General features: G+C 43.7%; 43 protein-coding genes and 1 pseudogene. 23 read left to right on the plus strand and 21 right to left on the minus strand.

The annotated features are described in order from the left end of the window. Together PI95_RS19390 and rsmG are read left to right on the plus strand one after the other, a co-directional pair. The coding region (locus tag PI95_RS19390) for a photosynthetic reaction center family protein (protein WP_507236763.1) at nt 1–547 on the plus strand (547 nt) is incomplete at its 5' end. 145 nt (nt 548–692) lie between these two features. Then, entirely contained in the window at nt 693–1451 is a 759-nt protein-coding gene (gene rsmG / locus PI95_RS19395) for a 16S rRNA (guanine(527)-N(7))-methyltransferase RsmG (protein ID WP_039743499.1), read from the plus strand. A 121-nt stretch (nt 1452–1572) separates the two neighbouring features. On the opposite strand, the gene PI95_RS19400 is transcribed toward rsmG, so the two are convergent. Then, a complete protein-coding gene (locus PI95_RS19400; protein WP_039743502.1) occupies nt 1573–2298 on the minus strand; it encodes a superoxide dismutase in 726 nt (241 codons plus the stop codon). A 174-nt stretch (nt 2299–2472) separates the two neighbouring features. After that, nucleotides 2473–3057: a TetR/AcrR family transcriptional regulator gene (locus PI95_RS19405; RefSeq protein ID WP_039743505.1), complete on the minus strand. Its 585-nt coding sequence runs from the start codon at nt 3055–3057 to the stop codon at nt 2473–2475. A 174-nt stretch (nt 3058–3231) separates the two neighbouring features. On the opposite strand from PI95_RS19405, the gene PI95_RS19410 reads away from it, so the two are divergent. Then, on the plus strand, nt 3232–3702 hold the full coding sequence (locus PI95_RS19410; protein WP_039744122.1) for a GNAT family N-acetyltransferase: 471 nt from the start codon (nt 3232–3234) through the stop codon (nt 3700–3702). Nucleotides 3703–3852: 150 nt separating this feature from the next. Here PI95_RS19410 and mfd read toward each other — a convergent pair whose 3' ends face one another. Beyond that, the gene (gene mfd, locus PI95_RS19415; RefSeq protein WP_039743508.1) at nt 3853–7596 is read right to left on the minus strand and encodes a transcription-repair coupling factor; all 3744 of its coding nucleotides are present in this window, start codon (nt 7594–7596) and stop codon (nt 3853–3855) included. A gap of 281 nt (nt 7597–7877) precedes the next feature. Between mfd and PI95_RS19420 the strand changes: the two genes are divergently transcribed. Together PI95_RS19420 and PI95_RS36890 are read left to right on the plus strand one after the other, a co-directional pair. Beyond that, nucleotides 7878–9203, plus strand: a complete 1326-nt coding sequence (locus PI95_RS19420; protein ID WP_039743510.1) for a hemolysin family protein — start codon at nt 7878–7880, stop codon at nt 9201–9203. A gap of 24 nt (nt 9204–9227) precedes the next feature. After that, a complete protein-coding gene (locus PI95_RS36890) occupies nt 9228–9356 on the plus strand; it encodes a hypothetical protein (protein ID WP_268896796.1) in 129 nt (42 codons plus the stop codon). On the opposite strand, the gene PI95_RS19425 is transcribed toward PI95_RS36890, so the two are convergent. Then, nucleotides 9347–10528: an aldo/keto reductase gene (locus PI95_RS19425; protein ID WP_039743512.1), complete on the minus strand. Its 1182-nt coding sequence runs from the start codon at nt 10526–10528 to the stop codon at nt 9347–9349. The two genes, PI95_RS36890 and PI95_RS19425, sit on opposite strands and share 10 nt — an antisense overlap. 575 nt (nt 10529–11103) lie before the next feature. Here PI95_RS19425 and PI95_RS19430 point away from each other — a divergent pair. Then, complete coding sequence (locus PI95_RS19430) at nt 11104–11331, plus strand: hypothetical protein (RefSeq protein ID WP_039743515.1); 228 nt, start codon at nt 11104–11106, stop codon at nt 11329–11331. A gap of 214 nt (nt 11332–11545) precedes the next feature. On the opposite strand, the gene rpiA is transcribed toward PI95_RS19430, so the two are convergent. Further along, nucleotides 11546–12256, minus strand: a complete 711-nt coding sequence (gene rpiA, locus PI95_RS19435; RefSeq protein WP_039744124.1) for a ribose-5-phosphate isomerase RpiA — start codon at nt 12254–12256, stop codon at nt 11546–11548. Nucleotides 12257–12457: 201 nt separating this feature from the next. Here rpiA and PI95_RS19440 point away from each other — a divergent pair, with 201 nt between their 5' ends. From PI95_RS19440 to PI95_RS19455, 4 genes are all read left to right on the plus strand, one after another. Further along, nucleotides 12458–13261 carry an MOSC N-terminal beta barrel domain-containing protein gene (locus PI95_RS19440; protein WP_039743517.1) on the plus strand — a complete coding sequence of 268 codons (804 nt, stop codon included), beginning with the start codon at nt 12458–12460 and terminating at the stop codon, nt 13259–13261. A 607-nt stretch (nt 13262–13868) separates the two neighbouring features. Then, nucleotides 13869–15029 (plus strand): KamA family radical SAM protein, encoded by a 1161-nt coding sequence (locus tag PI95_RS19445; RefSeq protein WP_039743520.1) that lies wholly within the window; start codon nt 13869–13871, stop codon nt 15027–15029. A 294-nt stretch (nt 15030–15323) separates the two neighbouring features. Continuing rightward, nucleotides 15324–16898, plus strand: a complete 1575-nt coding sequence (locus tag PI95_RS19450; protein ID WP_039744126.1) for a CPBP family intramembrane glutamic endopeptidase — start codon at nt 15324–15326, stop codon at nt 16896–16898. A gap of 1206 nt (nt 16899–18104) precedes the next feature. After that, nucleotides 18105–18380, plus strand: coding sequence for a TM2 domain-containing protein (locus PI95_RS19455; RefSeq protein WP_039743522.1), 276 nt, complete (start codon nt 18105–18107; stop codon nt 18378–18380). Nucleotides 18381–18646: 266 nt separating this feature from the next. Here the strand turns inward: PI95_RS19455 and PI95_RS19460 are convergent, their stop codons facing one another. Beyond that, nucleotides 18647–19054 (minus strand): hypothetical protein, encoded by a 408-nt coding sequence (locus PI95_RS19460; RefSeq protein ID WP_163519009.1) that lies wholly within the window; start codon nt 19052–19054, stop codon nt 18647–18649. Between PI95_RS19460 and PI95_RS19465 the strand changes: the two genes are divergently transcribed. Together PI95_RS19465 and PI95_RS19470 are read left to right on the plus strand one after the other, a co-directional pair. After that, the gene (locus tag PI95_RS19465) at nt 19039–21675 is read left to right on the plus strand and encodes a heavy metal translocating P-type ATPase (protein WP_163519010.1); all 2637 of its coding nucleotides are present in this window, start codon (nt 19039–19041) and stop codon (nt 21673–21675) included. The genes PI95_RS19460 and PI95_RS19465 overlap by 16 nt on opposite strands. A gap of 228 nt (nt 21676–21903) precedes the next feature. Continuing rightward, nucleotides 21904–22428: an FHA domain-containing protein gene (locus PI95_RS19470; protein ID WP_039743536.1), complete on the plus strand. Its 525-nt coding sequence runs from the start codon at nt 21904–21906 to the stop codon at nt 22426–22428. Between the two features lie 128 nt (nt 22429–22556). Here PI95_RS19470 and PI95_RS19475 read toward each other — a convergent pair whose 3' ends face one another. Beyond that, entirely contained in the window at nt 22557–22904 is a 348-nt protein-coding gene (locus PI95_RS19475; protein ID WP_039744127.1) for a hypothetical protein, read from the minus strand. A gap of 147 nt (nt 22905–23051) precedes the next feature. Between PI95_RS19475 and thyD the strand changes: the two genes are divergently transcribed. After that, nucleotides 23052–23969, plus strand: a complete 918-nt coding sequence (thyD, locus tag PI95_RS19480; RefSeq protein WP_039743538.1) for a thylakoid membrane protein ThyD — start codon at nt 23052–23054, stop codon at nt 23967–23969. Nucleotides 23970–24070: 101 nt separating this feature from the next. After that, nucleotides 24071–24406 (plus strand): element excision factor XisI family protein, encoded by a 336-nt coding sequence (locus PI95_RS19485; protein ID WP_039743541.1) that lies wholly within the window; start codon nt 24071–24073, stop codon nt 24404–24406. A gap of 12 nt (nt 24407–24418) precedes the next feature. On the opposite strand, the gene PI95_RS19490 is transcribed toward PI95_RS19485, so the two are convergent. The 3 genes from PI95_RS19490 to PI95_RS19500 all read right to left on the minus strand — a co-directional run bounded on the left by PI95_RS19490 (nt 24419) and on the right by PI95_RS19500 (nt 25995). Beyond that, nucleotides 24419–24664, minus strand: coding sequence for a DUF8620 family protein (locus PI95_RS19490; protein ID WP_039744130.1), 246 nt, complete (start codon nt 24662–24664; stop codon nt 24419–24421). 227 nt (nt 24665–24891) lie between these two features. After that, the gene (locus PI95_RS19495) at nt 24892–25314 is read right to left on the minus strand and encodes a tetratricopeptide repeat protein (protein WP_039743543.1); all 423 of its coding nucleotides are present in this window, start codon (nt 25312–25314) and stop codon (nt 24892–24894) included. Nucleotides 25315–25641: 327 nt separating this feature from the next. Beyond that, the gene (locus PI95_RS19500) at nt 25642–25995 is read right to left on the minus strand and encodes a HesB/IscA family protein (RefSeq protein WP_039743545.1); all 354 of its coding nucleotides are present in this window, start codon (nt 25993–25995) and stop codon (nt 25642–25644) included. 359 nt (nt 25996–26354) lie between these two features. On the opposite strand from PI95_RS19500, the gene PI95_RS19505 reads away from it, so the two are divergent. Then, nucleotides 26355–27986, plus strand: coding sequence for a DUF6930 domain-containing protein (locus PI95_RS19505; protein WP_039743548.1), 1632 nt, complete (start codon nt 26355–26357; stop codon nt 27984–27986). Nucleotides 27987–28097: 111 nt separating this feature from the next. Here PI95_RS19505 and PI95_RS19510 read toward each other — a convergent pair whose 3' ends face one another. From PI95_RS19510 to PI95_RS19520, 3 genes are all read right to left on the minus strand, one after another. Next, nucleotides 28098–31418 carry an efflux RND transporter permease subunit gene (locus PI95_RS19510; protein ID WP_039743551.1) on the minus strand — a complete coding sequence of 1107 codons (3321 nt, stop codon included), beginning with the start codon at nt 31416–31418 and terminating at the stop codon, nt 28098–28100. Between the two features lie 157 nt (nt 31419–31575). Next, the gene (locus PI95_RS19515) at nt 31576–33147 is read right to left on the minus strand and encodes an efflux RND transporter periplasmic adaptor subunit (RefSeq protein WP_039743554.1); all 1572 of its coding nucleotides are present in this window, start codon (nt 33145–33147) and stop codon (nt 31576–31578) included. A 160-nt stretch (nt 33148–33307) separates the two neighbouring features. After that, complete coding sequence (locus PI95_RS19520; RefSeq protein ID WP_039743556.1) at nt 33308–33943, minus strand: TetR family transcriptional regulator; 636 nt, start codon at nt 33941–33943, stop codon at nt 33308–33310. A 206-nt stretch (nt 33944–34149) separates the two neighbouring features. Between PI95_RS19520 and PI95_RS19525 the strand changes: the two genes are divergently transcribed. The 3 genes from PI95_RS19525 to PI95_RS19535 all read left to right on the plus strand — a co-directional run bounded on the left by PI95_RS19525 (nt 34150) and on the right by PI95_RS19535 (nt 36606). Continuing rightward, nucleotides 34150–35169, plus strand: coding sequence for a daunorubicin resistance protein DrrA family ABC transporter ATP-binding protein (locus PI95_RS19525; protein WP_039743559.1), 1020 nt, complete (start codon nt 34150–34152; stop codon nt 35167–35169). A gap of 103 nt (nt 35170–35272) precedes the next feature. Beyond that, nucleotides 35273–36160, plus strand: a complete 888-nt coding sequence (locus PI95_RS19530) for an ABC transporter permease (protein WP_039744132.1) — start codon at nt 35273–35275, stop codon at nt 36158–36160. A gap of 50 nt (nt 36161–36210) precedes the next feature. Beyond that, a complete protein-coding gene (locus tag PI95_RS19535; protein ID WP_039743561.1) occupies nt 36211–36606 on the plus strand; it encodes a hypothetical protein in 396 nt (131 codons plus the stop codon). A gap of 150 nt (nt 36607–36756) precedes the next feature. On the opposite strand, the gene PI95_RS19540 is transcribed toward PI95_RS19535, so the two are convergent. Next, nucleotides 36757–37194, minus strand: a complete 438-nt coding sequence (locus tag PI95_RS19540; RefSeq protein WP_039743563.1) for a peroxiredoxin — start codon at nt 37192–37194, stop codon at nt 36757–36759. Between the two features lie 138 nt (nt 37195–37332). Between PI95_RS19540 and PI95_RS19545 the strand changes: the two genes are divergently transcribed. From PI95_RS19545 to PI95_RS19560, 4 genes and pseudogenes are all read left to right on the plus strand, one after another. Beyond that, nucleotides 37333–37737, plus strand: a complete 405-nt coding sequence (locus PI95_RS19545; protein ID WP_039744134.1) for an Npun_F0494 family protein — start codon at nt 37333–37335, stop codon at nt 37735–37737. Between the two features lie 295 nt (nt 37738–38032). Further along, a complete protein-coding gene (cobQ, locus tag PI95_RS19550) occupies nt 38033–39514 on the plus strand; it encodes a cobyric acid synthase CobQ (RefSeq protein ID WP_039743568.1) in 1482 nt (493 codons plus the stop codon). 12 nt (nt 39515–39526) lie between these two features. Continuing rightward, a complete protein-coding gene (locus tag PI95_RS19555) occupies nt 39527–39766 on the plus strand; it encodes a 2Fe-2S iron-sulfur cluster-binding protein (RefSeq protein WP_039743571.1) in 240 nt (79 codons plus the stop codon). A gap of 42 nt (nt 39767–39808) precedes the next feature. Continuing rightward, nucleotides 39809–40023: pseudogene (locus tag PI95_RS19560) on the plus strand (cation:proton antiporter domain-containing protein); the annotation flags it as partial. A 24-nt stretch (nt 40024–40047) separates the two neighbouring features. Here the strand turns inward: PI95_RS19560 and PI95_RS19565 are convergent. Beyond that, nucleotides 40048–41247, minus strand: coding sequence for an acetyltransferase domain-containing protein (locus PI95_RS19565; protein WP_039743574.1), 1200 nt, complete (start codon nt 41245–41247; stop codon nt 40048–40050). A 220-nt stretch (nt 41248–41467) separates the two neighbouring features. Here PI95_RS19565 and PI95_RS19570 point away from each other — a divergent pair, with 220 nt between their 5' ends. Beyond that, on the plus strand, nt 41468–43021 hold the full coding sequence (locus PI95_RS19570; protein ID WP_039743576.1) for a cation:proton antiporter domain-containing protein: 1554 nt from the start codon (nt 41468–41470) through the stop codon (nt 43019–43021). A gap of 7 nt (nt 43022–43028) precedes the next feature. On the opposite strand, the gene PI95_RS19575 is transcribed toward PI95_RS19570, so the two are convergent. The 6 genes from PI95_RS19575 to PI95_RS19600 form a co-directional block, all read right to left on the minus strand. Next, complete coding sequence (locus PI95_RS19575; protein WP_039743577.1) at nt 43029–43601, minus strand: DUF3124 domain-containing protein; 573 nt, start codon at nt 43599–43601, stop codon at nt 43029–43031. 5 nt (nt 43602–43606) lie between these two features. Then, nucleotides 43607–44284: a potassium channel family protein gene (locus PI95_RS19580; RefSeq protein ID WP_039743580.1), complete on the minus strand. Its 678-nt coding sequence runs from the start codon at nt 44282–44284 to the stop codon at nt 43607–43609. Nucleotides 44285–44404: 120 nt separating this feature from the next. Beyond that, nucleotides 44405–44848 carry an SRPBCC family protein gene (locus tag PI95_RS19585; RefSeq protein ID WP_039743583.1) on the minus strand — a complete coding sequence of 148 codons (444 nt, stop codon included), beginning with the start codon at nt 44846–44848 and terminating at the stop codon, nt 44405–44407. A gap of 46 nt (nt 44849–44894) precedes the next feature. Next, nucleotides 44895–46331 carry a 9,9'-di-cis-zeta-carotene desaturase gene (gene zds / locus PI95_RS19590; protein ID WP_039743588.1) on the minus strand — a complete coding sequence of 479 codons (1437 nt, stop codon included), beginning with the start codon at nt 46329–46331 and terminating at the stop codon, nt 44895–44897. Nucleotides 46332–46510: 179 nt separating this feature from the next. Beyond that, nucleotides 46511–46687, minus strand: a complete 177-nt coding sequence (locus PI95_RS19595) for a ribbon-helix-helix domain-containing protein (protein WP_201280519.1) — start codon at nt 46685–46687, stop codon at nt 46511–46513. 424 nt (nt 46688–47111) lie between these two features. After that, entirely contained in the window at nt 47112–47867 is a 756-nt protein-coding gene (locus PI95_RS19600; RefSeq protein WP_052324891.1) for a hypothetical protein, read from the minus strand. Between the last annotated feature and the right edge of the window lie 373 nt (nt 47868–48240).

The following is a 48240-nucleotide window of genomic DNA, read 5'->3' on the forward strand; positions in this document are numbered from 1 at the left end:
CTTCAACTTCATGATTGTGTTCCAAGCAGAACACAACATCTTGATGCACCCCTTCCACCAATTAGGTGTAGCTGGTGTATTCGGCGGAAGCTTGTTCAGTGCAATGCACGGTTCACTCGTAACTTCTTCTTTGGTTCGTGAAACCACCGAAACCGAATCACAAAACTACGGTTACAAGTTCGGTCAAGAAGAAGAAACCTACAACATTGTTGCAGCACACGGTTACTTCGGTCGCTTGATTTTCCAATACGCTTCATTCAACAACAGCCGCTCTTTGCACTTCTTCTTAGCAGCATGGCCTGTAGTTGGCATCTGGTTCACCTCTTTGGGTGTAAGCACGATGGCGTTCAACCTGAACGGTTTCAACTTCAACCAATCAGTAATTGATTCTAGCGGTCGCGTTATCAACACATGGGCTGACGTAATCAACCGCGCTAACCTAGGTATGGAAGTAATGCACGAGCGCAACGCTCACAACTTCCCTCTAGACTTGGCTGCTGCTGACTTCGCTCCTGTTGCTCTAACAGCACCTGCTATCAACGGTTAATCTTCAATGTACAGACGCGATAAATCGCGTCTGTACAAATTAAAAAGCGCCTTCCGGATTCCGGGGGGCGCTTTTTAGTATGATTTCGTAGTCAGCGCTTTAGCGCTGAAATAAGCTTGTGGTAGTTAATGCGTTATTAATAACAATGACTAACTTCACAACTCCCTTACTGCCATCTATGGCTGACATTTGGCAGCAAACTCTAAATTGGCAACCTACTACCCAACAGCAAAAGCAATTCCAGCAGCTTTATGAATTAATTCTAGAAGGCAACCGCCAGTTAAATTTAACTCGCATCATCGACCCCGAAGAGTTTTGGGAAAAACATCTTTGGGATTCCTTACGGGGAATTGCCCCACTGTTATCAGGTGAAATAGACTTTCCTGTGTCCTCTGCTTCTCCCGCTTTTATTGATATTGGTACAGGTGCGGGTTTTCCGGGTATTCCTGTCGGATGTGCGATCGCTAATTGTAAAATTACCCTTTTAGATTCAACTCGAAAAAAAATTACTTTTATTGAACAAATATTAAGCGAACTTGCTTTAAGCAACGTTAAAACTCTTGTTGGCAGAGCTGAAGAAATAGGTCAGCAACCCCAGCATCGAGAACGTTACGATCTAGCCTTAATCCGCGCTGTAGGCACAGGATCTGCTTGTGCGGAATATACTTTACCATTGTTGAAAAAGAAAGGTTTAGCGGTAATTTACCGGGGTAATTGGACACAAGACGAAACAACAGCTTTGGAGAATGCTGTTGAGCAGCTAGGTGGGGTAGTTGAATTAATTGAAAAATTTACAACTCCCTTAAGTAATAGCATTCGTCACTGCTTGTACTTGCGGAAGGTGAGTAATACGCCAGCTAAATTTCCCCGCGCTGTTGGTGTACCGACTCAAAAGCCGCTTTAGAGGGAGGGGGAGGGGGATAAGGGGGATAAGGGGGATAAGGGGACAAGGAGACAAGGAGACAAGGGGACAATTCTTTCTCCCCCTCTCCTTGTCTCCCCCTCTCCCCATCCCCCCCTCTCCCCTATGCTGCGGCAAAGCGTTTATTAATCTCGTCCCAATTTAAGACGTTCCACCAAGCATCTAAGTAGTCGGCGCGGCGGTTTTGGTACTTAAGGTAATATGCGTGTTCCCAGACATCATTACCCATAATTGGATATTTGCCTTCACTGAGAGGACTGTCTTGGTTAGCTGTAGTGGTTATTTCTAGCTTGCCATTGTTGCGGACAAGCCAAACCCAACCGCTACCAAAACGACTAGCACCAGCTTCGTTAAATTGCTTTTTGAAAGCAGCGAAACTACCGAAGCTTTGATTGATAGCAGAGGCGATCGCTCCTGTTGCTTCTCCCCCACCAAGAGGTTTCATAATTTGCCAAAACATTGAATGGTTCACATGTCCACCACCATTGTTGCGTACCATTTTGCGAATATCTGCCGGCACGCTGTTGAGGTTGCGTAACATTTCTTCAACAGTTTTGCTTTTGAGTTCTGGGTGTTTATCTAACGCTGCATTTAGATTTTTCACATAAGCTGCGTGGTGTTTATCGTGGTGAAACTGCATTGTTGCTTGATCGATGTGTGGTTCAAGCGCATCGTAAGCATAGGGTAACGGAGGAACCGAGTATACAGTATTGCCGGTTGGAGTTGCTTGGCTAATTGGGGCTTTTTCTGCCGAAGCATGACTATCTAAGGCAAAAGCACCGACACTAGCTGCAAGTAAAAATAAGAAATGGCGACGATCAATAGTCATAACAGTTTACAGAGTGCGTAAATTAAATTTGTTGGTAATTTTTATTGTCTTAGATTTAGGTAACTAAAAAAGGATGAAGGATGAAAAAACCATAAAAAAGTTTCAGCCTAATAATAGTTAGACCGCAAGGTAATTGGTAGTATTGACAGTAGTTTGAAACCTTCTCATCGGTGTTCAAGATGATGCAAGTATTGCATTGATATGTCGCCGGACGAGGTATTGTTGTTGCTCTGCCGAGAACTGCTCAGGGCAGATGACAACGAGCGTGCCAATTCCATCCACTAGGGCGATGAGTGCATTGGCTTCGAGGGTTAAATCAAGATCGGCTCGAATCAGCAAGGCTTTTTGTAAGTCAGCTAACTCTTGACAAATAATCTGCCGTAAGAAGTCATAGCGTTTTCGGTGCTCCTGAACTAGGTGTTCGCGTCCGATCGAATAGCCCAAAAACGCCACCCAAACCTTCCAATCAGCTCTGTCACTGTCCTTTAGAGGTAAAGCCGAAAAAATCATCTGCTCTAGCCTGTCAATTCCTTGCCACCGCTTGGCACAGGCTTTCATGTCCTCTAGGACGTTTTCAAACACTCGTTCCAGGGCAAATAGGGTGAGTTCTTCTTTATCTCGAAAGTAGTGAGTGACAACCCCAGTCGAGGAGCCAAGTTCTTGCGCGATCGCCCTCATGCTGGCGCGATCCAATCCTTCGCGGACAATCACCCGCCATGCCGCTTTACCGACTTCAATACGGCGATCCTCATAACTCATAGCTCTCCTCGGTTTGCAGCAACATGAAATCATTATCTTGACATATTATCATAACAGTTGTTATGTTTTTTGATATACATAACAACTGTTGTGATGTTGCCTCCAGCGGCGCTCCTTGTGTCGTTAGGTAGCCTCATCCCTGCTACTTCATTTTACACGCACACGGAGTTCGCTATGATTCGACCGACTACACCCGATGACACGACCGCGCTAATCGCCATAGCCGACGCGATCGGCTTCGAGCCGAACGAGCTTGAGGAACTGAGCGAAATGCTGTCCGATTACTTCGGTGGCGATAGCGACGGCGATCGTTTCTGGATCACCGACGACGACAATGGTCCGGTTGGGGTCGCCTACTGCGAGCCGGAACGGATGACCGATAGGACGTGGAACCTGCAACTCATCGCCATCCGACCCGACCGCCAGGGACAAGGACGTGGTGCGACACTGCTGCGCTACGTTGAACAAACGTTGACGGCGCGCGGTGGGCGCGTGCTGCTGGTGGAAACGTCAGGGCTGCCGGACTTCGAGCGCACGCGGGCGTTCTACGCGAAGTCCGGCTACGAAAAGGAGGCGCGCATTCGCGACTTCTACGCTCAGGGCGTTGATAAGGTCGTATTCCGCAAAGTCTTGAACGCAGCCTAGACCACAGTCTGGGGCAAAGCATCACCGTCCGCGTTAAACCTAAATTAATACCATCAGCAAGTAAGGCACTTAACAAAACAACTTTGCTCTCCTCCTAGTAAACGAACTATGAGTGCCATTTTTGTCCAGGTGAGCGCCCAAGGGTGGATGTCAAGCTGCTTCGGGAAGCGCACCTTGCATTTTTCCTAAAGCATCGATGAGATTTTGCAATTGTTGATCGGCTTTGAGAACTGCTAAACCGCGCACGGTGACTTTACCGGGTGAGAAAACAAAGCGCGATCGCATTGACTCTGATAAATTTGCTGCTAACAAATTCCAAGCAGGTTCTTCCATCGGTGTTTCTAAAACGATATGCTGTTTAGCTTCGGGTTTGATGCGGCTAAATCCGAGATTCTTTGCCAGCTGTTTCAATTCCATCACTCGCAACAGTTGATTTGCGCTCTTCGGAATTGTGCCAAAGCGATCGCTCCACTCGGCAGCAATCATCGATAATTCTTGTTTACCTTTCGCTGCTGCCACCGCACGATAAGCACTCATCTTTTGATCCAAATCCGGGATATAATCGGCGGGAATAAATGCTGTCAAATTCAGGTCAATTTGAGTATCATCAACTTTGGGAATTTCCTGTCCGCGAATTTCCCGAATTGCCTCTTCGAGCATTTCCATATACAAATCAAAGCCGATCGTTTCCATTTGACCGGATTGTTCTGCACCTAGCAAGTTACCTACACCCCTAATTTCCATATCCCGCATCGCTAATTGATAGCCAGAACCCAACTGCGTGAATTCCTGAATCGCTCGCAAACGCTGGCGGGCAGCATCAGATAATGCTCGTTGCTTCGGGTAAAATAACCAGGCATGAGCTTGTATACCCGCACGTCCTACCCGTCCCCGTAACTGGTATAATTGCGCTAAACCAAAGCGATGAGCATCTTCAATTAAGATGGTGTTGACTCGCGGAATATCCAAACCAGATTCAATAATCGTTGTGCAAAGCAAGATATCAGCTTCGCCATTGCCGAAAGTCAGCATCGTTGATTCTAACTCGCTTTCATCCATTTGACCGTGAGCAATCGCCAATCTTGCCCCTGGTATCATTTCTCGCAACTTCGTCGCTGTTTCTTCAATTCCTTCCACCCGTGGAACTACATAAAATATCTGTCCGCCTCTGTCTAATTCTTGACGTATGGCAGTGCGGACACTTTCTGGATTTAGCGGTGAAAGATGAGTTTGAATCGGGCGTCTTGATGGAGGTGGTGTAGTAATTAAACTCATTTCCCGAATTCCCGACAACGACATATATAAAGTGCGGGGAATCGGAGTAGCAGAAAGAGTCAGCACATCAACCTGAGTTTTGAGACTTTTAATTTTCTCCTTCTGATTCACCCCAAACCGCTGTTCTTCATCCACCACCAAAAGTCCTAAATCTCGGAATGACACACCTTTACCTAAAAGTTGGTGTGTGCCAACAACTACATCTAATTCACCCGTCGCCAATCGCTTTTGAATTTCGCGACGTTCTTCAGCACTGCGAAAACGGTTGAGTAAACCAACATTCACCGGATAGGGAGCAAAGCGTTCCTTCAAAGTGTGGTAGTGTTGCTGAGTCAAAATAGTTGTTGGTGCGAGGAGTGCCACTTGCTTCCCAGCAGTGACAGCTTTAAAAACAGCGCGAATTGCTACTTCAGTTTTACCAAAACCGACATCCCCACAAACCAAGCGATCCATTGGGCGATCGCTTTCCATATCCCGTTTGACATCTTGCACCGCTTTTAGCTGATCCGTCGTCGGTTGGTAAGGAAAAGAATCTTCTAATTCCTCTTGCCAAGGCATATCCGGTGGATAAGTAAAACCATGTTGTTGCGATCGCGCTGCATACAACTTCAGCAAATCCACTGCCAATTTTCTGATGGCTTTGCGGACTTTATTCTTGGTATTTTCCCAAGCTTTCCCAGTCATCTTGTTGAGTTCTGGTACTTTATCCCCACTACTGCGTAACCGAGATAAAGCACCAACTTGATCCGCAGCAACTCTTAACAACCCATCAGCATACTGCACCACCAGATAATCACGAGTTTCGTTATTAATCGTCAAACTTTCCAGCTTGACAAATTTACCCACACCATGATTTCTGTGAACTACATAATCACCAGGACGCAGCTTTTGAGGGTCAACTTGCTTAGAAGCAGCTTTGCGACGCTTGCGGATATAACTGGGAGTAGCTAGCGAGTGCTGCCCAAAAAATTCCCGATCCGTGACAACAACCATCCGGAATGTCGGCAGGATAAAGCCTTCCAACTCTGCCAAACCAGAATATTTTAAAGCGACAGGTGTGTGATTAATTTGTAGCTTGTCGATCGCTTGATAATCGCGGGGATTAGGAATAAATTGTGCCGGACAATCGTGTTCTTGCAAAAGAGACACAGAACGACTTGGTTGAGCGGAAATCAACCAGACAGAGAAATTGCGATCGCGTTCAGTGCGAAGAGTTTCTGCAAGTTTAGCAAATTGATGTGGTGTTACAGGAACAGCTCTACTAGCAAGATTAATACCGCTATTTTCTTCTACCAGTTCCGATAAATATAATATTTTAAATTTTGCCGCATCTGCCAGAGAATCATCAAAAGAACGATGGATCTTAGGTAATTGGTAATTGGGAATTGGTAATTGGTTCGATTCTTCCCCATTCCCCACTCCCAATTCCCCACTCCCTAATTGCTGCCATTGTTCTTCAGCATTTTCTACCCAGCGATCGCTATGAGCATGACACTGTTCTGGCTCATCAATCGCAATCAAAGTATTTTCTGGTAAGTAGTCCAACAAAGACGCCGGTCGATCAAAAGCTAACCCCAAAAAGCGCCGACTACCTTCAATCTGCTCACTTACGTCAAACCGTTCTTTATCTTCAGAGGAAAAATAAGTTTTAACTAGTTCTAGCTTGTCGTTATTTAGCTGCTGAATCACAATTGGAGCAAAGCTAGTAGGAGTAAGAATCAACTGCTCAATTTTGTCAAGGGCAGAACGTTGAGTTGAAGGGTCAAATTCGCGTATTTGCTCGATTTCGTCGCCAAACCATTCCAATCTTACTGGCAATTCCGAAGAAACTGGAAACACATCAACAATATCGCCACGCCGACTCCATTGACCTTCCATTTCTACCATCGGCACTCGCTCGTATCCCAAAGTAGCTAATTTTTCACTAAAGCTACTTGAATCAAATTCCATCCCCCGCTTGAGAGTCAGACAGAAAGGTTTAAAAGCAGCTGGGGGTGGTAAATGGAGTTGCAGCGCTCTTTCTGTGGCTACAATCGCTACTTTTTCTTTGCGATCAACCCTTAACTCTTGAGCATTAAGGCTTGACCCTTGAACATTAAGGCTTAACTCTTGAGCATTAAGGCTTAACTCTTGAGCATTAAGGCTTGACCCTTGAGCATTAAGGCTTGACCCTTGAACATTAAGGCTTGACCCTTGAACATTAAGACTTGACCCTTGACCCTTGACTGTTGACCCTTGACCATTAACCCTTGACTCTTGACCATTAACCCTTGACTCTTGACTCTTAACCAAATCCGCCAAAACCTGCATTTGTCCCCAAGTCATTTCGGTTTCGGGGTCAAAGGGTTCGTAAGGGGACGCTTCAGAGGTAGGGTAAAAATGTACCGTTTGCCATCCCATAGCCTCTAGCTGTGCATAAGCGCGTCCGGCTTCTTCGAGAGTGGCACACACCACTAACAGATTTTGTTTATTAGTTTGGGCTAACGCTGAAGTGATAAAGCCTTTAGGTAAGCGGGAAATGCCACTTAAGCGTAAATTATTTTGTCGATTTAACTTAGAAATCAGTTCAGTGGTGAGAGGCGATCGCCCTAAAGCACGCACAATCGAAGAAAAAGCCATAAGTTCTACTATATATGGAAGTCGTTGCACTTGATGCAGGCGTACAGCACCTGACTCAACTATTTTAAAAGTGTCAAGAGCGATAGTACTCTTGCTAGAGAATCATTAGTCCCTAGTACAATAACCACTAACTAATCGCTAAGATACGAACAGTGTTCTACTTGAATGGCACTAATAACTAGTTTTTCTGCCCGATTGATTCTTTTATTATTGGAACACCTTCGATACTAGATACTAATAAAGTAAGAGCGCAGTTAGCTAATAAATCGGCAATTCAAGGAATGTCTCCAACTATAGAAATTCTAATTATTTTCTTACTAATTTTCGCCAACGGTGTATTTGTCATGTCGGAGTTGGCGGTTGTCTCAGCACGCAAGGTGCGGTTGCAGCAACTTGCGGAACGAGGCGATCTCAAAGCCCGTGCTGCTTTGGAACTAGCATCTTCCCCAAATCAGTTTTTAGCGATCGTCCAAGTGGTGATCACACTTTTGAGTATTTTATCCGGTGCTTACGGTGAAGAGACGATCGCTAAGAGAATAATACCTATCTTAGATTTTATCGCTTTGCCCGAACAGTATAAGGAACACTTGGCGAAAGGCATAGCAATTTTAATTATTACTTATCTGACACTGATTATTGGCGAATTAGTACCTAAGCGCCTAGCATTAAACCACCCAGAACCAATTGCCAGTGTAGTTGCTCTACCCATGCAACTATTAGCTAGAATTGGCTTACCGATTGTTTATTTATTAAGTGCTTCTACGGATACAGTTTTGCGGATATTGGGTGTAAGACCGTCTACAGAACCACAAGTTACAGAAGAAGAAATTAGAGTCTTGATCGAGCAGGGGACGGAAGAAGGAACCTTTGAGGAAGCAGAACAAGATATGGTGGAGCGAGTATTTCGCTTAGGCGATCGCCCCGTCAGTTCTTTTATGACACCTCGTCCGGATATTGTCTGGCTGGACTTAGAAGACTCAGCAGAAGAAAACCGCCAAAAGATTGTAGATAGTGGTTATTCCCGATACCCAGTTTGTCAGGGGGGACTTGACAATGTACTCGGTGTTATTCCCGTCACAGACTTATTGGCTCGAAGTTTCTCCAATCAAGAATTAGATTTAACTGTGGGATTGCGACAGCCCGTATTTGTGCCAGAAAGCACCCGTGGTTTAAAAGTTTTGGAGTTATTCAAAGAAACAATAACTCACATGGCTTTGGTAGTTGATGAATACGGTGTAATTCAGGGATTAGTCACACTCAACGATATTATGAGCGAAATAGTAGGTGATGTTGCTTCTGCTGACGATCAGGAAAATCCCCAAGCGGTACAACGCGAAGATGGTTCCTGGTTATTGGATGGAATGTTGCCTGTAGATGAGTTTTTAGAACTTTTCGAGATGGAAGAGTTAAAATTTGACGAACGCGGTAGCTATCAAACATTAGGTGGTTTTGTGATTACCCATTTAGGACGTATCCCCGCTGCTGCGGATAATTTTCAATGGCAGGGTATGCGTTTTGAGGTGATGGATATGGACGGCAACCGTGTTGATAAAGTTTTAGTAGTGCCAGCAGAAGATAAATTGACTGATTCGACAAACGAAAACTAGGGCATGGGGCATGGGGAATGGGTAATGGGGAATGGGGAATGGGGAATGGGTAATGGGGACAAGGGGGACAAGGGGGACAATTTGTTTGTATTACCAATTCCCGATTACCCATTACCAATTACCAATTACCCATTACCAATTCCCTATTTTTGAGACAAACGCTTAACTGTTTCCCCTCCTAACATTTGATGTGCTTGTGTAAGCAAGTGGGGAATTTTGTCAGCGTGGGGACTGCGGATAAGACATTGCTGCAAGTTGAGTTTGTCTACTTGGTCTGCTTTGTTACCGGGAAACCAGTCACCAGCATTACCAAGCAAGTTGTAGCGCATTTTCGCATATTCCGTCATATCGTAGGCGATCGCTAAATTTCTCAACCACAAAATCACCGGAATATTTACGTTTCCTGGTGTTTCCTCATAGCTGGGCAAATTTACATTCCAGGTTTTCACCCAGTCTTCTCCCAAAGAAGCGATCGCTTCTTCTTCCAAAGAAGCCAAAATCAATGGTAAAATTTCTGATGCATTATCCAGCAATTCTAAAGTCTTCAAGTGTTCATCAAAATCTTGCGGTTTTGACGCTCCCAAACTTAGAGTATGCACCTCTGGATGACTTAGACAAAATAAATCATTAAACACCATCGGACTCAATGGCGCACAAAGATTTACTAATTTTTGTGACGGCTCGTATAACCTTCCGCCTTTATCTGATGGGCTAATAATAAATACCCCCATATCATGGCGAGTTGCCGCTTCAATTGCCGCCCAATTATTTTGATTAATATAGTACCAATGCAAATTAACATAATCAAATTGATTGGTATTAATTGCCTCGATAATTATATCTGTAGATCCATGCGTCGAAAAGCCAATAAATTTAACTTTTCCTTGCGCTTGCAGCTTTCTGGCTACATCCAAACAGCCACCAGGACGAATACACTCATCTAACGTTTCCCGATTATTGATACCGTGTAACCCCAGCAAATCTATATAATCTAGTCGGAGATTTTGCAGTGACTTTTCCAGATTGCGTTCAAATTCTTTTGCATCTGCTTCAGGATTAACTTTAGTTTGAACAATCAACTTGGTGCGGGGAAATTTCGGCAATATTTTTCCCAACTGTACCTCAGAAGTACCATAACCACGAGCAGTTTCAATGTGATTAATGCCAACTTCTAAAGAACGTCGAATAGTAGCTTCGAGATTTTCTTGATTGTTACGTGGAATTTCCGACTGCGGAACATCCTGCCATTTATATTGATATCTCATACCACCGCAGGAAAAAACCGGCATTTCTAATTCTGTGCGTCCAAATCGTCTATATAGCATCTGTGAATTTGGGATTTTGGATGAGTGACTAATAATAGTGGCGAATTTTCGATACTACCTTCATTTTTATTCTGACAAAAATTTGGTTAATAAGTATTTATAACCACAGAACCACGCAGATAATTAATTTTAATTTCAAATTAATTCAACTACATACTTACTACAAAATTTCCCCAAAGCGCACAAATTCGATAATTTTTGTAGTATTGCAAGACAATTTTTGCGAAATATAAAAAATATTATCGAAAATCAGAAACATAAACGGTTAGATGTGAAGTCTTTAAAAGCGACACACTTGATCAACAAGTGCTTGTGCGAATTAACGGCATTTGCCTTATATATCATGTTCAGTCTGTAAAAAAGTGAAATTTTTTCCAATTTCTATCCCAAAAGTGCATAACTTGATTTTTATCACACCAATAAAGATATAGAAATAGAAGGAGAAGCAAAACTATCCAAGATTAACTGACTTTCAGTAAATTAAGTTATGACTTAATTTACACAATAAAACTTATGTCAAGGTGTAAGTCGAAATCTTATTACTAAAACTACAAAATAATTATACGGAGGAACGGATGCAGCAAAATTCAACTACTCAAACAACAAATAACAGCGTTGATTTACGCTCCCATGACGCACAGGCTTCTATTAACAATGTTATGGCAGCTTTGATTATTATGTTTCCCATTATGCTGTTTGTAGCCGTGAAAGCTTATAAAGGATATCGTATTGCTCTTCTACGCAAACAAATAGCAACTTTAGAAAAACTATGGCATTTAGATGTCAAAAATAAGAAGTATTAAATTAGTAGTGTGGTTAGTAGTTAGTGGATAGTGGATAACTGTTGACTGTTAACCGTCAACCAACAACTATCAACCCTTCGGGTTCGTCAGATGCGTGACTGTCGGGAAACCCGACGGCAGATGCTTTAACGGAGGGAACCTCCGCAACGCACTGCCTCCCCAACGCACTGACTCACCAACAACTATCAACTATCAACTAACAACTAACCAATTACTAAATCTGCCTGACTAAGGGCTGACCATCTTTGACTTCGCCAATTAAAACTAAATCTGCACAGTTGACAAAGATGCCATTTTCTAATACGCCAGGAATGTTATTGAGCGTTTTTTCCAGGTTAACCGGATCGTCAATATTGTCAAATCTAACATCAACTACCATATTGCCTTGATCGGTGATTACTGGTCCAGCTTTTTTTACACCCATGCGAAGTTCTGGTTTACCACCGAGTTTTTTAATTGCATTAATAACCGGAGTAATTGCCATCGGTATGACTTCAACAGGCACGGGGAAACTAGAACCCAATCGTTCAACTAACTTACCACTATCGACAACGACGATAAACTGATTTGCTAAGTAGTCTACTACTTTTTCGCGGGTATGTGCCGCACCACCACCTTTAATCAAATTCTTTTGGGGATCGACTTCATCAGCACCGTCAATGGCGATATCGATGTGGTCAATCGCATCTAAAGTGGTGAGAGGGACACCGTATTGCTTTGCCAAGACTTCTGATTGAAACGATGTAGGCACACCAACGATATCAGATAGTTCACCAGACTTGAGGCGATCGCCTAAAAACTGTATTGTATACGCTGTGGTTGACCCTGTACCCAACCCCACAATCGAACCTGATTTTACTAAGTTGGCGGCAGCTTTGCCAACTTCTTGCTTCATCAACTTCACTGGGTCTTCTGCTGCGGTCATAACCAAACTCCTCAAAAACTGGCTATAGTCCATCTTAGTGGTCAGTTGCCACTTGGGGATAGAGGGGAATGGGCAATGGGAATTGGGAATTGGTAATTGGTAATTGGTAATTGGTAATTGCGAATTAGTAATTTCCCCTTTTCCTTGAAGAAAATCCCAGTCCCTAGTCCCCAGTCCCCAGTCCCCAGTCCCCGTAATATCGTGCCAAAATTAGCCAAAATTATCGTCTACCCGATTAAGTCACTCGATGGCGTTGCAGTCAATCAAGCAACAATTCTTCCTGGTGGGGCATTACAGCATGACCGTGAATTAGCGATCGCTGACGAAAAGGGAAAAATTGTCAATGCTAAACGTACTGCGAAAATACATTTAGTGCGATCAAAATTCGACTTGCAAAATAGAACCGTCTCACTGCAAGTTATGGGAACCAAAAAACAACTTTTTCAATTGGACGAGGAACGTAAAGCGATAGAACATTGGTTTAGTGACTTTTTTGGCTTTAAAGTCAAATTGCAAGAAAATTTGTTTACGGGCTTTCCAGATGACTTAGAATCATCAGGACCCACAATAGTCAGTACCGCAACTTTAACAGAAGTCGCTTCCTGGTTTCCCGGTCTCAGTCTAGAGCAAATACGCGATCGCTTCCGCACAAATCTGGAAATTGACGACGCACCGCCATTTTGGGAAGACCAACTATTTGCCGAAAAAGGTGAGATTTTACCCTTTCAGGTTGGAGATGTGCTATTTGAAGGTACTAATCCTTGTCAGCGTTGTCCGGTTCCGACACGAGATGCATTTACTGGGGAAGCTTACCCGAACTTTCAGAAAATTTTTGTCGAAAAACGCAAAGAAACCTTACCTGAGTGGGCGAATTTATCTCAGTTTAATCACTTTTTCCGATTGACTGCGAATACTCGAATCCCTGCATCCGAAGCCGGGAAAATTTTAAAAGTCGGCGACGTAGTTCATCGACCAGGGTGTCAAGCGTGTGGTCGTTTATATTAGTTCACAATACAAGTCTGTTGGTTCACAACACAAGTCTGTTAGTTGACAACACAAGTCTGTTAGTTGACAACACAAGTCTGTTAGTTGACAACACAAGTCTGTTAGTTGACAACACAAGTTCGTTGGTTCACAACACAAGTTCGTTGGTTCACAACACAAGTCTGTTGGTTCACAACACAAGTCTGTTGGTTCACAACACAAGTCTGTTGGTTCACAACACAAGTTCGTTTTCGTTGACCGAAAACAGGGTATGGGGTTGCAGGTTTAGGGTGTAGGGAAAGACAAAAAGCCTCATACCCTACAGCGTCCTTGCCCCTACATTTATGTTACGAGAAATACAGTGTCCTTACTTGAAACCCCGAATTTTAATTATGGGGTTCCCCACACCCTACACCCTACCCCCTACCCCCTTCTTCATGCTGGTTGCGATCGCTTGTTTTTCTCAAAGACAGTAATTGTTGATGTGATTCAAGGTGGGGAATGTAGGTTAATATAAAGTCATGTAACTTTTTTATTACTAATTTGAAGTTTTATTACGGAATAAAGTTAACTTAAAAGTAGCCTAATGCTTGCTTTAATACTATTTAGGTTATAAATCAGTCAGTTGATGATCCAAAACAACGTCGTAGATAAGCCTGTAGTAACTACTACTAGGCGTGAAGAAATTTGTCAAATTTTTGGAGAGACTTACAACCCCGAACTTTGGAATGACTGGCGTTGGCAAATGCGGCATCGATTGACTAAGCTGGAACACTTTCAACAGGTACTGCGGCTCACTCCAGCAGAAGAAAAAGGGCTTGCGATCGCACCAGAGAAGTTTGCCGTAGCCGTAACACCTTACTTTGCATCACTGCTTGACTCGGAAGATCCGCTTTGCCCACTGCGGTTACAAGTGATACCACGGTCAGAAGAACTGCTGGTCGATGCCGCTGACATGGTAGATCCATGCGGTGAAGACCACGACAGTCCGGTGGCTGGATTGGTACACCGTTACCCCGACCGGGTGTTGCTGCTTGCTTTAGATTCTTGCGCTGCCTATTGTCGTTACTGCACGCGATCGCGTTTGGTCAGCCAAGGTGAGATGTATCCAGTAACGCGGCGGTTGGATGCGATCGTCGCTTACCTGGAAGAACATACTGAGGTACGCGATGTGCTTATTTCCGGTGGCGATCCGCTGCTGATGGCTGATGAACCTTTGGACAAATTGCTTGGGCGACTGCGTGCCATTCCCCACATTGAGTTTGTGCGGATTGGCTCCCGCGTACCGAGTTTCTTGCCAACTCGAATTACGCCGGAACTTGTTGCTGTGCTACGCAAGCATCGTGTGTGGCTGTCCTTGCACTTTTGTCATGTACGGGAACTCACGCAGGAGGTGGCGCAAGCTTGTGATTTATTAGCCGACGGTGGCATTCCTCTGGGAAGCCAAACTGTGCTGCTGAAGAATGTGAATGACTCCGAACAAACGCTTAAGCAGCTGTTTCATGGTCTGCTGAAGCTGCGCGTGCGACCTTACTACCTCTACCAGTGCGATCCGGTGGTCGGCACTTCACATCTACGGACGAGCGTGCAAACAGGCATAGATTTAATATCTAAACTGCGCGGTCATACCACTGGTTACGCCGTACCAACCTACGTAATCGATGCCCCAGGCGGTGGTGGTAAAGTGCCAATTCAAGCCGATACTCTGCTGGCTTACTCAAACGGCACAGCCAAATTGCGTAACTGGGAAGGCGAAATGTACACTTATGTAGATCCAGCACTGCAATGAATTGTGTCATATACCTACTGTCATCCTCACCTATTAATGACCAGAAAAGCTTATTCAGCCGCGCTGCCTTTAAGCTAGAACGCACTAAGTACTGCATGAGCATAAATTAGTAGCATTTTTTCAACGCATCAGCAGAGGTAAGCGCAGAGTAACGCAGAGTCTTCGTGAAAATTTTCGGCGTTGCTGAATTAAAATATGAAACTTATCTGGTGAAATCTATCCACAAGAATGCTTGCGAGTGCGATAATTCCCAAGAGGGACGCGCACGGGCAGTGGTTAGTTAAGGGGGGAGAGATGAAAATTAAGCGGTTAATTCTAATTGTGCTGACGCTGGTGGCGATCGCCATAGCTGGTTTCTCTTTATTTAACAGTTGGCAAGAACCTCAGTTTCAAAGTCGTCTGGAACTATACCAAACAAATATTGCCCTGCAAGCTGCTGAATGGGAACCGCCAAAGGATAATAGCGCGAATTTAAAGCCAGCTCGTGAAGCAATACTCGGCGAGAAACCCCTAGAAGCAGCGATAAAGCAGTATCAAGATGTGCGCGAAGCTGCTGAAACTAATTTGGAAAAAACCAAAAACCAATTAGCAAAGCTGCAATCTCAACCGATTACTACTCCTACCACCCCTAAACCTCAACCAGAAATCCCCCCCGCTAGTAATGCTTCTCGCGAAGTACAGCAAAAACAATTGCAGCAGTCGCGAAATCAACTGCAAAAATTGATTGCCGAATTAGACTTGCGACTAGGAATTTTACAAGCACAGCAACAACAGTTACAAACGGCTCAAAAAACTTGGGCACAATTGCCTCAATCAAACATCGATTTGAAATTGAAGGAAACTGCTGCTGTGTTGAGTGGGCTGTGGAGCGATCCTCCGCGTTTGTTGCCAAATGCTCAACAACTCATTCAAGAAAATTTAGAAGGTTGGTTTAGTTCTACAGCTCTAATCCAGCTATATCAACTTCAGCAACGTCAAGAAGCACTTTCAACGCTCGAAGCTGCAAAACAAGCAGCGGCTTCTCAAGCTTTGGTGAAATTAGCAATCATCGGCACGATCCCCACTTTAACAGCTTTGATCGGTATGGGACTGCTGATTTTTTTAATTGGTCAGCGTTTGATAAAGGGAAAAGCCGCTTTATTAGCTCAAAATGGCGATCGCGTTTGGACAACACCTTGGGATGCTGAAACGATTTTGCAAGTCTTCGTTGTCGGCTTTTTCTTATTGGGACAAATTGTAGTACCTATTTTGTTTTCGCTGATCCCGATTCCGCGTCCTGTAGGTAACGTAAGAATTCAGGCTCTTTATGTTTTAGTTAGTTACTTGCTGTTAGCATTGGGTGCGTTATCGGTGATGTATTTCTCGCTCAAGCGCTTTTTGCCGTTAGAGTCGGACTGGTTTCGCTTTCGAGTGCTAGACAAGTGGTTTTTATGGGGATTCGGTGGTTATTGTGCAGCTTTGCCGATAGTCGTGGTAGTATCTTTGATTAATCAACAACTATGGCAAGGACAAGGTGGTAGTAATCCCTTGTTGCAACTGGCATTAGAAAGCCAAGATAGTACCGCACTAAGCATATTTTTCTTTACGGCAGCGATCGCAGCACCTTTATTTGAAGAAGTTTTGTTTCGCGGCTTTTTGTTGCCCTCGCTCACTCGTTACTTTTCTGTGTGGGGAGCAATTTTTGTTAGTGCTTTGTTATTTGCGATCGCTCACCTCAGCTTATCGGAAATTCTCCCCCTGTCTGCTTTAGGAGTCGTTTTAGGAGTCGTTTACACGCGATCGCGCAACCTCCTCGCTCCCATGCTCCTCCACAGTCTCTGGAATAGTGGTACATTACTCAGCTTATTTTTACTTGGCAGTAATAAATAGTAATTTACTTATACGGTTGACAAAATATCGTTTTTATGCTTTTATCTCTAGTAACTAGTATTTACCGGTTAGAATTCCTAGTTAAACGTCAATAAAAGCTAGCTTGAGAGCAATCTGCTGTGTGCCTAAATAACAGAAGCAAGTCTGTTAAATAGCTAACAAAATACCTATGTAGCATTAAACCTCAACGCGGCAATTCAAGCCAAAGTTGAGATTTGAAGAAGAATTCAGGCTTGAATCTGGTAGGGTGCGTTATGGACGGAACGTCAATCACGCACCGAAAATCACCGGATGGTGCGTTATGCCTACGGCATAACACTACAAAGCTAACAAAATACCTATGTAGGATTAAATCTCAATCTGGCAATTCAAGCCAATTTAGGGACATAAATTACATTCTCAAGCCAATTAGTGCTGAGATTATTTAGTTGCAAATCCTTGTTTGGAGGAGAAAGCGTAAAAATCGGCTGCAAAGCAGATTCATTTCTACGCTCTAGTTTCGCATACAGTTGACACTCCTCGCCCTAAAGGGAACGAGGATTCTTGCTTCATCCGTCCTCTCTAGGTACTCAAATGCAAGCATTCAAGCACCCCCGTTTGGTTACGTCCACAAGCACACACGGACTGCCCGACCGCGTTTGGAATGATTTATTCAATTTTTGTTCTCGACTTCCACTTGTACAAGATTTAGGATTTTTGCTACCAGGGTTCCAGTTCAGAAGTTGACTGCTAGACCTACTTCGCTTTTTTGTGTGCGCTTTACCGCTTTAGTTACAATCTCATACAATCTAACTGGAAGTCAATAAAGTCGTCGTGGAACAACGGGGTTTAGACCCAATTTTTCGGTAAAGCGGTTATAACAGGGTTCTACTTGTTGCAACAATAAACAGCAAAAAAATCCGGACATAAACAGCTTTACCTGTAGAAAGTCATATAGCAGAGCAGTTGTTGACGATTATTGCGATTAATTCTTTGCGAACAGAATTGCCTTGCGTCACATGAGCGTAAAGCTGCTGTGCTGGGATTTTATCTCACCTCAAAGTTACGAATACTCATTCAAGCATAGGAATGGTTTTAGACCAAGCGAAAAAACCTCTCCTCTCATGCTGACAGCGTTGCTTATGCAATAGTGGCACGCTGCGTCTCGCAATTTTTAATTACACAAAATCCCGAAGTTTTATACATCCATAAAGGAGCAACATTAATATGGCAAATATCAATCAAAGCCACGCTAACAAACAACTTATAGCTGGTTACTGTGGTATTCTTTTCGGTGGTTTTGGCGTTCATAAGTTTATTCTGGGATACACTCCACAAGCCTTAATTATGCTGCTTGTTTCCGCAGTTGGCGGTTATTTTACCTACGGCTTTAGCTTGTTAATTATGCAACTTGTAGGTTTAATCGAAGGCATGATTTATTTGAACAAAAACCATGAAGAATTTATTAATACCTACTTTCGGAATAAGCAGGGCTGGTTCTAAGCAATTCAAAAGTCAAAATAGTTTTTAGTTGATAAATCTGAGAAAATAAGCCCAAAAAATTACTATTACTGCTGATATGCTGACACTTAAAAATAAAAAACTGAACTTGATAATTTTCCTGCTCTTTGGCTTTGGGTATTTTAACGGCATATCTAGTTTGCAAATCAACGATTTTTGGAAAAGCCAGATTGCTTTTATACCACTACAGCTAGCCGCGATCATCTATGTAACTTATTTACAGTCCAATAAACACGACAACTCACCTTCTACGGAGAGATGAGGAGTGCTCTTGAGTAGGGGAGATGGGGAAATGGGGAGATGGGGAGAGGGGGAGATGGGGGGATGGGGGGCACATGCGTCCCCACTTTCGCTCTTGTTGGGGGGAATGGGGGGCACATGCGTCCCCACTTTCGCTCTTGTTGGGGGGAATGGGGAGATGGGGGGAAAGAAGAATTATTCTCCTTGTCCTCCTTGTCTCCTTGTCCTCCTGGTCTCCCTTGTCTCCTTGTCTCCAAAGAGTCCCCAAGTCGTCCCCCTGATGATAACTTCAAAAAGTTATTAGGGTTTACTGTCTGTCGTATTTGCGGATTTAGCCTACCCTCGAAATAGAGACGCTTTAGAAAGGCGTTGAAGTTTCGTAGCAAATCCCACACTTTCCATGCAACTTGTCCCAAAAACTCAACTCCCAGCAGAACCAACCCTGACAACAGAGAAAATCACCTTAGATGTTGCGGGGATGAAGTGTGCTGGGTGTGTGAAAGCGGTAGAACGACAGTTAATTGAACATCCAGGAGTCAAAAGTGCCTGTGTGAATCTAGCGACAGAAGTAGCAGTTGTAGAGTCATTAGCTGGTGCGGTAGAACCAGATGCACTGGCGAAGCGATTGACTGATGCTGGATTTCCAACTCAACCCAGGCAAGCTGGCGATAAAAATAAAATCTTAGGCGATCGAGCTTTAGAAGATCCGGCAAAACGACAACGCCGAGAAATGCGTTCTTCACTTAGGCAATTAGCGATCGCCACAATATTGCTGGTATTATCAGGAATTGGGCATTTTGGTCATATGACTGGCTCAATGCAGCCACTAGATAACATCTGGCTTCACTGTGGACTAGCAACAGTGGCGTTACTAATTCCCGGACGCCCGATTTTAGTAGATGGTTGGCGGGGTTGGCGGCGAAATGCGCCCAATATGAACACTTTAGTGGGATTGGGAACTCTCACGGCTTACACTGCGAGTTTGGTAGCGCTGCTGTTCCCCCAAATGGGTTGGGATTGCTTTTTTGACGAGCCAGTGATGATGATCGGCTTTATTCTGTTGGGGCGGACATTAGAAAGATATGCTAGAGGTCGTGCTGCTGCTGCATTTAGGCAATTGCTGGCACTTCAGCCCCAAGTAGCGCGATTAATTGCCAACCCAGAAAAAGCCGGCAACAGTTCGCCTGTCGAAATTCCCGCAGAGCAAGTGCGTGTGGGAGAATGGTTGCAAGTACTGCCAGGTGATAAAATCCCCGTTGATGGCAAAGTGGTGGTAGGGCAAACAACGGTAGATGAGTCGATGCTGACTGGGGAAGCTGTACCCGTGATTAAGCAAGCGGGAGATGTGGTGACAGCGGGAACGTTAAATCAGTCAGGAGCGATCGCTATTCAAGCCACACGTACTGGAAGTGATACAACTTTAGCTCAAATTGTCGCTTTGGTAGAAGACGCACAAACTCGTAAAGCACCAGTACAAAAATTAGCAGATACAGTCGCTGGTTATTTTACCTATGGTGTGTTGACAGCCGCTGTCTTGACATTCGTCTTTTGGTACTTTTTCGGTACACATATTTGGCAAAATGTCAACATGGATGCAATGGATATGTCTCACCACGGACAAAGTTATCCTGCCCCTGCTATGTCCGGGCTATTGTTGAGTTTAAAGTTAGCGATCGCTGTGATGGTAGTCGCTTGTCCTTGTGCTTTAGGACTTGCCACACCTACAGCTATTCTCGTAGGCACTGGCATCGGTGCGGAACGAGGTTTGTTAATCAAAGGTGGCGACGTTTTAGAACGAGTACATAAATTAGATACGATTGTTTTTGATAAAACAGGCACTCTCACTACTGGTAATCCTACTGTTACCGACTGCCTTGTAATTAAAGTGGCGGATGAGGCAGATGAGGAAGTAATTTCTCCCCCCACTTTTGTACAGACGTTCCGGTGGAACGTCTCTACCCCCACTCCCTACTCGCTAATACAGCTAGCAGCGGCAGTAGAAAGCGGTACTTGCCATCCCTTAGCAAAAGCGATTCAGCAAGAAGCGCAGCAGCAACAATTATTAATTCCAGATGCTAAAGACTTTCATACCGAACCAGGGCTTGGCGTGTCTGCTGTAGTAGAAAATACAAGCGTCATTTTAGGTAATAGCGACTGGTTAAGTTGGCACGGAATTTCTATTAGTGAAACTGCACACCAGATGGCGGAAAAATTGGCAGCAAATGGTAAAACAGTCGTTTACGTCGCCGTAGAAGGGATTTTAACCGGGTTAATCGCCGTTCAAGATACCCTCAGACCAGACGCTAAAGCAGCGGTTGACAAATTACGCTTGATGGGTTTGCGGGTAATGCTGCTGAGTGGCGATAGATTAGAGGCAGCTAGTGCTATAGCCAAACAATTAGGACTAGATAGCGAGAATGTAATGGCAGGTGTCCCTCCCAGCAAAAAAGCAGCGGCGATCGAGGCTTTGCAGAAAGGGGGATTGGGGACTAGGGGACAAGCAGGACGACTTGGGGGACAAGGGGGACTCCTTGGAGACAAAAAGACTTGGGAAACTCCTAACTCCTCACTCCTCACTCCAAACTCCTCACTCCAAACTCCTCACTCCCCACTCCCCACTCCCCACTCCCCCCTCCCCCCCTCCCCCCCTCTCCCCATCTCCCCCCACTCCCTAGTGGCGATGGTTGGGGATGGTATAAATGATGCCCCGGCGTTGTCGCAAGCTGATGTGGGAATTGCTTTACATTCGGGGACGGATGTGGCAATGGAAACTGCTGAAATTGTGCTGATGCGCGATCGCTTAACCGACGTTGTAGAATCTATTCAGCTTAGTCGTGCTACCTTCAACAAAATCCGTCAAAACTTATTTTGGGCTTTTGCATACAATACATTGGGCATTCCCTTAGCAGCTGGTGTGTTGTTCCCCAGTTTTGGTTTTGTTCTCAGTCCATCTGGTGCTGCTGCTTTAATGGCATTTAGTTCTGTTAGCGTCGTCACTAATTCATTATTATTACGTCGATTTGCCCATCGTCCGTAGAATCCTCCTCTAGAGGTAAAATTTTTCAGCACAGGTCTTGGTTTTGCCCATCTCAGGTTAAACTAAGTCGTTAGTCAGGTTATGGGTGCATCTCACAAAGCCTGTTGACACTCTTAAAAGAGCAACAGCAGCCAATCATGATAGAACATCTTCGTTCTTTCATATTGCAAGTCAATATGCAATTCAAATGCATATTACATTAGTAGTACAGACTTGGAGTGCGCGAAAATGGCAAGAAACTACACCAAACAACTTTTAATTAATTACACAACCACTTCTAGCAACGATTTGTCAATGGCAGCAGAAACTAAGCTAGCAGAAACTAATGAAAGCCATCTACTGATTATTGAAGATGACCAAGGACGCAAAGAATTTATGCTCTCACGTCCTTTGTATTCTATCGGTAGACGCGACTGCGATATTACTTTAGTATCGCAGTTTGTCTCACGCCGTCATGCCACATTAGTTAGACTGCCACGAGACGATAAAAACCATAGTTATTATTATCGGATTGTCGATGGTGATGCCAAAGGCAAACCTAGCGCCAACGGTTTAATGATCAATGGTCGCAGGATACCAGCACACGATCTCAAAAATGAAGACGAGATTGTTTTTGGTCCTCAGGTACGTGCTATTTATTATTTGTTAAGAGATACTGCACGACCCATAATACAAACAGATGCCACAGAGTATGATATCACACTCATAAACCCTGGCATGGCTGAAGATATAGACGAGGATATTGAAGATTGAAAACTTGCCAAAACTGGTATGTTTTTATTATCATCTTCCTTTTTCGCTATAAAGGCGTGTTGCTAAAGAACCGCTTAATACTCAAAAAAGCAACCTTGAGCAAACGCCTTTGTCATGAGTACCACTGCCTACCCCGCAATGGTTTCAATCAAATGCCAATGGCGGTTATGTTCGATCGCCTGCTTGAGGTATTCAAACACTTGGCGGCAGTGATTATCAAGTTGAAGAGGCAGTTCCTCATTTTTAATCACAATACTCATCCGGGTTTCTGTTTCCGTAGCTGTTGACTTATCAATCAAAACTTCCACCTTGACTAACTTAGAGAAGGAAACACTACCAGGAATTTCACGAGCCATAATGTAATCGGCAGTATAGTATTGAACATCAAACTCACAGTCTTGCAGAAGTTCTACAACCAACGGCTGGAGATGGTCAATAGTCACAGAAACAATAAATGAACACGTATAGCGAGCCATAGCCCCAAGCAAACGCAACACTCCGTCCATCCTATAATATCGAAGCATGTAAAAGGCAAGTAGTTATAGATTCATAATTAAACCAAAGTCGTTAGTGAGAAGATAAAGCAAAACAAGACACAATAGTAAGTTGGGCAAAGGTGCAAAATGAAAGTAGCAATTACCGGGGCAACAGGATTTGTGGGCAGTCGTTTGGTAGAACGACTTCACTCTGAAGGTCATACAGTGCTAGTGTTAACTCGCAACACCACCTTTGCCCAAAAAGTTTTTCCTTCTCAGGCTTTTCCAAAGCTAGAAATTATTGCTTATACACCAATCTCTGATTCTTGGCAAGATGCAATATCTCTTTGTGATGCTGTAGTCAATCTTGCTGGAGAACCCATCGGTGAGGGACGTTGGACACCAGAACGCAAGCAGGAAATTCTCAACAGTCGCAAACTGACTACGCAAAAAATTGTCGAAGCGATCCAGATTGCTAACCCCAAGCCATCTGTATTAGTCAACGCTTCGGCTATTGGCTATTATGGCACCAGTGAAACCGCTACCTTTGACGAAACCAGCGCTTCTGGTAACGATTTTCTCAGCTTTGTCTGCCAAACTTGGGAAGCTGAAGCGAAAAAGGTAGAAGCATCTGGTGTGCGGTTAGTTATTCTGCGTTTCGGTATTGTTTTGGGAACCGGTGGTGCTTTGGGCAAAATGATTACCCCCTTCAAACTCTTTGCTGGTGGTCCCATTGGCAGCGGTAAGCAGTGGTTTTCGTGGATTCACTTAGATGATATAGTGAATTTAATACTGGAAGCTCTAACTAAACCAGAAATGCAAGGCGTATATAATGCTACTGCTCCTCATCCTGTCCGCATGTCAGAATTATCCCAGACTATGGGGCAAGTAATGAATCGTCCTTCTTGGTTGCCGGTTCCTAGTTTTGCGATCGAAGCTCTTTTAGGTGATGGAGCGATCGTAGTTCTCGAAGGTCAACAAGTCCAGCCCAAACGCACCTTAGAAACAGGTTTTGAGTACCAATATCCTAACTTAAAACCTGCCCTAACAGAAATTCTCAAATAAAGTTACTTCTTAATTCGTCTCGTAGTGAGCGGTTTACCGCTCATACTTAGTTATCAAATTAAGCGGCTAATTTATAATCCAATCCAAGAGGTAATCGTGCAGTGGATAAGCTAGAACAGTATCGCCAGTGTATTCAAACCCTACTTAGCAAGTATGTTGCCACACCGATCGCCAACGGTGAAATTGAATCACAAACTGTTTTTGATCTGCAACAAGATCGCTATCAAGTGATGAATGTTGGTTGGGACGGCGATCGCCGCGTACATGGCTGTGTCTTACACTTAGACATCAAAAATGGCAAAATCTGGGTGCAACACAATACAACAGAATTGCGAATTGCTCATGAATTAGCTGCAATGGGAATTCCTAAAGAAGATATTGTGTTGGGCTTTCAAGCGCCTTATGCACGGGAATACACCGGATTTGGCGTAGCGTAAACTTGCCGCTAACTACTGACTGGAGAGGAATTTTTTAGAAACCCAATTGATAATACCGCTCAGAATAGCACCACCCATGACTATGCCGATCGCCGGATTAAACACTGGTTGCCAGAGTTTATGCCACAAATCCAGACCTAGATTTACTCCAGCAGCATCACCAATCGCAGCGATCACCAACCACCCAAAACCTAAAAAAACCAAAAATACATCCGCAACCAAAATTAAGTTTAGCCAGTTTAACAATTTATCTTTCATATAGGGAATGGGGAATGGGGAATGGGGAATGGGGAATGGGGAATGGGGAATGGGGAATAGGGAATAGGGAATGGGGAATGGGGAATGGGGAAATTTCATTAGGGTAAAGGGTAAAGGGGAAGGGGAAAAGGTTAAGAAAAACTTCTTCCTTTCCCCCTTTCCCTTTCCCCCTTCCCCCTCCTTTCTTACCAATGCCCATTGCCCAATTCCCAATTCGCAATTCCCAATTATTCTGGAAACAGCCAGCTTTTGACTTTTAGCAAACTCTGCCAATCTGGTTTTCTGCTTAAACCGTCTTCAATGCTGCTTTTGATATCATCCCGCCATTCAGGGTTAACAAACATTAATTGTTGGGCAAAATCAATATGTTGCCTTAACCCTTTTTCACCTTTTTCCAGCATCGCTAAAGCAAGATTAATCCTTGCTTGTGCGTCTTGGGGATTTAATTTTACTGCTTTCTGGGCAGCTTTTTGAGCGGAGTTGGGTTTATTATCTAGCAGATACAACCACGCTAAACAAGTCCAAGCGGAACTACTTTTAGGAGCGCGATCGCATACTTCTTGAAATACAGGGATTAATTCATCCACTGATTCTCCAGCTTTATAACGTTCTAAACCTGTATCAAACAGGGATTCAACTGTTTGAGTCATAAGTTATTAGTCAAGGTCAATGGTTAAGGGTCAAGGAACTAAAGTCAATGCTTAAGGCTTAACATTCAATGCTTAAGGCTTAACATTCAATGCTTAAGGCTTAACATTCAATGCTTAAGGCTTAACATTCAATAGTTAAGGCTTAACGGTCAATGCTTAAGGCTTAACATTCAATAGTTAAGGCTTAACAATCAATGCTTAAGGCTTAACAGTCAATGCTTAAGGCTTAACAGTCAATAGTTAAGAGTCATAACTTAATTAGTCAATAGTTAAAAAACCTGATACTGTATACTTTTGACTTGGGAGCGTTGACTGTAAGACTATAAACTAAACACCAAAAGATTTACCGCAACCGCAGGTTTGATTGGCGTTGGGATTGGTGAATTGAAAACCACCACCGATCATGGCATCGCTGTAATCAAGCATTAAGCCATAAAGATATAATAAGCTTTTGCGATCGCAAACAATTTTGAAGCCATCATAATCAAACATTTCATCTTGGGGGCTAATCTTACTAGCGTCTTCAAAATCCATCATGTAAGACATGCCAGAGCAGCCACCTTGACGCACTCCTACCCGCAAGCAGAGGTCTGCGCCTTGATTATCCCGTAACCTCTTGACTTGTCGCAATGCGGCTTCACTCAGTTGAATTCCCCGTTGAGATACTTGTGCTTGTGTCATCTTTTCAACTCCTTTATGTGGTATAACCAGAACCTTGTCTGGGCAAGTTTATAAGTTGAAACCCCAAGCTCTCACGCCGAGGTCGTTCCTTGCTGTTTTTGTATTTATTCTAGCGGCATTGATGTCCCAGAGTACCAAATTGTAAATACTCCTTTAAAAGCCGCAAAAAGCAGCCAAAGATTTTTATTCTAGAATTGAGGGACTTGGTGTTTACAATTCGGTGTTTTTGAATAGCAGGCATGGTAGCCAGCAGCCTAACCCTTATAAAGGTGCAGCCGTGTTAATTAATTTGAGCGCTAACGCTCGCCATTTTCCTTAAGTTTACTTGCACATTGCTTGTTTTGACTCTTCTTTACTTTATGACAAGTTTTAATCGCTCTACCAGTCGTCGGTTGCAGAAACTAATTCAAATTCCTTCTGTATGGGAGGGCGATCGCCGTCCGATGTCATCACCAAGTAGAGATGACTCGGAGGAAAAAGGAGAATGCATTCTTTGGGTAGATGGTTCGCAAGGAATTGTGCGGGGGATGGATGTTGTCGATCCAGACACCGGTCCAGAGGCGATCGTTCGCACTCTCATGCGAGCAATGGAACATCCCCACAGTCCCGCAAAACCAGCTCGTCCGCAAAGAATAGTCGTCAGAGATCGCGAGATCCAATTTTACCTGCGTGGGGTACTGCAAGATTTAGATATTGCTATTGACTACGTGCCCGAATTGCATTTAATTGATGAACTGTTTCGCGGATTTGAGGAAATTATTGATAGTCAAGTCCCCGAATTACCTCCACAGTATGCGTCAACCCTCCGCGATAAAGCATTGGCAATATGGCAAGCAGCTCCTTGGGAATTTTTGGAAGAGCAACAAATCTTATCAATAGAAATTAATAAGTGGGATGTTGGTACACTTTATGCCTCAGTAATGGGAATGCTGGGGATGGAGTATGGAATTTTATTTTATCGCTCAGAGGATTCTCTCAAACGATTTCGCGCCACGGTTTTAAGAGATGATGAATCGCAAGAGCGTTTAGAAGAAGCTTTTCTCAAACAAGATTGTCTGTTTCTCACCTTTGAGCGTAACAACGCCATTGATGAAGATGAAGATGATGTTGACGATCTTGCAGATTTGCCGTTATCGGAAATTGACCCGACATTCGGCAATATCCACCCTTTAGAAGGACTGCGGTCTGTTTTGTATGAAGAAGAAGCGCTGGTAGTCTTGATGGCTCTAGAAAGCTTCTCTCGCTTTATCCGCGACTATCGGCACCAGCTTATTGGAGAAACTTTCCTTTCCCTAAGCCGTCGCTATCGCATTACAGTGCCATCGGATGAATTAACTAAATCAGTTAATGTCACCGTTTCTACGATGCCGCAGTTAGCAGCCGAATTAGAGGAAATGGCAGGCTTTAGCAGCACTGAGGAGGGGGATTTTGCCAATAACCCGATGTTCCGCTCATTGCGAGATGACTTGATTCCGGAAGATTCTTTTCTCAGCTTGGGTGTAGTGTCTTGGGAAATGTTGGAGTATTTACGCAACGGTGTAACATACCATCAAGCGGGCGAAATTCAACAAGTAGGTGACGGATTGCCTGTGATTTTAATTCAGACTTCTCGTCCGAAGGCGAAGATTGTAATTGAAAGTGTTGAAGCTGCTGGGGGACTTAAAGCAATTTGTTTTAATCCCGGTGCCGATCCTTTTGATGGCGATCGCTACGACTTAGGGTTATTGCAAACTAACAATGGCGAATTATTCCTCTTTGGTGAGTTTTTAGACGATGACCCAATTCACGTAGAAGCACGGGCAAAATGGAATCAGCGGTGTAAAAATACTCAGGGTTGCTGCGGCTTGATTATTGCCAAAGGACTTACAGGAGCTTCTCGCGGAAATCCGCAATTGCGAGATATGATGGCTTTATTTGAAGCGCGATCGCTTTCGCCGAAAGAGTTAGGTATTGGCACTCTCCAACTCATGCCCCAACTTCAATTTGAATGATTTTATATTTAATATCATGTCCGTCTTAACATTAATAAAAACATACCTACCGTCGTAGAGACGTGACAATGGAACGTCTCTACATAGCCGAATCATTACGACAATCGGTTATCAAGCAGTTCTTCCATCCTGCTGAGACCTTAGTACTGACTCTGGTTGACTTGAACCAGCAGGTAAAGCTTCACGCCTCGCTCTTGACGCTCCATTGTGATTTGGGCTTTCTGGAGGGTTCGAGCCTCCTGGTGGACGCTTGCGAGAAAATATAGCGGCTTCCGCACTCTTCACCAAGATGTACAGAATAGGCACCAAGAACAAACTTAAGAACGTTGCCAAGAGCAACCCCCCAAAAAGCGCTGTCCCCAAAGACCAACGGCTACTCGCTCCAGCACCCTCAGAGAGAACCAAAGGTAAAAATCCTAACAGCGCGGCAAAAGAAGTCATTAAAATCGGTCGCAAACGTTCTTCCCCCGCTTTCACCGCTGCTCGTGTGATGCTCATACCCTCCTCAAGTAGCTGATTGGCAAATTCGACAACTAAAATCGCGTTCTTCGCTGCCAAACCAATCAATGTTACCAAACCTACTTGGCAATAGATATCATCGACCACTTTGGGAAAAAGGCTATCTGTCATAAATACATTCGATCGCAGCCAAATCGCCGTCATCGCTCCCAAGATGGCTAAGGGAACCGTCAGCAAAATAATAATCGGGTCAATGTAACTTTCATACTGAGCTGACAGCACCAGAAAGACAATCACGATCGCTAAAGCAAAAATCAACGCTGTGGCTCCTCCAGAAGTCTTTTCTTGCAAATAAGTCCCCGTCCACTCGTAACCAAAACCTTGGGGTAAAACCTCTTTTGCTACTTCCTCCATCGCTTTAATCGCTTCTCCAGAACTCGCACCAGTCGCCGGAGCGCCCTGAATTTTGATCGATCTATACAAGTTATAATGCGTGATGGTTTTCGGTCCGACAAAGGGTGTAACTTCCACCAAATTGCTCAAAGGAATCATTGCCCCATTTCTAGAGCGAACATACAGCTTGCCAATATCATCAGGATTAGAGCGGAAAATCCCATCTGCCTGGATATATACCCGATACTGTCGCTGTCCCTGCACAAAGTCATTTACATATTGTGACCCTAAATAACTTTGCAACGCCCCAAAAATTTGATTGATATCTACATTCAGAGCTTTAGCTTGGTTGCGGTTCACCTGAATTTGAAATTGGGGAGTATTTGCAGTGAACTGAGTGAAAACTCGTTGCAAAACAGGCTTTTTATTCGCTGCTGCAATAACCTTTTGAGCATTCTCAACTAAAGTTTCAATGGGAGCGCTCCCGGTTCGGTCTTGAACGATAAACTCAAAACCACCCGTACTACTCAACCCGCGAACCGGTGGAGCATTCACCGCAATTACTCTGGCTTCTGTAATCGTTGAGAGCTTCTTATTCAGGTTCTGAAGTATTCCATAAACAGATTGAGATTCTTCAGTTCTCTCTTTCCAGGGTTTCAAGTTGGCAAACGCAATTCCTAAATTAGAAGCATTTCCATCGAAACCAAAGCCACTGATCATAAAACTAGCTCTCACCTGGGGAACCGATGTAACTTCTTTCGCAACCCGCTCCATAATAGATTCGGTATACTTCAAAGAAACTCCATCCGGAGCCTGAACAATCACAAAGAAGTAACCTTGATCTTCCTCTGGAATAAAGCCGGTAGGCACTGCTTTGTACATGAAAACCGTTGCCGCTAAACCAGCGAGAAAAACTCCAATGACAATCGGCTTGATATGAGTCAGGAAGCTAATAAACCCGACATATCGGCGCGTAAACCAAGCAAATCCGCGATTAAACAGCCGAAAGAACCAGCCTAAAGGACCCCGTCCAGGTTGAGCTGGGCGCATCAGGATAGCTGCCATACTGGGAGAGAAGGTTAGGGCATTGAAAGTCGAGATGGCGATCGAGCAAGCAACAGTTAACGCGAATTGTTTGTAGACAATACCAGTGGTTCCCGGAACAAAGGCAACGGGAATAAACACCGCCATCAGTACAAGTGAGGTGGCAATAATTGCTCCAGTTAACTCCTTCATTGCCTCCACAGCTGCCTCAAAGGGCTTCATGCCCTGCTCCAGCTTAACTGCGACTGCCTCCACTACAATAATCGCATCATCAACAACGATACCGATCGCCAGAACGAAACCAAATAAGGTCAGTGTATTGATCTGAAATCCTAAAACTAACAAAGCCGCACATGTCCCAACCAGAGAGACGGGAATCGCAACTGTAGGAATAATCGTAGTCCGCCAGTCTTGCAAAAAGACAAAAATTACCAAGACTACCAGGATAATCGCCTCAACCAAGGTGTGCAGCACCTCTTCTAAGGAAATTTCCACAAACGGAGTAGTATCAAATGCAACTTGTCCCTTCAGTCCGGGTGGAAAACTCTTCGCTAACTCTGTTATCCGCTCCTCAACAGCATGGGCAACTTGTAAAGCATTACTACCTGGAAGTTGATATATCCCCAAACCTACGGCTGGCTTCGGATTATTTCCTGGTAAGGTAAATTTAGCATCAGCAAGATAGTTCTCTGCTCCTAGTTCAACTCGACCCACATCTCTGACTTTAACTAAGGTGCTACTGGTGGGATTGGTGCTATTGCCAATTTGACCCACTTTCAGCACCATGTCTTCAAATTCAGCCACATCTTTGAATCGACTACTTGCCCGCAAAGCAAATTCAAAGCTTTGATTATCTGGTGCTGGTTCCTTACCAATTGCCCCTGCACCTACCTGAATATTCTGTTCTTGAAGGGCAGTTGCTACATCTTGGGGTGTCAGTTGATGTTGAGCAAGTTTGTTAGGATCGAGCCAGAGACGCATTGCATATTTGCGCTCCCCAAAAACCCTGGCACTTCCAACACCAGGAATCCGTTTGATTTGATCGAGAATAAGCAGGTCAACATAGTTACTAATAAAAATGTTGTCATACTCATTATTTTCTGCGTAGAACCCATAAACCAAAAGCAAACTGCTCGATGCGGTTTCAACATTAACACCGGTTCGTTGAACAGTATCTGGCAATTGAGGTTCAGCCAGGGCTTGTTTATTTTGAACGTTGACTTGAGCAATATCGGAATTGACATTAGTTGGAAACGAGACAGTTATACTGCTAGCACCATCGTTACCCGTGTTAGAAGACATGTAAGACACGTCTTTAACGCCATTAATTTGTCGTTCAATAATGTTGGTAACAGTATTTTCTGTTGTTTGAGCATCTGCACCAATATTGTTGGAGGTAACGGTGATTTGCACCGGAGCGAGGTCTGGTAGCTGAGAAATAGGCAAAATCGGAATACAGATGCTTCCCAGCAGCAAAATGATGATTGTACAGACCGTCGTCAGGACTGGACGTTTAATAAACGTATTGACAAACATAAGCTATTAAAATGGGGCATTGGGCTAGAGAAAGTTAATTTTCACACATGCGTTGTGCGATGCCAATTTCATCATTGTTTAGCTACAAGATTGAAGAACACAATTAAAAATTAAAAATGCTTTTTCTAATTTTTTAATTGTTAATTTTTAATTGACTCTAATTGCTCGCTTCTTCAGGCGCAGGCTTGATAGGAGCATTATTAGTTAAGCTAAGAATACCGGAAACAATGATTTTTTCACCAGCTTTTAATCCTTCAATAACTTGATAATTATTGCCCTCAATTGCCCCTAACTTCACTGGCTTTTGTTTGGCTACTAAGGTCTGGGTTTCTGCTTGAGGTTGTTCTGGCGCTTCAGCCACAAACACAAAAGTCTCTCCTCCCAAACGAGATATTGATGTAACTGGAATTAAAATTCCTGGACGCTGATCCCAAATTACTCTGGTTTGTACTGACTGACGATTGACCAGTTGCCCGCCAAAATTGGTAAAAGTAGCTTTAGTTAAAACTGTCTGCGAGTCAAAATTGACATTTGGGGAAATAAAGCTCAATCTACCACCTGCTGTGACTTTGCCTTGAGCATCGAGCATTTGCACTGGTAATCCCAAGCGCAACAATTTGGCTTGGTCGAGAGGAATGTTTATATTTAGTTCCAAAGAGTCATTTTTGGTAAGTGTGGTAAGTTGATCTCCTTTGCTGACATACTCTCCTACCTTCACCGGGATAGCACCGATAATACCAGCAAAAGGAGCGAATACCTTAGTGTATTGCTGTTGCACTTGAGCCGCTTGGACTTGAGCAGCAGCTTGAGTTACTTGCGCTCGTGCTTGGGCGATTTCTTCCGGACGGGAGCCGTTCTCTTTTTGCCTTAAGTTTTGTCTTTGCTGTTCTAAAGCACCTGCTAACTCGCTGATATCAGAACCTCTGCTTTGGCGGACTTGCTCTAAGCGTTTTTTGGCTGCAATCAGCGCAGCATCAGCACTGCGTTGTTCCCTCTGATATCCTTCTAGGGTATCTTGAGAGACTGCGCCTTCTTTTCGTAATTGTTCGTATCGCTTTGCTCGCGAACCTGCAAGTTCGAGATCCGATTGAGCCGAATTAACTTGAGCTTCAGCCTGTTGAATTTCCGCCGGTTGCGATCCGCTTTGGGCATCTCGAAGTTTTGCTTCAGCTTGAGAAACTTGCGCTCTGGCTTGAGCGATTTCTTCAGAGCGCGTACCTGCTTTGAGTTCGGCAAGATTTGCTTGCGCTCTTTCTAGTGCCGCTTTTTGTTGGAGGAGTTGGGCATTAACATCATCGCTTTCCAAGGTAATAATAACTTGCCCTTGTTTAATGCGATCGCCTTCTTTAACAACAACCTGGCTAATTCGCCCTTCTATTCGTGGCTTTATTGGTACTGAGCGCGAAGCTTCTAAAGAGCCGATAAATTCCGAACTTTCTCTAATAGTTCCAGTTTCCACAGTGGCTAGCTTAACGGGAATTGCCATCGGTTTTTTGGCGGCTGCCTCAGAATTTGCATTACCACGACTTTGCCACCAACGCCAACCGACACCTGCACCACCCAAGATTATCAGCATAATTCCCAATATCATCAGCCAACGCCGCTTTTTAGGTGGTTGAGGTTGCTCTGATACGAATTCTTGTTCTTGTTCAACTTGACGGTTATCAATAACAGTCAGGTGTTCTGTTTCTACGGATACAGGAGACTCAGGTAAATCAGAATGAGGCATCGTTGTTTTCTCTTCTTTTACTTAGACTTGGGCAACCTGGTTTTGGCGGAAAAATCCGTGTTTAAATAATTTTTACGCCATTTATCTATGTAACTTGGCTGGATGTGTCTTTTATCAACTTTATATTTCGTATATACAAAAAACTTGAATCAATCCCGCTTCATTTTTTCAGATAAAAATTATCTGTATTTATAGGCATAATGCTGATACCACGGACAAATAAATCAACGCAAGCATCGATGTAACTTTCACGGCTATAAGTTACTGTAGTTGGGGTAGCAGTACGACGCAACATTCCCGAAAGCAGCATACCTGTAAACATATCTACTGCTATTTCTGCATCTATCTCTGGACGTACTGTGCCGTTTTTTTGATTTTTCTGCAAGTATGCAATTAATTTTTTATACAGCGATTCAGCAGCATCATGTAATATTTGACAGGCAGCATTAGGATGTCGCTTCGCTTCCCCAATAAATGTCCGAATTAAACCTTCATGTTCCTCCAACATTTGATTGAAAAGTGTTGCATAATGTCTTAAGTCGATGAGTAGATCCTGAGTCCATTCGTCCTCATTGGCTAAGGCTTCAGCCTGTAAAGCTATCATTTGCTGGATCACGGCTGCTAGTAGTTGCTCTTTGTTTTGAAAATGGCGAAACAAAGTTACTTCGTTTACCCCTGCAACACGCGCAATTTCACGCGTTGTCGCTCCAGATAAACCTGCATTCGCAAATACCTCAGTAGCTGCTTTAATCAATCGCGCACGAGTTTGAGCTGTCTTCGATGCAAAATTCTCCACAAAACGAATGCAAGTAATTACTTGCCTATATTATAAGCAGATAGGGGGAAAGGGGAAAGGGAAAAGGGAAAAGGGAAAAGGGAAAGAATTATTACCAATGCCCGATGCTTATTGCCCATTGCCCAGTCACTGCGTATGGGAAACACAGCTACAATGAAAGTAGTTAGACTTTATTGAGATTTGTAAATTAGGGATAAGCTGTTGTCATGGCTCCCGCTGTTTTAATTCAAAACCTACAAAAGCGCTACGGTACGGTTGAAGCCGTCAAAGATGTCTCCTTTCAGGTAGAGTTAGGAGAAATCTTTGGTTTACTCGGTCCCAACGGAGCCGGGAAAACAACTACTTTGCGTACCTTATGTACTCTTACCACACCAGATGCTGGCAAAATTGAAGTATCTGGGATTTCTGTGCTGGATAATCCGAAAGCTGCCAGACAAAGATTAGGCTATGTGGCTCAAGAAGTTGCCCCAGATAAAGTGCTGACTGGACGAGAGCTGCTACAACTGCAAGCAGCACTTTATCATTTACCCGGCAAGATGATAAAGGAGCGGGTAAATACGATGTTGGATTTACTCGGTTTGCAGGAATACGCCAATAAAAAGACAGGAACTTACTCTGGGGGTTTACGCAAGCGCCTAGATTTGGCTGCTGGCTTACTTCATGCACCAGATGTTTTAGTTTTAGATGAACCAACGGTAGGACTTGACATAGACAGCCGTTTTGTGGTATGGGATTTTCTGCGAAAGTTGCGTGCGGCTGGAACAACGGTATTAATTACCAGCCATTATTTAGAAGAAATTGACGCGCTAGCCGATCGCGTGGCAATTATTGATCGCGGTGTTGTAATTGCCGCCGGCACACCATCAGAGTTGAAAGATAAATTAGGGGGCGATCGCATTACTTTGCGAATCCGCGAATTCTCCCCACAAGAAGAAGCAGAAGAAGCGAAAAACCTCTTGCAATCTTTGCCTTTTGTTCAAGAAGTCATCATCAACAGCGCACAAGGTAATTCCCTCAACTTGGTGGTAACACAGCAAAACGATGCTTTAATTACCATCCAACAAAAGTTGAATTCCGCAGGCTTACCGATGTTTGGTATCGCCCAATCTCGCCCTAGTTTAGATGATGTTTACCTCGCTGCCACAGGACGCACATTGATGGATGCAGAACTAGCTGCCGCAGCAAATCGCGATCCCAAAGCAGAAAAGAAACAAAATATGAGATAGGGAATGGGTAATGGGGAATGGGGAATGGGAAAGAATTACCAATTACCAATTACCAATTACCAATTACCCATTCCCAATCCAAAATCTAAAATCCAAAATCGATATGAGTGTTACTCCTAAATCTGATATAAGTTGGCAACAACTAGCATCGCCATCAATTAAAGCTGATGCTACTCCTAATTTTTTCGGTGAATTGGTGCAAGAGACGCTTGCTTTGACTCGTCGCTTGTTTATTCAGTTGCAGCGTCGTCCTTCAACGCTGATTGCCGGAATTATTCAGCCGGTGATGTGGTTGGTGCTGTTTGGTGCTTTATTTCAAAATGCACCAAAGGGTATATTTGGCAATACCACAAATTACGGACAATTTTTAAGTGCAGGGGTAATTGTTTTTACCGCTTTTGCCGGGGCGCTGAATGCGGGTTTGCCGGTGATGTTTGACCGAGAATTCGGCTTTTTGAATCGCTTACTCGTGGCGCCTTTGGCTTCGCGATTTTCGATTGTGTTGGCTTCGGCAATCTTTATTATTAGCCAAAGTTTGCTGCAAGCGGCGGTGATTGTGACGGCGGCGGCGTTTTTGGGGGCGGGGCTACCAGATGTAGCTGGTTTGAGTGCGATCGCCTTAATAGTCTTTCTCTTGGCTTTGGGCGTGACTGCTATCTCCCTCGGTTTGGCTTTCGCTTTACCCGGACATATCGAACTAATTGCGGTAATTTTTGTTACTAACTTACCGTTATTGTTTGCTAGTACCGCTTTGGCTCCTTTATCTTTTATGCCCAAGTGGTTGCAGGTTGTCGCTACCCTTAATCCTCTGAGTTATGCGATCGAACCAATTCGCTATCTTTATCTCCACAGTGATTGGGGACTGGGTAGTGTAGTCATGCAAGCTCCTTGGGGTGCAGTTACCTTTGGTGAAGCCTTGCTGATATTGTTAGGCTTTGCTGTTGTCGCCTTATTGAGCATTCAACCCCAATTGCGCCGCACTCTTGCTTAATATGAAAGCATAATTGATGTGGAAATATATTCAATGAGGGGCAAAACTGTATGAAAATCTCATTTTTACCGCTTACCAAACTCGTTATTCTGACTGTGGCTGGAATTGGCGTTACTTCCTTGATAATGCCTAAACCCAGCTTGGCTCAAACCGGTTCGATTAACGATCCGCAAAACGTCGATCCACTAAACAGTACCGATCCTTTATCTCGCAGCAATACTGAGCAAAATCCTTTTAGTTTGTTTCAGTTGATTCATAACGCTAATTTTGGCGGTTTGAACCAGGACTTTGCCAGAGAACAAAATCAACAACTAGATACAGCAGCGTTAGAGTTTAAAAAAAGACAACAACTGCGACTTCAAGGTAAACAGCAGCCAATCAACCCAAGCGTAGGGGTAGCGCCGGTGATTCGACCACCTGCAATAACACCCCAATCGGGTAAGTGATTCTAAAAAGAAAGGTAAAAGTAAGAAGGTAAAAGGGATAAAATTTTTCCTTTTACCTTCTTTGATTGTCAGTTAAGACTTACGCAACTGGCATATCGGATTGCTTCGTAGTAAGCGTTTTAACGCTTATGAAAGGCACTTAAGTGCCTACTACAGCCCAAGAGCAGTTAATACATCGCTGGCGTGGGTGGCTGTGCTGACATTAGCATCAACGTGGGTGATTTTACCGTTAGGGTCAATCACATAGGTGACGCGCTTGGCATAACCGCCGCCATCGACATCGTAAGCTTGGATTAGGCTTTTGTCTTTGTCAGCCAAAAGGGGAAAATTGAGATTAAATTTTTGGGTAAACGCTTGATGAGAAACTTCATCATCAGCGCTGACACCTAACACGACGACATTTTTACCTAGATATTCAGCTTGAGCATCCCGGAAGCTACAGGCTTGTTTAGTGCAGCCTGGGGTGTCATCTTTGGGGTAGAAATACAGAACTACCGTCTTACCTGCAAAATCAGATAAAGAAACGGTGTTGCCGTTGGTGTCTTTGGCAGTAAATGCAGGTGCATCCGTACCAACTGCTAGAGGCATACTTGACCTTTCCTATTTGTTGATTGTTGGTGCATCTGAGATTTTACAGTAATTTACAATCATTATGTGACGCATCGAAAATAATTGGTGCGAAAACAGACAAATCCTTTTATCTTCGGTGAAAAACCTAAATACAAAATGCCTGCGGTTGATTTGCAAAGCCAGAATAGTTTTCTTTATCCTGCCAACACAGTAGAACGAGCGGAGCGATCGCTTGTTTGTTCTCCCTTCAATCTGTGTTTATTTATAGCCATGCGTCATCAAAGTGTACCAGTGGGTGCGATCGCCCTTGATTCTGGTGTCAAAAGTGGCTACACCAAACGTCTTTTGTCAGAATTAGCATGTGATAACGCCTTAGATTGGCTAATTCAAGTCGGTATATTGCGACGCGAAGTCGATGGTCAGGGAATTACAGATAGTTTTCGCCTCACTCCCCTTGGTCGGCAAGTAATAGAAAAACTACAACTTTACCCAAAACGTTCTGCTTCATGGCGCGATCGCCTTTATGATTTTCTAACTCGCACTTTTAGACTACCTTTTTAGATTTTAAAGATAAAGAGTTAGCATTAAGCAATCAAAGGGAACAATATATACGGACTGGGGACTAGGGACTGGGGACAAGGGGACAAGGGGACAAGGGGACAAGGGGACAAGGAGACAAGGGGACAAGGAGACAAGGAGACAAGAGTCAAGAGTCAACAGTCAATGGTCAATATAAGTGACTTTGGACTTTGGACTTTGGACTTTGGACTTTTGACTCTTGTCTCCCCATCCCCCCCTCTCCCCATCCCCCCCTCTCCCTAGTCCCCCTTATCTGGAAAAATCGCAATATTTATTTATGAAATCAATTATGGTAGTGGGGACAACATCCCACGCAGGGAAATCACTGATAACCGCAGCTATTTGTCGCCTTCTAGCGCGGCGTGGTTGGCGAGTGGCTCCCTTTAAAGGTCAAAATATGGCTTTAAATTCTTATGTCACCGCTAATGGAGGTGAAATGGGTTACGCGCAAGCGGTACAAGCTTGGGCTGCGGGAGTCGTTCCTTGGGTGGAAATGAACCCAATTTTACTCAAACCCCAAGGAGATATGACCTCCCAGGTAATTATTAAGGGTAAGCCTGTAGGCAAAGTGGGTGCCGCAGAGTACTACGAGCAATATTTTGAACTGGGTTGGCGAGCAATTGAAGAATCGCTTCAGCATTTAGGAACAGAGTTTGATATGCTGGTTTGCGAGGGTGCCGGTAGTCCTGCGGAAATTAATCTCAAGCACCGCGACTTGACAAATATGCGGGTAGCAAAACATTTGAATGCAGCCACGCTACTGGTAGTTGATATTGACCGGGGTGGTGCTTTTGCCCATGTTGTGGGAACCTTGGAATTACTAGACCCAGACGAACGCGCTTTAATTCGCGGTGTAGTGATTAACAAGTTTCGGGGACAGCGATCGCTCTTGGAACCAGGAATCAAATGGTTAGAAGAACGTACTGGTATCCCCGTTGTCGGTGTAATTCCTTACTTAGAACATCTGTTTCCGGCAGAAGACTCGCTTGACCTGCTAGATCGTAGATCCCAGAAAAACATCAACGAACTGAACATTGCTGTTATTCGCTTACCGAGAATTGCCAATTTTACCGACTTTGACCCCTTAGAATCAGAATCCTCAGTTGCGGTAAAATACTTAAGCCCCAAGCAAGATTTAGGACATCCAGATGCGGTAATTATTCCAGGGACAAAAACCACAATTCCCGACTTGCTATTATTGCAAAAAAGTGGTATGGCAGAAGCAATTCAACACTATGCCGCATCTGGTGGCACAGTTTTGGGTATCTGCGGGGGGTATCAAATGCTCGGTCAAATGATAGCCGATCCGGAGGGGATAGAAGGACAAGCTGGCAGATATCAGGGTTTGAATTTATTACCGATAAAAACGGTGATTACCGGACAGAAAATCGCCCGTCAGCGCCAAGTTAGCTCGAATTTTCCGCAAATGGGCTTGCCAGTAAATGGCTTTGAAATCCATCAAGGGCGATCGCGCATCGAAATGCCAGGAACAGATTCCAAAGCTTTCCAACCTTTATTTGACGATATTAATTTAGGCTTGGTAGATAGTTGTCAATCAGTTTGGGGTACTTATCTCCACGGCATTTTTGACAATGGTCCCTGGCGTCGCGCTTGGTTAAATCGCCTGCGTCAACAGCGGGGTTTAAAATCTTTACCTACGGGCGTTGCCAACTACCGCGAAGAGCGAGAAAATATTTTAGACTCTCTTGCCACGGAAATAGAACGCCATTTAGACTTAACTCCGTTTTTATCTCAGTAGTATTAGTGTTTTATGAGTGTTCGCGTCCGCTTTTTACCAGATGATGTTACGGTTGATGCCGAAGTGGGAGAATCTCTGCTGGATGTAGCAGATAAAGCCGGAATATTCATTCCCACCGGTTGTTTAATGGGGTCGTGTCATGCTTGCAGTGTGGAATTAGATGATGGTAATATTATTCGCGCTTGTATTACCTCAGTTCCTCCAGCAGATGAGGAGTTGACGATTAATTTGTTTAGCGATCCAACTTGGTAATGGCGTTTATCAGAGAAGTCACAACAAATTTCTAGAACCAAAGTGGATGTTGCTGAATTAATACCAATTTTAATTATTCTCCTACTCGTTGCCACTGGTGTAGCCTTGCTATCCCGTCGGTTGCGAGTTCCTTATGTCACGGGTTTAGTGTTAGCGGGTTTAGCCATCACTGAACTCTTACCACGGCGTATTGGTCTGGATTCTTCCTAATTTTGAATCTGTTTCTGCCGATTCTCCTGTTTGAGGCGGCTATCAATAAATTTATGAGATATGACGTATATTTACAAGTATTGTAACCACTTGCTTGGATACTTTGTCTTGTAATTCCTAAACCAACTACAGAGGGGATAAAGCAGAATTATCATGATTATCCAAATATTGTAAATCATTGGTAAATCATATCCATAATCGGCTGGCATTAGGCGGGAGACTATAAAGGGCATAATAATTGCCTTTAATCCATATTTAGGTAAAGCCACCAAGATAGCAGTTAAATGGATGAGCCAAAGGTGAATTATATAAAAAAATAAAGGAACCTGACCGAATACCACTAGAGGTTGAAAAATCCTCCATTTATGCTTTTCAAACAGGTAAAGCAAGAGCATTGCCAGACCTAGTGTAATTAACAAATAAAGCAATGAAGGTGGATATTTCTGACAGTTAATAAACGATAGTATGGTATGGGAGAAACTGCTTTGCACTGTCCAAGGATACGGGTCGCCATATACATTCAAAGCGCGGAGAACCACGAACCCAGCAATTAAACCCAGCCCCAACCGTCGTAACAATCGCTGCCTGTAAGCTTTTTCTTCTTTAAATACAGTTCCAAACGCATAACCTGTTGCCATTACCCCAATCCAAGGAATCAGGGGATAGCTAATGACAAAAATTTTATGAGGAAAAGGTGTGAACATTTTTGGTTCATGAAGTACTGCCCACAACCAACCCCATCTTCCTAGTTGTTCAACATGGATATTATCAAATAGATTGTGTCCACCTATGAGCAAAATTCCTAGTGCAGCTATTAGAGGAATTGGCATTCTAATTAATGCTGCTAAAACGACCATTGACCAACCAAGTGCCCATAATACCCCCGCTGCCAAAAAAGAGTAGGTTGGGTCAAATAGCCAGCCAAAACGTACCACTGTTAACTCTAGAAATACCAACCACAACCCACGAATTATCAGATAGCGCGAGAGTTCTTGCTTACTTTGTGGTCGCCTCCCAAAGTAAAGATAGACTGCAACCCCAGCCAGAAATATAAATGTGGGGGCGCACAAATGAGTTACCCAGCGAGTGAGAAACAGAGGTACGTTTGTCTGGGTCAAGTCTGTAGGGCGGAAGCGAACATTAGTGAAAAAATCTCGCACATGATCTAACGCCATTAACACCATCACCAATCCACGCAACATATCTATTGATATGATTCGCTTAGTTCGTAACTGGTTAGTGCTAGGAGTTTCATTATTTGAAAAACTCATATTTTATCTAAATTTAAAGTATTTGTTTTCATTGTCCTTATTTTTGCACTTTTATACCCCATCTCCCAATACGGTTCGGATAAAAAATTTACTCTTTTGGATAGGCTTGCGAGCATTTTAGTAGACAATAATTGCTAAAAGCAAAAAATTTATCTATGATAGCCCCCAATCTTGGTAATGGCGTTTCTCAGAGAAGTCACAACAACTTTCCATAACCGAAGTGAATCTTGCTGAATTAGTACGGATTTTAATTATTCTCCTGCTCATTGCCACTGGTGTAGCCCTGCTATCCCGTCGGTTGCGAATCCCTTATGTCACGGGTTTAGTATTGGCAGGTTTGCCGATTACTGAGCTATTGTCTCGTCGCATTGGTTTAGATCCTTCCCTTGTTTTGAATCTTTTCCTGCCAATTCTCATCTTTGAAGCTGGCATCAATACAGATGTCAGCCGTCTACGCAGCACGTTTAAACCAATTGCTCTTTTGGCAGGTCCTGGGGCTGTGCTTTCCAGTGCTATTATTGCCGTCCTGTTGAAATTTGGGCTGGGACTGACTTGGATACCCGCTCTATTTGTAGGAGTCATTCTGGCAAACACTGATACGGTTTCAATGATTGCCGTCTTTAAGGAGATACCGGTACCCTCCCGGCTTTCGACCATCGTTGAAGGAGAAACTTTATTCAACGATGCTGCTGCCCTAGTTTCCTTCAACCTGATTTTGCAAGTATATTCCACAGGTTCGCTGACGTTACTAGAGGGAATCCAACAACTGCTATTTATCGCTCTTGGAGGCTGCCTCGTGGGGTTAGTCTTAGGCTACTTGAGCATACCTGTATTTGCCCGTTTAGATGATCCTCTTAGCAGTCTCTTACTGACGGTAGCAGTTGCATTAGGAACTTTTCAGGTAGGGCAATCTCTAGGTGTATCAGGTGCTGTGGCTGTAGTTATAGCTGGATTAATTTTCGGGAATTTTGGGATTTCTGGCAATACTTCTGCTTCCAGTCGGATCACCTTGTTGAGTTTCTGGGAATATGCCAGTTTTACCGTCAACACCTTTATTTTTCTGCTGATTGGTGTAGAAATAAACCTTATAACACTCTGGAGGACTTTACCTGCTATTCTACTTGCTGTTTTGGCTTATCAAGTAGGGCGAGTTCTTACGGTCTATCCGCTGTTAGCAGGGATTCGTTGGATTGACCGCCCAATTCCGCTGCGCTGGCAACATTTACTATTTTTCGGCAACATTAAAGGTTCACTCTCAATGGCTCTGGCGTTGAGCTTACCGACTACACTACCAGGGCGAGAAGTCCTTATCGCTTTAGTCTTTGGTAGTGTGCTGGTGTCGTTAGTAGGACAGGGTTTAAGTTTGCCGTGGGTGGTAAAACGCTTAAAATTATCTAAATTTTCAGAGGTTCAGCAGCAAGTTGAAGAATTACAAGCTCACTTAATCACCGGTAAGGCTGCACAAGATGAATTAGATAGTCTGTTGAAGTCAGGGGTGTTACCAAAAGCCGTTTATGAAGAGATGCGATCGGCTTATCAGGTGCGAGTGGCAGGAGCAGAAAAGACATTGCGAGAATTTTACAATCGCCGTCCAGAGGAGTTTGACACAACAAGTGGTGAACACACGAAACTTGATGCTATTCGTCGCCGTTTACTGCTAGCAGAGAAAGCTGCACTCAACGAGACAATGCGTAAGCGAATTCTCTCAGAAGAAATTGTTCAAGCACGGATACAAACTATAGATGAGCAACTGCTGCGACTTGAGGATGATTGATAGCTTTTTAAGAACCCTGCACAGAAGATGAGCGCTGGCGATCGCTTTGACTTTTGATCACCCTACCGGGACTAATAAAAGAAATTCCTTGCTGGAATTCAGTAGCAATCATAACTGCCTCCACTACAGGCTCAGAAACTTGTGTTTGGGCTAGCCACTCCACAATAAAGTTTGCTCCTAAACCTCCACTGGTGTCAGTTCTATTCACGACAAAATCACAAGAAGCCATCGTACCAAGTTCAATAGGGCGCTCTAAATATTGTTTAACTAACTTACCATTTGAATCATAGTAGCGCACAGAAGTAATGATGATACGATTGGTCAAATCTGTATTCCGAATACTGAGCGTAGCCGCTAAATTGAGAGTCTTCTGCCGATCATCATGATAGATATGGGAATAAATAGGTACATAAATGGTTTGACCCATTGCTATCTTGAAATTTTTATCCAGAGTCACCACCTTTGCAGATGGAGTTGCCACAGTTGTATCCGATTGTGATGGTGGAACCTGCGCTGATGTGCAAGACGCAAGAAGAACAATAAAAGCAATTGCTAAATAAAAATGTGTGTACAGCTTCATTAAATTTATTTACAGCCTTCGATAAAATCAATGACTTGATGTAATGAGCCTGGTTTTGTCACAATCAGCACAGTTGAACCGGGTTCTAGTACTGTACTGCCGTTAGGAATCATCAAATCTTCGTGGGGATGAGGTTGATAGCCAATAATTAGAGAGCCAGTGGGAAACCGCGAATCCTGAGCAATTTCGGCAATGGTACGACCAACGACGTAGCAATTGTTGGGAATGGAGAGTTTCAAAACTTCAATCTGCCCCTGGTCAAAATGCATCATCGATTCTACTTGCGGATACTCAATGGCATTTACCATCGTTGAAACCGCTAGCTCAACAGTACCAATGATATGGTTGGCTCCTGCCAAACGAAATGGTTCAGCAAAATCAGAATGGCGCATCCGAGCGAGAATATGGGGAACACCGTAGTGCTTGCTTAGAGTCACCATTGCCAAGTTCAAAGCATCATTTCGCAGAGCAGCCACTAAAGAGTCGGCTTTACGAATCCCAGCTTCTAACAATACTTCTGTACTCACAGCACTGCCTTCAAAAGCCATCGCTCCTACTTGTTCACGCGCATAACGGCAAGCATTAGGATCAATGTCAATGACGGCTACAGTATGCCCTAGTTCTACCAATTTTTGAGCCAAACTCAGCCCCACTAAGCCCGCTCCACCAATTAGCACGTACATAGCTGCTCCTGATGTTCAACTTACTACTTCACTTTACAGGCTAGCAAGTGAAGGTATAGCTTGACTGGCTTGTTTGGCATCTTTGAGAGCATCAACCCAATTGTTAAGATTGCTTCTGCTTTAATTAGATTTCACATTCAGAGCGTATTCTCTAAACCGCTCTAAATCAGCTTTAATTGTAGATTCTACCGCTCGTCCCAAAAACAAATTATCCATAATTTTGCCAAGGATACCGGGAATAGCATAGGAAATGCTAAGTTTAACAATGCTGCTATTTTTGCGATCGTAAAAGCGAATCGCTCCTTGATTCGGCAAACCATCAATTGATTCCCATTGAATAATCTGATTGGGAATCATTTTCAAAATCCGGGATTTCCAAGTAAACTGCAAACCGCCAGTATTAAGTGTCCAAAAAGATAGCTCTGGATTATCTTCCGGAACCTTCACAGAATCAATCCACTTCATCCAGCGCGGCATTTGCTCCAAATCTGACCAGAGGCTCCATACTAATTCTATAGGAGCCTCTACCTCCACCTGCACACTATGCTCTAGCCAGTCTGCCATTCTTTCTTTGCGTCCTTCGCGTCTTCGTGGTTCGTTTCCCTAATCTTTACTTCTTCACATTCTCTAAAATTACCTTCGCCGCACGCCGCCCGGAAATTGTCGCTCCCTCCATGCTATCGATATAATCTTGCTGGGTATAACTACCCGCCAAGAAAAAGTTAGGTACTGGTGTCTTTTGGTGAGGACGGTAAACATCCATTCCTGGTGCTTCCCGATAAAGAGACTGAGCAAGTTTTACCACACTGTACCAAGTCATATTTAGCTCTCGCGACGAGGGAAACAACTCATGTACTTGTTTGAGGACGTGAGAAGCGATCGCCTCGTTACTTTGTTTAATAAACGCATCTCCCGGTGTCAGCACCAATTGCAACAACGAACCCTCACCTTCTCGATAATAATCAGCAGGGCTAGTCAAAGCCATATCCGCAAAACAAGAAAAGTCAGCGTCAGCAGTATACAGCAAATTATCTATCCCCGCAGCATGATTTAGCTGTTTGCGTTTTTCAGCATCTTGCAATTCCGTTACCCAACCATCAAACCGCAGCTGCACTGTTGCCACTGGCACGGCTTCTAATTTATAAATATTGTCAAACTCTGACCACTTACGCCACTCTTGTGGTATAATACGCTGAATTCCGGGAACATCGCAAGCAAAGACGTAGGCATCAGCGGTGATATTTTCTTCTGTCTCACCTTGGGCAACCGTGATACCAGTAACGTGAGTTTCTTCTGAGGAAGTAAACTTGATTTCCCGCACTTGGCGACGTGTATAAACTTTGGTTCCTCTTGCTTCTAAATATTCTAATATCGGCTTGTGCAAATACTCATACGGGGAACCTTCAAGCATTCGCAGTATTGATGCTTCAGTTCTGACAGCAAATAACTGGAAAATTGTCAACATACAACGGGCAGACATATTTTCGCAATCAATAAAACCCAATGCATAAGCGATCGGGTTCCACATGCGTTTGATGCTACCATTACTGCCGCCGTGACTGCGGAACCAATCGGCAAAGCTGACTTTATCCAAGTTGCGGATATTTCTCATCGCTCCATCAAAGTCTACCAAACCCCGCACTACTGGGCTTGTAGCTAGAGCGATCGCATTCTGCAATTTATCCAAAACCGAGAGTTGAGAAGTTGTAAAAAATGCTTTGAACCCATTAAATGGCGCACCTGTAAAGAAACGAAAATCTAATTCTCCAGTTTGTCCTCCTTTGTTGATAAAGGTGTGGGTGTGTTCTTTGAGGCGTAAGTTGTCAAACGCCCCTACTTTCTTCATCAACTCAAATAACTGGTAGTAGCACCCAAAAAATACATGCAACCCCATTTCAACGTGATTGCCATCGTTATCAACCCAACTACCAACTTTACCTCCCACAAACGGACGGGACTCAAAAATCTGGACTTCACAACCCGCATCAGCTAAATCTACTGCCGTTGCTAGTCCAGCCAGTCCCGCACCTACGATTGCAACACGCATTCCGTCTTTCCCTTTCAGCTTCTTTACAGATTGTAACTGCGTTGGTGCCGGAATTTGCTACTCGTATTTAGTCAAGAGTCAAGAGTCAATAGTCAACAGTCAACAGTCAACAGTCAATAGTCCTCCTTGTCCTCCTTGTCCCCCTTGTCCCCCTTGTCCCCCTTGTCTCCAAGGAGTCCTCAGCTTTTCGATCCGTTGGTATCGTCAGAAACTTGCAACCCCCGGATCAATTCTCGAATTACATCAGTTGCTGGTCTACCTGTCTGTTGACAATATTTTTCCAGTTTTTCTGCTTCTTGTGTTGCAAGATTTACAGTAATACGTTTCACAGCCCACTTTTTATTAGTCATTATCATCTTTTTTGCTGTATATTAACATCATCAAAGAAATCTAACTCAGAGATGAAAGTGATAAGAATATCAGAGTTTTTGTCAGGAAACAAGCAGCGTCACTAATAAGAAAAATGCTGGTTTTGTCACATAATTCCTTATTTTCTAATAAAATATAAAAACGAAAATTTAATTGTTGCTGTTGTGACAGGACATAGAGCGCACACTGGCTGTAAAAGGAAATGCAGTCAGTGACAGAATGACTTAAGCCATAATGTAAAATTTTATAGATTAAGTTGAGATACCTTCTGTTAGCTAAATAACGCTTGCCAAAATTCGTCATCAACGTTGTCTGATTTTCTATCCAGATCGAGTTCACCAAACACTTCTGGAGAGAACATCTGCCACATAACCTGAAAATATGGCATTAAGGTGTCGGCAAGTTTTGGAGTCAAGAAGAACGCGAATTTCCTGTCCAAGTAAGTGCAGAAGAACGCGAATAAGTTCCCACTGCACTTTTAATGTGGGATAAAGCATGACACACAATGGAAATAATTCTTGTTGAATCTTTGGATATGTCTTTTTCTAAAGCACATACCCAAACGTAGACTTGAAACATTTCTACATCTCGAAGAAGAGAGGTTTTTACCATAGAGTCACTGGACAAACCGGTGTAAGAACGGTAATTTGGATAGATTTCTACTATCTTTTGGAAAACATTTTTGGCAATTTGTGTGCTTAGGGGCAATAGTTGTTGTACTGCTGACAAAGCATGAGAGTCATAATCATGTTTAGCCGCTGCTGCATAAGCGCGTTGCAGTGGCATATACATGCGATCGTCAATGACTTTAAAGTATGCACCAACAAGCGTAGACGCGGAGCGGCTTGTCGTCAGACATCGCTCTATAGAAGACAGTGGTTCTAAAAGCATCTGGCTAGTGTAATGAAATTGCATATTCACAAAGCCAAAAACTCTCGGATCGTCTTTGGTATATTTGCGCCGCATCGCTCCAACATTTGCGCTAATTGCCGTTGCTAACTGGCTAGGTGCTACCTGTTCAGTATAAATTTCTAGCGCCTTTTTATAAAGCAGCTCATCTTCACTCTTCAGTTTCATTACTGTAGATAGTTGTTGCAACGGTGCTTGTTTGGTGTATACATCCTCTTCTGTTTGGTAAATATTAAAAGAATCAGCCGCAATTTCCATTCGTATTAATTAAATTGGGTTTAATGTTATGTCGCTTGACTTGGGCTGCTAAAAGCGCCTCAGTTTTGTTCCAAGCTTTTGCATTAACGCTGCTTCACAAAGAAGGGGAAAGGGGAGGCAGTGCGGTCTTGGGAGCAAATCGCCACTCCCTACAAACTCCTCCACCCCCAAGGGCGGGGTGGCGACCCAAGTGGAGCACCTGCCTATGATTGGGGAAAGGGGAAAGAATATGTTTGGGTATTGTGACCTCCCCCCAAATAAAACCACGCTCCTATCGAGGGGGCTTTAAACCCGTATTGGGGAAAAGAAAAGAAAAAATTTTATGCGTATCTAAAATAATTTCAACATTTCCCCTGTCTTGAAAAAGTCTGAT

Source organism: Hassallia byssoidea VB512170 (genome assembly GCF_000817785.2).
Classification (GTDB): domain Bacteria; phylum Cyanobacteriota; class Cyanobacteriia; order Cyanobacteriales; family Nostocaceae; genus Hassallia; species Hassallia carrinoi.

What these genes read in the sequence shown, in the direction of transcription:
- rsmG (WP_039743499.1), top strand. Translation starts at nt 693, where the DNA reads ATGACTAACTTCACAACTCCCTTACTGCCATCTATGGCTGACATTTGG.
- PI95_RS19400 (WP_039743502.1), bottom strand. Translation starts at nt 2,298, where the DNA reads ATGACTATTGATCGTCGCCATTTCTTATTTTTACTTGCAGCTAGTGTC.
- PI95_RS19405 (WP_039743505.1), bottom strand. Translation starts at nt 3,057, where the DNA reads ATGAGTTATGAGGATCGCCGTATTGAAGTCGGTAAAGCGGCATGGCGG.
- PI95_RS19410 (WP_039744122.1), top strand. Translation starts at nt 3,232, where the DNA reads ATGATTCGACCGACTACACCCGATGACACGACCGCGCTAATCGCCATA.
- mfd (WP_039743508.1), bottom strand. Translation starts at nt 7,596, where the DNA reads ATGGCTTTTTCTTCGATTGTGCGTGCTTTAGGGCGATCGCCTCTCACC.
- PI95_RS19420 (WP_039743510.1), top strand. Translation starts at nt 7,878, where the DNA reads ATGTCTCCAACTATAGAAATTCTAATTATTTTCTTACTAATTTTCGCC.
- PI95_RS36890 (WP_268896796.1), top strand. Translation starts at nt 9,228, where the DNA reads ATGGGGAATGGGGAATGGGGAATGGGTAATGGGGACAAGGGGGACAAG.
- PI95_RS19425 (WP_039743512.1), bottom strand. Translation starts at nt 10,528, where the DNA reads ATGCTATATAGACGATTTGGACGCACAGAATTAGAAATGCCGGTTTTT.
- PI95_RS19430 (WP_039743515.1), top strand. Translation starts at nt 11,104, where the DNA reads ATGCAGCAAAATTCAACTACTCAAACAACAAATAACAGCGTTGATTTA.
- rpiA (WP_039744124.1), bottom strand. Translation starts at nt 12,256, where the DNA reads ATGACCGCAGCAGAAGACCCAGTGAAGTTGATGAAGCAAGAAGTTGGC.
- PI95_RS19445 (WP_039743520.1), top strand. Translation starts at nt 13,869, where the DNA reads ATGATCCAAAACAACGTCGTAGATAAGCCTGTAGTAACTACTACTAGG.
- PI95_RS19450 (WP_039744126.1), top strand. Translation starts at nt 15,324, where the DNA reads ATGAAAATTAAGCGGTTAATTCTAATTGTGCTGACGCTGGTGGCGATC.
- PI95_RS19455 (WP_039743522.1), top strand. Translation starts at nt 18,105, where the DNA reads ATGGCAAATATCAATCAAAGCCACGCTAACAAACAACTTATAGCTGGT.
- PI95_RS19465 (WP_163519010.1), top strand. Translation starts at nt 19,039, where the DNA reads ATGCAACTTGTCCCAAAAACTCAACTCCCAGCAGAACCAACCCTGACA.
- PI95_RS19470 (WP_039743536.1), top strand. Translation starts at nt 21,904, where the DNA reads ATGGCAAGAAACTACACCAAACAACTTTTAATTAATTACACAACCACT.
- PI95_RS19475 (WP_039744127.1), bottom strand. Translation starts at nt 22,904, where the DNA reads ATGGCTCGCTATACGTGTTCATTTATTGTTTCTGTGACTATTGACCAT.
- thyD (WP_039743538.1), top strand. Translation starts at nt 23,052, where the DNA reads ATGAAAGTAGCAATTACCGGGGCAACAGGATTTGTGGGCAGTCGTTTG.
- PI95_RS19490 (WP_039744130.1), bottom strand. Translation starts at nt 24,664, where the DNA reads ATGAAAGATAAATTGTTAAACTGGCTAAACTTAATTTTGGTTGCGGAT.
- PI95_RS19495 (WP_039743543.1), bottom strand. Translation starts at nt 25,314, where the DNA reads ATGACTCAAACAGTTGAATCCCTGTTTGATACAGGTTTAGAACGTTAT.
- PI95_RS19500 (WP_039743545.1), bottom strand. Translation starts at nt 25,995, where the DNA reads ATGACACAAGCACAAGTATCTCAACGGGGAATTCAACTGAGTGAAGCC.
- PI95_RS19505 (WP_039743548.1), top strand. Translation starts at nt 26,355, where the DNA reads ATGACAAGTTTTAATCGCTCTACCAGTCGTCGGTTGCAGAAACTAATT.
- PI95_RS19510 (WP_039743551.1), bottom strand. Translation starts at nt 31,418, where the DNA reads ATGTTTGTCAATACGTTTATTAAACGTCCAGTCCTGACGACGGTCTGT.
- PI95_RS19515 (WP_039743554.1), bottom strand. Translation starts at nt 33,147, where the DNA reads ATGCCTCATTCTGATTTACCTGAGTCTCCTGTATCCGTAGAAACAGAA.
- PI95_RS19525 (WP_039743559.1), top strand. Translation starts at nt 34,150, where the DNA reads ATGGCTCCCGCTGTTTTAATTCAAAACCTACAAAAGCGCTACGGTACG.
- PI95_RS19530 (WP_039744132.1), top strand. Translation starts at nt 35,273, where the DNA reads ATGAGTGTTACTCCTAAATCTGATATAAGTTGGCAACAACTAGCATCG.
- PI95_RS19535 (WP_039743561.1), top strand. Translation starts at nt 36,211, where the DNA reads ATGAAAATCTCATTTTTACCGCTTACCAAACTCGTTATTCTGACTGTG.
- PI95_RS19540 (WP_039743563.1), bottom strand. Translation starts at nt 37,194, where the DNA reads ATGCCTCTAGCAGTTGGTACGGATGCACCTGCATTTACTGCCAAAGAC.
- PI95_RS19545 (WP_039744134.1), top strand. Translation starts at nt 37,333, where the DNA reads ATGCCTGCGGTTGATTTGCAAAGCCAGAATAGTTTTCTTTATCCTGCC.
- cobQ (WP_039743568.1), top strand. Translation starts at nt 38,033, where the DNA reads ATGAAATCAATTATGGTAGTGGGGACAACATCCCACGCAGGGAAATCA.
- PI95_RS19555 (WP_039743571.1), top strand. Translation starts at nt 39,527, where the DNA reads ATGAGTGTTCGCGTCCGCTTTTTACCAGATGATGTTACGGTTGATGCC.
- PI95_RS19565 (WP_039743574.1), bottom strand. Translation starts at nt 41,247, where the DNA reads ATGAGTTTTTCAAATAATGAAACTCCTAGCACTAACCAGTTACGAACT.
- PI95_RS19575 (WP_039743577.1), bottom strand. Translation starts at nt 43,601, where the DNA reads ATGAAGCTGTACACACATTTTTATTTAGCAATTGCTTTTATTGTTCTT.
- PI95_RS19580 (WP_039743580.1), bottom strand. Translation starts at nt 44,284, where the DNA reads ATGTACGTGCTAATTGGTGGAGCGGGCTTAGTGGGGCTGAGTTTGGCT.
- PI95_RS19585 (WP_039743583.1), bottom strand. Translation starts at nt 44,848, where the DNA reads ATGGCAGACTGGCTAGAGCATAGTGTGCAGGTGGAGGTAGAGGCTCCT.
- zds (WP_039743588.1), bottom strand. Translation starts at nt 46,331, where the DNA reads ATGCGTGTTGCAATCGTAGGTGCGGGACTGGCTGGACTAGCAACGGCA.
- PI95_RS19595 (WP_201280519.1), bottom strand. Translation starts at nt 46,687, where the DNA reads ATGATAATGACTAATAAAAAGTGGGCTGTGAAACGTATTACTGTAAAT.
- PI95_RS19600 (WP_052324891.1), bottom strand. Translation starts at nt 47,867, where the DNA reads ATGGAAATTGCGGCTGATTCTTTTAATATTTACCAAACAGAAGAGGAT.